The 55,663-nt window shown below is 61.1% G+C and carries 58 protein-coding genes and 1 rRNA gene (1 of these 59 cut by a window edge); 32 read left to right on the forward strand and 27 right to left on the reverse strand.

Annotation, left to right across the window (positions count from 1 at the left end):
• The 4 genes from ACB031_RS20550 to clcA all read right to left on the reverse strand — a co-directional run.
• Positions 1–98: ribosomal RNA gene (locus tag ACB031_RS20550) — 16S ribosomal RNA — on the reverse strand; the annotation flags it as partial.
• 490 nt (positions 99–588) lie between these two features.
• The gene (erpA, locus tag ACB031_RS20555) at positions 589–939 is read right to left on the reverse strand and encodes an iron-sulfur cluster insertion protein ErpA (RefSeq protein ID WP_005304404.1); all 351 of its coding nucleotides are present in this window, start codon (positions 937–939) and stop codon (positions 589–591) included.
• A 90-nt stretch (positions 940–1,029) separates the two neighbouring features.
• Positions 1,030–1,725 (reverse strand): DUF6776 family protein, encoded by a 696-nt coding sequence (locus ACB031_RS20560; protein WP_371140150.1) that lies wholly within the window; start codon positions 1,723–1,725, stop codon positions 1,030–1,032.
• Between the two features lie 86 nt (positions 1,726–1,811).
• Positions 1,812–3,206 (reverse strand): H(+)/Cl(-) exchange transporter ClcA, encoded by a 1,395-nt coding sequence (gene clcA / locus ACB031_RS20565; RefSeq protein WP_368205172.1) that lies wholly within the window; start codon positions 3,204–3,206, stop codon positions 1,812–1,814.
• A 224-nt stretch (positions 3,207–3,430) separates the two neighbouring features.
• Here clcA and hemL point away from each other — a divergent pair, with 224 nt between their 5' ends.
• Together hemL and ACB031_RS20575 are read left to right on the forward strand one after the other, a co-directional pair.
• Positions 3,431–4,717, forward strand: coding sequence for a glutamate-1-semialdehyde 2,1-aminomutase (gene hemL, locus ACB031_RS20570; RefSeq protein ID WP_017780537.1), 1,287 nt, complete (start codon positions 3,431–3,433; stop codon positions 4,715–4,717).
• Between the two features lie 199 nt (positions 4,718–4,916).
• The gene (locus ACB031_RS20575) at positions 4,917–5,720 is read left to right on the forward strand and encodes a hypothetical protein (protein ID WP_371140151.1); all 804 of its coding nucleotides are present in this window, start codon (positions 4,917–4,919) and stop codon (positions 5,718–5,720) included.
• Between the two features lie 60 nt (positions 5,721–5,780).
• Here the strand turns inward: ACB031_RS20575 and ACB031_RS20580 are convergent, their stop codons facing one another.
• Together ACB031_RS20580 and ACB031_RS20585 are read right to left on the reverse strand one after the other, a co-directional pair.
• Entirely contained in the window at positions 5,781–6,683 is a 903-nt protein-coding gene (locus ACB031_RS20580) for a sulfite exporter TauE/SafE family protein (RefSeq protein ID WP_017787641.1), read from the reverse strand.
• A 257-nt stretch (positions 6,684–6,940) separates the two neighbouring features.
• Positions 6,941–7,663, reverse strand: a complete 723-nt coding sequence (locus ACB031_RS20585; RefSeq protein WP_371140152.1) for a phosphatase PAP2 family protein — start codon at positions 7,661–7,663, stop codon at positions 6,941–6,943.
• Between the two features lie 214 nt (positions 7,664–7,877).
• On the opposite strand from ACB031_RS20585, the gene ACB031_RS20590 reads away from it, so the two are divergent.
• On the forward strand, positions 7,878–8,405 hold the full coding sequence (locus ACB031_RS20590; protein WP_019839291.1) for a DUF2937 family protein: 528 nt from the start codon (positions 7,878–7,880) through the stop codon (positions 8,403–8,405).
• A gap of 65 nt (positions 8,406–8,470) precedes the next feature.
• Here ACB031_RS20590 and ACB031_RS20595 read toward each other — a convergent pair whose 3' ends face one another.
• The gene (locus ACB031_RS20595; RefSeq protein WP_017766313.1) at positions 8,471–10,051 is read right to left on the reverse strand and encodes a response regulator; all 1,581 of its coding nucleotides are present in this window, start codon (positions 10,049–10,051) and stop codon (positions 8,471–8,473) included.
• Positions 10,052–10,162: 111 nt separating this feature from the next.
• Complete coding sequence (locus tag ACB031_RS20600; RefSeq protein ID WP_005304434.1) at positions 10,163–11,044, reverse strand: LysR family transcriptional regulator; 882 nt, start codon at positions 11,042–11,044, stop codon at positions 10,163–10,165.
• A gap of 156 nt (positions 11,045–11,200) precedes the next feature.
• Between ACB031_RS20600 and ACB031_RS20605 the strand changes: the two genes are divergently transcribed.
• Entirely contained in the window at positions 11,201–11,599 is a 399-nt protein-coding gene (locus tag ACB031_RS20605) for an SMR family transporter (protein WP_017787639.1), read from the forward strand.
• Positions 11,587–11,907: an SMR family transporter gene (locus ACB031_RS20610; protein ID WP_005304440.1), complete on the forward strand. Its 321-nt coding sequence runs from the start codon at positions 11,587–11,589 to the stop codon at positions 11,905–11,907. Before ACB031_RS20605 ends, ACB031_RS20610 begins: the two co-directional genes overlap by 13 nt.
• Positions 11,908–11,996: 89 nt before the next feature.
• On the opposite strand, the gene ACB031_RS20615 is transcribed toward ACB031_RS20610, so the two are convergent.
• From ACB031_RS20615 to hrpB, 3 genes are all read right to left on the reverse strand, one after another.
• The gene (locus tag ACB031_RS20615) at positions 11,997–12,395 is read right to left on the reverse strand and encodes a VOC family protein (RefSeq protein WP_019839294.1); all 399 of its coding nucleotides are present in this window, start codon (positions 12,393–12,395) and stop codon (positions 11,997–11,999) included.
• Between the two features lie 42 nt (positions 12,396–12,437).
• Positions 12,438–14,759 carry a penicillin-binding protein 1B gene (mrcB, locus tag ACB031_RS20620; RefSeq protein WP_371140153.1) on the reverse strand — a complete coding sequence of 774 codons (2,322 nt, stop codon included), beginning with the start codon at positions 14,757–14,759 and terminating at the stop codon, positions 12,438–12,440.
• A gap of 269 nt (positions 14,760–15,028) precedes the next feature.
• Positions 15,029–17,476 (reverse strand): ATP-dependent helicase HrpB, encoded by a 2,448-nt coding sequence (hrpB, locus tag ACB031_RS20625; RefSeq protein ID WP_371140154.1) that lies wholly within the window; start codon positions 17,474–17,476, stop codon positions 15,029–15,031.
• Positions 17,477–17,631: 155 nt separating this feature from the next.
• On the opposite strand from hrpB, the gene thpR reads away from it, so the two are divergent.
• The 8 genes from thpR to panC all read left to right on the forward strand — a co-directional run bounded on the left by thpR (position 17,632) and on the right by panC (position 24,533).
• Complete coding sequence (gene thpR, locus ACB031_RS20630) at positions 17,632–18,159, forward strand: RNA 2',3'-cyclic phosphodiesterase (protein ID WP_371140155.1); 528 nt, start codon at positions 17,632–17,634, stop codon at positions 18,157–18,159.
• A gap of 42 nt (positions 18,160–18,201) precedes the next feature.
• Positions 18,202–18,945: a DNA/RNA nuclease SfsA gene (gene sfsA, locus ACB031_RS20635; RefSeq protein ID WP_017780529.1), complete on the forward strand. Its 744-nt coding sequence runs from the start codon at positions 18,202–18,204 to the stop codon at positions 18,943–18,945.
• 119 nt (positions 18,946–19,064) lie between these two features.
• Positions 19,065–19,514, forward strand: a complete 450-nt coding sequence (dksA, locus tag ACB031_RS20640) for an RNA polymerase-binding protein DksA (protein ID WP_005304459.1) — start codon at positions 19,065–19,067, stop codon at positions 19,512–19,514.
• Positions 19,515–19,627: 113 nt separating this feature from the next.
• The gene (gene gluQRS / locus ACB031_RS20645) at positions 19,628–20,545 is read left to right on the forward strand and encodes a tRNA glutamyl-Q(34) synthetase GluQRS (protein WP_371140156.1); all 918 of its coding nucleotides are present in this window, start codon (positions 19,628–19,630) and stop codon (positions 20,543–20,545) included.
• A 134-nt stretch (positions 20,546–20,679) separates the two neighbouring features.
• Entirely contained in the window at positions 20,680–22,179 is a 1,500-nt protein-coding gene (gene pcnB, locus ACB031_RS20650; protein WP_099359928.1) for a polynucleotide adenylyltransferase PcnB, read from the forward strand.
• An 11-nt stretch (positions 22,180–22,190) separates the two neighbouring features.
• A complete protein-coding gene (folK, locus tag ACB031_RS20655) occupies positions 22,191–22,700 on the forward strand; it encodes a 2-amino-4-hydroxy-6-hydroxymethyldihydropteridine diphosphokinase (RefSeq protein WP_017787632.1) in 510 nt (169 codons plus the stop codon).
• On the forward strand, positions 22,697–23,491 hold the full coding sequence (gene panB, locus ACB031_RS20660; RefSeq protein WP_005304470.1) for a 3-methyl-2-oxobutanoate hydroxymethyltransferase: 795 nt from the start codon (positions 22,697–22,699) through the stop codon (positions 23,489–23,491). Before folK ends, panB begins: the two co-directional genes overlap by 4 nt.
• Before the next feature lie 184 nt (positions 23,492–23,675).
• The gene (gene panC / locus ACB031_RS20665; RefSeq protein ID WP_065017865.1) at positions 23,676–24,533 is read left to right on the forward strand and encodes a pantoate--beta-alanine ligase; all 858 of its coding nucleotides are present in this window, start codon (positions 23,676–23,678) and stop codon (positions 24,531–24,533) included.
• A 64-nt stretch (positions 24,534–24,597) separates the two neighbouring features.
• Here the strand turns inward: panC and ACB031_RS20670 are convergent, their stop codons facing one another.
• The 8 genes from ACB031_RS20670 to hpt all read right to left on the reverse strand — a co-directional run bounded on the left by ACB031_RS20670 (position 24,598) and on the right by hpt (position 30,374).
• Positions 24,598–25,125 (reverse strand): rhodanese-like domain-containing protein, encoded by a 528-nt coding sequence (locus ACB031_RS20670; protein ID WP_371140157.1) that lies wholly within the window; start codon positions 25,123–25,125, stop codon positions 24,598–24,600.
• 1 nt (position 25,126) lies between these two features.
• Positions 25,127–25,549: a MauE/DoxX family redox-associated membrane protein gene (locus tag ACB031_RS20675; RefSeq protein ID WP_371140158.1), complete on the reverse strand. Its 423-nt coding sequence runs from the start codon at positions 25,547–25,549 to the stop codon at positions 25,127–25,129.
• Between the two features lie 62 nt (positions 25,550–25,611).
• A complete protein-coding gene (locus ACB031_RS20680; protein WP_065017863.1) occupies positions 25,612–25,872 on the reverse strand; it encodes a DUF3343 domain-containing protein in 261 nt (86 codons plus the stop codon).
• Positions 25,869–26,651, reverse strand: coding sequence for an acyl-CoA dehydratase activase (locus tag ACB031_RS20685; RefSeq protein WP_219326086.1), 783 nt, complete (start codon positions 26,649–26,651; stop codon positions 25,869–25,871). The genes ACB031_RS20680 and ACB031_RS20685 overlap by 4 nt, the downstream gene beginning before the upstream one ends.
• A gap of 9 nt (positions 26,652–26,660) precedes the next feature.
• Positions 26,661–27,812, reverse strand: a complete 1,152-nt coding sequence (locus tag ACB031_RS20690; RefSeq protein ID WP_371140159.1) for a double-cubane-cluster-containing anaerobic reductase — start codon at positions 27,810–27,812, stop codon at positions 26,661–26,663.
• Positions 27,813–28,044: 232 nt separating this feature from the next.
• Entirely contained in the window at positions 28,045–28,818 is a 774-nt protein-coding gene (locus ACB031_RS20695; protein ID WP_005304632.1) for an ABC transporter permease, read from the reverse strand.
• Entirely contained in the window at positions 28,815–29,732 is a 918-nt protein-coding gene (locus ACB031_RS20700) for an ABC transporter ATP-binding protein (protein WP_005304633.1), read from the reverse strand. The genes ACB031_RS20695 and ACB031_RS20700 overlap by 4 nt, the downstream gene beginning before the upstream one ends.
• A 111-nt stretch (positions 29,733–29,843) precedes the next feature.
• Positions 29,844–30,374 carry a hypoxanthine phosphoribosyltransferase gene (hpt, locus tag ACB031_RS20705; RefSeq protein WP_005304637.1) on the reverse strand — a complete coding sequence of 177 codons (531 nt, stop codon included), beginning with the start codon at positions 30,372–30,374 and terminating at the stop codon, positions 29,844–29,846.
• Between the two features lie 200 nt (positions 30,375–30,574).
• Between hpt and ACB031_RS20710 the strand changes: the two genes are divergently transcribed.
• Positions 30,575–31,189 (forward strand): TetR/AcrR family transcriptional regulator, encoded by a 615-nt coding sequence (locus tag ACB031_RS20710; protein WP_371140160.1) that lies wholly within the window; start codon positions 30,575–30,577, stop codon positions 31,187–31,189.
• A gap of 73 nt (positions 31,190–31,262) precedes the next feature.
• Here the strand turns inward: ACB031_RS20710 and ACB031_RS20715 are convergent, their stop codons facing one another.
• Both ACB031_RS20715 and mpl read right to left on the reverse strand, forming a co-directional pair.
• Positions 31,263–31,874 carry a flavin prenyltransferase UbiX gene (locus ACB031_RS20715; protein WP_005304643.1) on the reverse strand — a complete coding sequence of 204 codons (612 nt, stop codon included), beginning with the start codon at positions 31,872–31,874 and terminating at the stop codon, positions 31,263–31,265.
• The gene (mpl, locus tag ACB031_RS20720; protein WP_371140161.1) at positions 31,871–33,241 is read right to left on the reverse strand and encodes a UDP-N-acetylmuramate:L-alanyl-gamma-D-glutamyl-meso-diaminopimelate ligase; all 1,371 of its coding nucleotides are present in this window, start codon (positions 33,239–33,241) and stop codon (positions 31,871–31,873) included. Before mpl ends, ACB031_RS20715 begins: the two co-directional genes overlap by 4 nt.
• Positions 33,242–33,420: 179 nt before the next feature.
• Between mpl and ppa the strand changes: the two genes are divergently transcribed.
• Positions 33,421–33,951, forward strand: a complete 531-nt coding sequence (ppa, locus tag ACB031_RS20725) for an inorganic diphosphatase (protein WP_005304649.1) — start codon at positions 33,421–33,423, stop codon at positions 33,949–33,951.
• Positions 33,952–33,976: 25 nt separating this feature from the next.
• On the opposite strand, the gene ACB031_RS20730 is transcribed toward ppa, so the two are convergent.
• On the reverse strand, positions 33,977–34,339 hold the full coding sequence (locus ACB031_RS20730) for a hypothetical protein (protein WP_017780517.1): 363 nt from the start codon (positions 34,337–34,339) through the stop codon (positions 33,977–33,979).
• 124 nt (positions 34,340–34,463) lie between these two features.
• Here ACB031_RS20730 and ACB031_RS20735 point away from each other — a divergent pair, with 124 nt between their 5' ends.
• The 15 genes from ACB031_RS20735 to ACB031_RS20805 all read left to right on the forward strand — a co-directional run bounded on the left by ACB031_RS20735 (position 34,464) and on the right by ACB031_RS20805 (position 47,905).
• Positions 34,464–35,342 (forward strand): hypothetical protein, encoded by an 879-nt coding sequence (locus ACB031_RS20735; RefSeq protein WP_005304657.1) that lies wholly within the window; start codon positions 34,464–34,466, stop codon positions 35,340–35,342.
• Between the two features lie 258 nt (positions 35,343–35,600).
• Positions 35,601–36,143 (forward strand): YtfJ family protein, encoded by a 543-nt coding sequence (locus tag ACB031_RS20740; RefSeq protein WP_010636247.1) that lies wholly within the window; start codon positions 35,601–35,603, stop codon positions 36,141–36,143.
• 44 nt (positions 36,144–36,187) lie between these two features.
• Entirely contained in the window at positions 36,188–36,478 is a 291-nt protein-coding gene (locus ACB031_RS20745) for a hypothetical protein (protein ID WP_211030188.1), read from the forward strand.
• Between the two features lie 35 nt (positions 36,479–36,513).
• Positions 36,514–37,092 carry a DUF2796 domain-containing protein gene (locus ACB031_RS20750; RefSeq protein ID WP_371140162.1) on the forward strand — a complete coding sequence of 193 codons (579 nt, stop codon included), beginning with the start codon at positions 36,514–36,516 and terminating at the stop codon, positions 37,090–37,092.
• A 4-nt stretch (positions 37,093–37,096) separates the two neighbouring features.
• Positions 37,097–37,786 carry an ABC transporter ATP-binding protein gene (locus tag ACB031_RS20755; protein ID WP_005304683.1) on the forward strand — a complete coding sequence of 230 codons (690 nt, stop codon included), beginning with the start codon at positions 37,097–37,099 and terminating at the stop codon, positions 37,784–37,786.
• Positions 37,780–39,027, forward strand: a complete 1,248-nt coding sequence (locus ACB031_RS20760; protein ID WP_371140163.1) for an ABC transporter permease — start codon at positions 37,780–37,782, stop codon at positions 39,025–39,027. Before ACB031_RS20755 ends, ACB031_RS20760 begins: the two co-directional genes overlap by 7 nt.
• A 30-nt stretch (positions 39,028–39,057) precedes the next feature.
• Positions 39,058–39,537: a DUF3299 domain-containing protein gene (locus ACB031_RS20765; protein ID WP_017787621.1), complete on the forward strand. Its 480-nt coding sequence runs from the start codon at positions 39,058–39,060 to the stop codon at positions 39,535–39,537.
• A 139-nt stretch (positions 39,538–39,676) separates the two neighbouring features.
• Positions 39,677–40,543 carry a TIGR03899 family protein gene (locus ACB031_RS20770; RefSeq protein ID WP_017787620.1) on the forward strand — a complete coding sequence of 289 codons (867 nt, stop codon included), beginning with the start codon at positions 39,677–39,679 and terminating at the stop codon, positions 40,541–40,543.
• A gap of 263 nt (positions 40,544–40,806) precedes the next feature.
• Positions 40,807–42,321, forward strand: coding sequence for a PAS domain-containing methyl-accepting chemotaxis protein (locus ACB031_RS20775; protein ID WP_371140164.1), 1,515 nt, complete (start codon positions 40,807–40,809; stop codon positions 42,319–42,321).
• 685 nt (positions 42,322–43,006) lie between these two features.
• Entirely contained in the window at positions 43,007–43,306 is a 300-nt protein-coding gene (locus ACB031_RS20780; protein ID WP_371140165.1) for a hypothetical protein, read from the forward strand.
• A gap of 173 nt (positions 43,307–43,479) precedes the next feature.
• Entirely contained in the window at positions 43,480–44,364 is an 885-nt protein-coding gene (locus ACB031_RS20785; protein WP_371140166.1) for an alpha/beta hydrolase family protein, read from the forward strand.
• Positions 44,365–44,511: 147 nt separating this feature from the next.
• Positions 44,512–44,772 (forward strand): nuclear transport factor 2 family protein, encoded by a 261-nt coding sequence (locus tag ACB031_RS20790; protein ID WP_371140167.1) that lies wholly within the window; start codon positions 44,512–44,514, stop codon positions 44,770–44,772.
• Between the two features lie 189 nt (positions 44,773–44,961).
• Positions 44,962–45,579: a nucleotidyltransferase domain-containing protein gene (locus tag ACB031_RS20795; protein ID WP_371140168.1), complete on the forward strand. Its 618-nt coding sequence runs from the start codon at positions 44,962–44,964 to the stop codon at positions 45,577–45,579.
• A 742-nt stretch (positions 45,580–46,321) separates the two neighbouring features.
• On the forward strand, positions 46,322–46,738 hold the full coding sequence (locus ACB031_RS20800) for a hypothetical protein (protein ID WP_371140169.1): 417 nt from the start codon (positions 46,322–46,324) through the stop codon (positions 46,736–46,738).
• 144 nt (positions 46,739–46,882) lie between these two features.
• A complete protein-coding gene (locus ACB031_RS20805) occupies positions 46,883–47,905 on the forward strand; it encodes a hypothetical protein (RefSeq protein WP_371140170.1) in 1,023 nt (340 codons plus the stop codon).
• A 228-nt stretch (positions 47,906–48,133) separates the two neighbouring features.
• Here ACB031_RS20805 and cysC read toward each other — a convergent pair whose 3' ends face one another.
• The 5 genes from cysC to cysG form a co-directional block, all read right to left on the reverse strand.
• Positions 48,134–48,727, reverse strand: coding sequence for an adenylyl-sulfate kinase (cysC, locus tag ACB031_RS20810; protein WP_371140171.1), 594 nt, complete (start codon positions 48,725–48,727; stop codon positions 48,134–48,136).
• A gap of 148 nt (positions 48,728–48,875) precedes the next feature.
• Positions 48,876–50,600, reverse strand: coding sequence for an SLC13 family permease (locus ACB031_RS20815; RefSeq protein ID WP_324008293.1), 1,725 nt, complete (start codon positions 50,598–50,600; stop codon positions 48,876–48,878).
• A 4-nt stretch (positions 50,601–50,604) separates the two neighbouring features.
• The gene (gene cysN, locus ACB031_RS20820; RefSeq protein WP_371140172.1) at positions 50,605–52,032 is read right to left on the reverse strand and encodes a sulfate adenylyltransferase subunit CysN; all 1,428 of its coding nucleotides are present in this window, start codon (positions 52,030–52,032) and stop codon (positions 50,605–50,607) included.
• A gap of 24 nt (positions 52,033–52,056) precedes the next feature.
• Positions 52,057–52,965 (reverse strand): sulfate adenylyltransferase subunit CysD, encoded by a 909-nt coding sequence (gene cysD / locus ACB031_RS20825; RefSeq protein WP_005304721.1) that lies wholly within the window; start codon positions 52,963–52,965, stop codon positions 52,057–52,059.
• Positions 52,966–53,068: 103 nt separating this feature from the next.
• Positions 53,069–54,493 (reverse strand): siroheme synthase CysG, encoded by a 1,425-nt coding sequence (gene cysG / locus ACB031_RS20830; RefSeq protein ID WP_371140173.1) that lies wholly within the window; start codon positions 54,491–54,493, stop codon positions 53,069–53,071.
• 187 nt (positions 54,494–54,680) lie between these two features.
• Here cysG and ACB031_RS20835 point away from each other — a divergent pair, with 187 nt between their 5' ends.
• Both ACB031_RS20835 and ACB031_RS20840 read left to right on the forward strand, forming a co-directional pair.
• The gene (locus tag ACB031_RS20835) at positions 54,681–55,601 is read left to right on the forward strand and encodes an SPFH domain-containing protein (RefSeq protein WP_005304750.1); all 921 of its coding nucleotides are present in this window, start codon (positions 54,681–54,683) and stop codon (positions 55,599–55,601) included.
• A protein-coding gene (locus ACB031_RS20840) for an NfeD family protein (protein WP_042007075.1) crosses the window boundary here: on the forward strand, positions 55,598–55,663 show its beginning. It continues 390 nt past the right edge of the window; the window shows 66 of its 456 coding nt (coding positions 1–66); it begins with the start codon at positions 55,598–55,600; its stop codon lies beyond the right edge, outside the window. The genes ACB031_RS20835 and ACB031_RS20840 overlap by 4 nt, the downstream gene beginning before the upstream one ends.

The raw sequence follows: 55,663 nt of genomic DNA on the forward strand, positions 1-55,663 counted from the left end.
GGCAAAAGTAGCAAGCTACTTTCCCGCTGCCGCTCGACTTGCATGTGTTAGGCCTGCCGCCAGCGTTCAATCTGAGCCATGATCAAACTCTTCAATTTAAGTTTGGTTGCCTATAAAGGCGGCTCAATGAATTGCTGAATTAACTGCTGCAACTTAAAAGTTGCTTTGGTCACTTCATCAGACATTGAAAATCAAAAATTGTTTTTGATGTTCGATGCTGTGAGTGCCCACACAGATTGCTTGATTCAAATTGTTAAAGAGCTGGGTCTGAAACTATAACCCTCACCAGCTTGCTTTGCAAGCCAGACCAGACGCGCACTGCGCCGTGCTGATGGAGGCGCATTATAGGGATATGATTCTCGCTGACAAGCGAAAACTCCGTGTTTTTTTGAAAAAGACGTTCAAGTGTTTAACTAACCACCAATCAGGATAAAAAGCACTCCAGCAATAACCCAAAAGAGGCCCACTCCGGCTATTTAGCGTTACCGCCTGGTATGGCCATCCCACTACAGACATGCCAAGACGGCACAGATGCAGAAACGAAAAGGGCCCCTTGGGGCCCTTCGATATCACGGGTATCTCTATATCTCAGATAGAGAAGCTGGAACCACAGCCACAGGTGGTAGTTGCATTGGGGTTGGTCACGGTGAAGCGGGAGCCTTCCAGACCTTCGGTGTAATCCACACTGCCGCCAACCAGATACTGCAGGCTCATGGGATCGATCACCATGGTGACCCCGCTCTTCTCGACCACGGTATCCCCTTCGTTGATCTTCTCATCGAAGGTGAAACCATACTGGAAACCGGAGCAGCCACCGCCCGTGATGTACACCCGCAGCTTGAGCTCGGGATTTTCTTCTTCGGTGATCAGGGTCTTCACCTTGTTGGCTGCCGCATCCGTCATCTGGATGGGCAACGGGGCTTCTGCTACTGCACTCATTACTGACCTCACAACCGTTAAATCCACAAACATGGAAACCGCGAAATTATCCAATACCCGACCATTCAGTTCAAGTATTCACCAAGCTTCTTACTGTGCGGCCGGCACCGGTGCCGGTGGAGCGACCACCAGCGGCTTGATCACCTCGCCCCATTCGGCCAGCAGCTCCTGGGCCGGTTGCCGGCCATCCTTGCTGATGGTGATCCGTACCCGGTCCGGTACAAAGCCTTCCGGCAACTGCCAGTTGCCTTCCAGCAGCTGGAAGTAACGCAGTGCATAGCGCCCCTCTCCTACCTTCATTCCCAGCTCACGGCTGCCGAGGGTTCTGGGCTTGTCACCCTGGCTTCCTTCCACCTTTATCTGTACCTGACCGCGGAACAGCTCGCGCTTCTTGGCGGGCTGGGTCAGCGCCAGCCGATAGTGATAACGGCCAGGGATACTGGTCTCCTGCAGGATGAGGTTGTCGATCACCACCCCCACCTGCTCGCCGGTGGGACGCATGATCCGCTCGAAGAAAGCCAGCTGGCGCTTCTGCTCCTGCACCTGGGCTTCCTGATCCTTGAGCGCCTGTTGCAACTGCTCGAATGCTGCCTTCTGGGTAGCCAGCAGGGTCTCCTTGATGCCGAGCTCGCTCTTGAGCTGGCCAATGGCCTTGGCCTGGCGTTCCAGCGTCTCCTGCTGAACCGTCAGCAGGCTGCTCTGGGCCAGCTCCTGGCGATTACCGACGAAATAGCCGATGAGCGCCCCCACCATCAGCACTGCCAACCACTTCATTATCTGGGACATAAGGCCTCTTTTGTTACTGCGCATACTGCGGCCACGCTCCCTTCACTATACGCGACACAAGCAGATTCAGGCCGGCAGACAAAGAGTTAACCGGCACTGGCGCCGCTTTCTCCCCGCTTTTGACGCGCCGCGAGCCGTAAAGTTCGCTCCAGGATCTGGGAATAGATGGGGCGGCCCCCCAACCACTGAGCCACCAGGGTCGCACCGACCGTGGTGATCATCATGGGCAGGATCAGCTGATAGTTGTCGGTCATCTCGGTCACCAGCACTATGCCGGTGATGGGCGCACGCACGGTGGCAGCAAACAGCGCCCCCATACCGGCGATGGCAAAGGCGCCCGGTTCGATGCCAAGTTCGGGGAAGGCCGAGTGGAACAGGTGACCAAACACCACCCCGAACAGGGTGCCCAGCGCCAGGGTCGGCGCGAATACCCCACCCGGCGCGCCGGAGCAGAAACAGACCAGAGTGGCGACCAGCCGGATGGAGAAGATGAGGAACAGGGTGGCCATCGCATACTCCCCGCCCATCAGGTGAGGGATAAGCTCGGTGCCGCCACCGGTCACCGCCGGGGCGAACAGCGACAGCACGCCGAAGGTGCCCGCCACCAGCATGCCGATGGCCACGAAGCGATGGCGCTTGTTTTGATGCAGTGCCAGATAACCATCCTGGCAGGCCAGCACCAGCTTGTTGAAGACGAACCCCAGCACGCCGAAAGCGGCCCCCATGAAGAGGAACAGCCAGAGCGCCTTGAGAGCCGGTGCATCGTAGTGAGGCAAGCTGATCACGGCCCCCTGCCCCTTCATGTTCTGCAGCATCAAGGTCGCCATGATGGCGGAGATGCCCACCGCCTTGATGGCCAGAAAGGAGTAGCGAAACTGCGGTCGCATCTCCTCCATCACGAACAGGATCCCCGCCAGCGGCGCATTGAAGGCGGCGGCCAGACCGCCGGCCGCACCGGCCGCCAACAGGGCATGGCCGTGCTCCTTCGGCAGCCGGAAGATATCCGCCACCATCTTGCCGAGGTTGCCGCCGATCTGCACCGAGGGCCCCTCCCGCCCCAGCACCATGCCGGAGCTCAGGGTGCAGATACCGCCGAAGAACTTGACCGGCAACACCCGCCACCAGCGCACCGGCCGCAGTTCGTCCATGGCCCCCTCGATCTCGGGAATGCCGGAGCCCCCCGCCTCCGGCGCAAAAGTATGGGTCAGGAAATAGCCGATCATCCCCAGTAGGGCGCTGAAACCGAAGCCGAGCAGACCGAGCTGCCACCAGGGGCGATCGGCCAGCAGATCGACACGCTGCTGCGCCAGCCAGTGGACGCCGGACTCGAACAGTCCACAGACCAGCCCGGCCAGGGTTCCGACCAGTGCCGCCAACAGCAGCACCAGTAGAGGCATCTTGTCTTGATGAATGATCCGCCGCAGGACGGGGCCACGGGGAGGCGAGAGCGGTTCGGCAGAGGATAAAGCTTGTTGCGACATGAAAAAAACCACATTCGTTTGCTGACGGAGGTGACGACATCCAGCCTGCTGCCCGGCTGCCCAGCACCGGGCCTTTCTGCTATAGTCGGCCCGTTTCATTTAACACGGGGCAGTCCTTGGCCAGGGAGTCAAGAGCGCAAGCATACTCCAGCTCCCCCCGACTGCCGAGCCGCAATCGGCCACCTGCACCTGTGTGACGACCAAAATCCCATTAAGGATGATCCATGTCAAAATCAGATCAGCTGTTTGAACAGGCCCGCCAGACCATTCCGGGCGGCGTCAACTCACCGGTCCGCGCCTTCAATGGGGTCGGCGGCACACCCCGCTTCATCGATCACGCCGATGGCGCCTACCTCTATGACGTGGACGGCCAGGCCTACGTGGATTACATCGGTTCCTGGGGCCCCATGCTGCTGGGTCACAACCACCCGGCCATCAAGGCCGCCGTCATCAAGGCCGTCGAGAAAGGGCTGAGCTACGGCGCCCCCACCGAGATCGAAGTGCTGATGGCCGAGAAGGTACGCCAGATCGTCCCCTCCATGGAGCAGGTGCGGATGGTCAACTCCGGCACCGAGGCCACCATGAGCGCCATTCGCCTGGCCCGCGGCTACACCGGCCGCGACAAGATCGTCAAGTTCGAAGGCTGCTACCACGGCCACGCCGACTCCCTGCTGGTCAAGGCCGGCTCCGGCGCCCTCACCCTGGGTCAGCCCAACAGCCCGGGCGTGCCTGCCGACTTTGCCAAGCACACTCTCACCTGTGTCTATAACGATCTGGACTCGGTACGCGAGGCCTTCAGCCAGTACGGCAGCGAGATCGCCTGCATCATCGTCGAGCCGGTGGCCGGCAACATGAACTGCATCCCGCCGGTACCTGGTTTTCTGGAAGGGCTGCGCGCCATCTGTGACGAGTTTGGCGCCCTGCTGATCCTGGATGAGGTGATGACGGGTTTTCGCGTCTCCCTGCGCGGCGCCCAAGGCCACTACAACATCGACCCGGATCTCACCACCCTCGGCAAGATCATCGGTGCCGGCATGCCGGTCGGCGCCTTCGGCGGCAAGAAGAAGGTGATGCAGCACATCGCTCCGACCGGCCCGGTCTATCAGGCAGGCACTCTTTCCGGCAACCCGGTGGCCATGGCTGCCGGCCTCACCATGCTGGATCTGCTGCTGGAGCCGGGCCTCTATGAACAGCTGAGTGCCAAGACCGCCCGGGTTGCAGAAGGGCTCAAAGCCGCCGCCGCCAAGCACGGCATCCCGCTCGCCATCAACTACGTGGGCGGCATGTTCGGCTTCTTCTTCACCGAAGAGCCAGAGATCACCCGTTACGAGCAGGTGACCCGCTGCGACATGGAGCGCTTCAAGCGCTTCTATCACCTGATGCTGGAAGAGGGCGTCTATCTGGCGCCGAGCGCCTACGAGGCGGGTTTCCTGTCGCTGGCCCACGGCGACAAGGAGATCGAACACACCCTGGCCGCCGCCGAGCGCAGCTTCGCCAAGCTGGCCGGCTAAGTAGTCGCCATCTGTCGCACAAGGGCCCTTCACGGGCCCTTTTCATCCTCCCCTCGTCATGCCCGCTGCCGGTGCAATCTGCACGTCGGCAACCGTGATTTGTCACCAAACGGTGCAACCTCCACCACAGTCGTTGTCATAAAGCAGGCCCACAATTTGCAGCCGTCAGCAAGACCCACCCTTTGTGAGCGAGGTAGGTATGGCGGAAATGAGCCCCATCGATGTGCTGCGACGCTATCAGGAGTACGAAGCCGAACTGGCCCCCCTGCTGCTGGGGCTGCTGACGGCGCCACCCGATTCACTCAAGGATTACCCCTTTATCCTGCATCAGGTGCCCAGCCGGGAACCACTCGGGATCCTGCCGCCAGTGCCGGCGCCGCAAGCCCGTTTGCATCTGATAGTGAGAGGTCATGGCCGTGAGTTGACCCTCTGCCTGAACCAGCTTATCGCCTGGTTGATGGGGGACAGGGAGCGGCGCCGGGCCATGCCCTGGTTCAAGGGGGTTTATGTGGTGCTGAGTCTGGCGCTGTTTCTGATCGTCGCGACGCTCATCTGGCACGGGCTGGAGCAGCTCTATCTGCTGCTGTGCGGAGCGCAGCAGAACCGGCTGGGGGCCTTCAGTGCCATCATCTTCCTGACCCTGGCGCTGGCGGTATTCGATCTGGGCAAGACCATTCTGGAAGAGGAGGTGCTGCTGCATAAGGACATCTTTCGCCACAGCGCCATTCGCCGCACCATTACCCGTTTCATCGCCGCCATACTGATCGCGGTCTCCATCGAGGGGCTCTTGTTGCTGTTCAAGGGATCATTAGGCCAGAGCGAACTACTCTGGCCGGCGGTGGGGGTGATGGGGTGCGCCGTGGGGCTGCTGCTGGCCCTCGGGCTCTATGTGTTTCTGGGGGCCAGGGCCGAGGCGGCGCTGGTGCAGGCTAGCCTGCGACCTCTGCCAGCCGAGGTTGTGGCGCCCGCCAAGAAACGTACCTGGTCCAGGAGGTATAGATAACGCTAAAGGCCTGCAATCACATCAATACTCCACGGCCAGCACCGGCACGCGCCGTACTGGCTAACCAGTGACGCCTGCCAGCCGGGGTTGTGGCGCCCGCCGCGCCGCCCGCCAGGAAGCGTACATGGTCCAGGAGGTATAGATGACGATGAAGGCCACCAGCCATTTGAGCATCGCCATGTCCATGGATTTGACCAGCATGGCCGCCAGCACCACGCCGACCGGACCGAAGATGGCCACCGCCAGCACAGCCTTGGCGTCGAAGGCCCCCTTGCGGATGAAGGTGCCCGCCGAGAAGACGCTGAGCACGGCAGTGGAGCCCATCATGATGGGGAAGGCCGCCAGCGGGTTCATGCCGAGCAGATAGACCAGGGTCATGCAGGGGGCGAACAGGCCGATGCCCACGTTCATCAGCACACCAAAGAGGAAGTTGCCGGCGAGCGCTATCCCGAGCTTGTAACCGGTCAGCCCCATGGCATCGCCACCAAGGGGGAAGAGCCCCAGCAGGCCGGCGAAGATGAGGCCAGCCACCACCAGCAGGGAGACCGCCATCACCAGCCGGATGGTCTGGCGATCGAACGAGGCGACGTGGCGCGCCCCCCAGGCCGCGCCGGCAGCGGCGGCCACCATCATGCCGATGAGGGTGAGCGGATCTACCTGCACGGCGCCGATGAAGATCAGCGACTGGGTGACCGTCGGCAACACGCACTGGCCGTTGAGGGTGCCCGGCAGCAGCCGATCGTCGATCAGCTTGAACTGCTTGTAGCAGGCGGTCTTCACCGCGAAGCTGCCGACCCCCAGGGTATCGAGAAAATTGGCGACAAAACCGATGGCCGCCACCGGCCAGAAGGGGGTCGACTCCAGCTCACCCTGTTGCCGCTTGTGCCACCAGGCCCGTACCAGCATGAAGATGAAAGCCAGCGCACAGATGATGAATATCAGGCGCAAAAGATTAATTAACATACAGAGTTCTCCAGCAACGGGCGGCGATTCTAAGGCAGCAAAAATAAAAAATCTTGGCCCTGATCAAGCATTCATCCCTTGCAAACGATTCCTTGGAGAAACTCTTGTTAGGCACGCCCGAACGAATCTGCTAATACTTCTCTATGAGGGCCAGCAGGCCTGGGGCTGCCGGTGGTAGTCATGGTCATTTCGCGACGACCACAGTCACCGGCTGGAAGTAGACAAAAAGAAGGCCGGTATGCACCGACCTTCTTTTTTTATTGCTGACTCGCCGGCGTTTTGCTCGCCAGCCACTGCCAGCCCGGCAGGCGGGGCAGCCGCCGGGCGATCCAGCCGATCAGCGCATCCGACAGCCCGGTCGACAGCAGCAGCGGCAGGCAGAGCAGGGTCAAGGAGAGGGCGCCGACATAGACATCCGTCAGCCAGTGGGCGCCGGAGAGGATGCGGGGCGCCGAGAACAACGGCACCATCAGCAGCGCCGTCACCCCGGCCCAGCGCGGCAGATAGCGCAGGGCAAAACCGGCGAAGATCATCAGGAACAGGGCGTGATCGCCGGGGAAGCTGTCGCTGGACGAATCCTTGGTCGGGATCCCGCTGAGCTGGGTGACCCGCAGTGCATCCGCCACCATCAGGGTCGGGCTGGGTCGACTGACAGGCAGCAGATGGCCAAACTGGTTGATCACCAGGGCCCCCAGCAACATGACACACCCCATGGCCACCAACCGGCGACGCCCCTGCTCGTCCGCACGCCAGAAGCAGCGGGAGAGGATAAGCCCCATGCAGGTCAACACCGCCAGATCGAACAACCGGTTGTTGGTCACCGCCACCAGATCGGCCCACCATTGGGCCTGACCCAGCCAGCCATTGACCAGATGGAAGACGACGAGATCCCACTGATCCCAGGGGCCGTGATCGGGCAGAGCAGCCCAGCTGACGGCGATGAGACCACCCAACAGATAACAGGGTATAAATTTGCGCATACGGACTCTCCTCCCCGAAAAATGGGGCCGTATTTTAGAACATAAGAAGCGTGACGTGAATCACACAAATGAGGGAGGAAGCAAAGTTCATGGGGAAAACAGAGCGGTAGAGAGGGCTCCATTTAAGCCCCCCCCCCTGGAATGTTCCGATCCAGATGGCGGGCTTGGCCGTCCCCGACCTTGCGGCTAGTATGGAGCTCTTCCCTTTCGCGAGATGAACAGCAATATGCGCAGCTACCTCAGGATGATGCTGTTTGCCCTTGGCCTGCTGGCCGGTGTGCAGATCCCGGGTCTGATCGACCTCTACTACCAGCGGCTGGATGCCCGGCTGCAACAGGCCAGCCTCAGCCTTGCCCCCTTTCAGGAGACGGCAGACCAGCACTTCGACGGCGATCTGACGGCCCTGGTCAACCACTACCGCACCAACCCGGATCCGGTCTTCGCCAAGGATGCGGCCAGCCTGCAACTGCTGGTCAGCCAGCGTCAGACCCTGCAGCAGGAGAGCGTCTACAAGGATGCTCCCTGGTACCGACAGCTCTCCCACCTGCTGCTGCGCGCCGAGCCCCAGCTCTGGCAGGATACCCTACAAAACTACAGCTATGTGGTACCGCTCAAGCAAGCCGCCATCGTCTGCGGCATGGCGGCGGGGTTGCTCGCGGCCCTTGTCGGCGATCTGCTGCTCGGCCTTCTGCTGCTGCCGTTTCGCCAGCGCCAGCCCAGGGTACGCTACGGCCAGCGCTGATCCCTCAGCCAGTCCCCGCCAACAACAAGGGGGCCCGCGGCCCCCTTGTCGTCTCTTGCTCTCCCCTACAGCTCGTAGGGCAAGCGCGATTCGCTGACCAGCCGGTTGAGCGCCTTCACCACCTCGGGATCGAACTGACTGCCTGAGCGCGACATGATGTACTCCATGGTCTGGGCCAGCGACCAGGGCTCCTTGTAGGGGCGCTTGCTGAGCAGGGCGTCGAACACGTCGACCACCGCCACGATACGGGCCGACAGCGGGATCTGCTCGCCGGCCAGCTGCTCCGGGTAACCCTTGCCATCGAAGTGCTCATGGTGGCCACGGGCGATCTCGGCCCCCAGCGACAGATAACTGGTCCCCTCCACCATCTCCCCCGCCTTGTGCAATATGCTGGCGCCGATGTCCGCATGCTGCTCCATGATGGCCCGCTCGTCCGGCTCGAACCGCCCCGGCTTGTGCAGGATGTGGTCCGGCGTGCCCACCTTGCCCACGTCATGCAGTATGCTGGCCATGCCGATCATGTCGACGAAGCCGGGGGTCAGCTCGTCGGGATAGGCTCCCGCCTGTTGCAGCTCGGCCACGATGGCATCGGAGAGCTTCTGCACCCGCAGCACGTGATCGCCGGTATCCGAATCGCGAAACTCCGCCAGCGCCGCCAGCGCCACCACGGTTGCCTCCTGGGCGCGCAGCAGCTGGTTGTAGAGATAGAGGTTGTCATACGCCGCAGAGATCCGCTGGCAAAACACGTCCAGCAGATCGCACTCGAGCGGGTCGAGCGGCTGGGTAGGGGTGAAGTTGAGCACGAACTCGCGCCCGTTCTGGGCGGCGATGTAAAGCGCATCCTGGGGATGCTCGAAGCGGTTGCAGCGATTGGCCAGCGCACTCATCACAGAGTCATGCAGAGCCGGGAAGGTAGTGAGCGGCACGTCACTCAGCAGGGATTCATAGTCGCCGGTAGCGGCCAGGATCTCCAGCTCCTGCGAGCCGGGTCGGCGCTCGGCGCAGATGGCCCCCTCGGTGCCCACATCGAGAATGGCGCTGATCTGCTTGAGCACGCCGGAGGCAAACTCCCGCAGCGAATGCAGGTGATAGAGATCCCCCGCCCCCTCCAGTATCTTGCCGAGCCCCTGCCGGCTCTTGTCGATGGCGCAGAGGGTCTCGTAGGAGCGCAGGGAGGCGATGACGGTGGTGTAGAGCTTCTGCACCGTCAGCTCGGTCTTGGTCTTGTAGTCGTTGATGTCGTAGTCGAGGATCACCCGCTGCTCGGGGGCCTGCCCGGGCTGGCCGGTGCGCAGCACGATGCGGACCAGGCCGTTCTTCATCTCGTTGCGGATCTGGTGCACCAACCGCAGGCCGGCGTCCTCGGTCTCCATCACCACGTCGAGCAGGATCAGGGCGATGCGCGGGTTGGCCTGCAGCATGCGGGCAGCCTCGGCACCGCTGTAGGCGTTGAGCAGGGCTAGCGGGCGGGATTTGTACTGAATGTTGGAGAGTGCCAGCCGGGTGGCATGATGAATGTCCGGTTCGTCATCGACGATCAGCACCTGCCAGGGGTTAGCCATCCTGGTCACCACGGCCTCATCGTCATCCAGCTCGATGATATCGTCATCCAGCCAGATCTCGTCCTTGTCTTGGGCACTGCTCATATCGTTCACGCCTCCAGGCGCTGCATGAGGGTACAGACAGTATGTACCATCAGGCCGCGATGGATCACAAGCCCCGCGCGATCCGCCTGCCACCATCCATGAGCAGAAGACTCACTCGAACGGTTCGAGATAGGCCTGGATCGCCTTGCGCAGCCAGGCCAGCACCCTGCCATGATAGGCATTTTCCGATAGATAGACGCCGTAGTCCCGCCACTGCAGGCTGAACTTGTGCTTGAGGGTGAGCAGGGAGCCTTGGCGCAGCTGACTCTGGATCAGCGGCGACGGCAGCACGGCCCAGCCGAGGCCGTCGAGCACCGCATCGCGCATCAGCTCGAAACTCGACAACCCGATGTGGTGGCCGCCGATGGGCAGCAGGCTCTTGACCGAGAATTCATCCACGTAGGAGAGGGTGACCTGGGTGTGGCCGGTCAGATCCTGCTGCAGTACCCGCTTCAAGCTGGCCAGCGGGTGGCTCGGCGCCACCACCATCAGGGTGCGGATCGGGTTGAGCACCTCGATGTTGAGTCCGCTGCGCTCCTGCTCCTCGGTGATGAGGCCGAAAGCTGCGTCGACAAACCCCTCCTCCACCAGGGCGGGCAGCTCGGGCGGCGAGGCCAGCACCAGCGAGATGCTGGTACCGGGAAACCGGTGACGCAGCTGGCCCAGCATCTCCCGCCACACCGCTTCGGGAATGGCGTCATCCCGCGCCACCCGCAGCGCCACCTCGGCGCCGGAGGCGTAATGTTCGCACTTGAGCTTGAGACTGTTGGCCGCCTGCAGCAGCCGCTTGCAGTCGTCCAGCACCTGCTCGCCGATCTCGGTCAACCGACTCTGGTTGGCCCCTCGTTCAAAAAGTTCGACGCCAAGCTCCACCTCCAGTGCCGCTATCGCCGTACTGACCGCGCTGCGACTCTTGCCAAGCCGGCGCGCCGTGTTGGCGATGGAGCCGCTACTGGCTGATTCCACAAAGAGTTGTATCTGGTAGAGCTTCATGATCCGGGTCGAGAGCTGGGTATCCGATATTCACCTTACCTCGCCCGCTTCTGCCAAGGCAAACTGTCAGCGTCTGAATTGTCGACGCTCAGCGATTCCAGCCTCCCGCCATGCGGCGACTATCATGGCCCCGTCGCAGCAACAAAAGGACATTTTATGTTATTCAATCGCATGCTCCTGGCCCGCATCTTCCTGACGGGCGCCATCCTGACCGAGGTCGCCGGCACCTCCAGCATGGCCATGATCCCGGAGAACGAAGCCGGCTGGCTCAACTACCTGCCCATGTGGCTGCTCATCTCCTTCTCCTATCTGTTGTTGGCCAAAGCCGCTAAAACAATCTCCATTGGCATTGCCTTCGCGCTCTGGGAGGGGCTGGGGATCGCGCTGATCACCGTCGTCTCCGTGCTGTTCCTCGACTACCAGCTGAATGCTCAGGAGTTGATCGGACTGGCGCTGGCCATAGTGGGGATTGTTCTGGTGACGATGGGCGAGCGCCACGATGAACCGGCCGTTCGCACACCCCGTGCCAACGAGGAGGCCGTATGCACCCGCTGATGATAGTGCTGGGCGCGGCCTTGCTGGATATCGGCGCCAACATGGCGATCAACCGTTCGGTCGGTTTTCGTCACAAGGGGTGGGGATTCCTCGGCATCCTGCTGGTGCTGTGTGCCTTCACCCTGCTGTCGGAAGCGGTCAGCACCGGCAAGATCGATCTGGCCGTGGCCTACGCCACCTGGGGCGCCATCGGCATCCTGGGCACCGCCCTCGGCGGCCTGCTGCTGTTTGGCGAGCGACTCAAGCCCATCGGCTGGGTCGGCATGCTGGTGATGGCCGTCGCGGTCACCCTGCTCACCACCGCCTGATCCCGAGAATGCATCCATGAAAAGCAGCCGCCCGGCACACCGGGCGGCTGCTTGCTTTTGGGCATGGCGTCATGACGGCGAACGCCCCGTCACCAGGCTTCGTAAAGCTCCAGCGGCAGGCCGTCGGGGTCGGCGAAGAAGGTAAAGCGGCGGCCGGTCAGCTCGTCCACCCGCACCGGCTCCACCTCGACGCCATGGCCCTGTAGATGGGCGATGACCCGGTCGAGATCCGAGACCCGAAAGGCCAGGTGGCGCAAGCCGCACGCCTCCGGCCGGGAGGGGCGCGGGGGCGGCGCCGGGAAGCTGAACAGCTCCAGCTGGCTGCCGTCCGGCAGTGCCAGATCCAGCTTCCACGACTGGCGCTCGGCCCGCAGCGTCTCGGCGATGATGGGCAGCCCCAGCACCTGATGGTAGAAGTGGCGCGAGCGCGCATAGTCGCTGGCGATGATGGCCACGTGGTGGATGGCATCGAACAGGGGAAGGCTCATGAGCACTCCGGGCAGACGGGCAGCCAGGGCTGCCCGCCGCGGTCAGTTGAAGAAACCGTTGAACCAGTTGTCCAGCGCATTGACCGGGCTGGACACCGGAGTGGCACAGCTCATGGGCTCGGCCAGCCCGGCCAGCTTGGCCGGCACCTGCAGACTGCCGGGGCAGTCGCTGGCAACTCGGGCGCCGCTGGTGCGAGAGAAGCTGGCCCAGCTCACCCCCTGCGGCATGTTCATGGCCAGGCTGTTGACCCCGCGCTGGCTCATGTAGCCGCTGAACAGCTGCAGGGCGCCGCTGGCACCGGTCAGGCCGGCCGGGGTGTTGTCGTCGCGACCAACCCAGATGCTGACCAGCTCGTTGTTGTCGAGGCCGGTGAACCAGGAGTCGCGCAGCTCGTTGGTAGTGCCCGTCTTGGCCGCCATGGTGGCGCCAGGGAACTTGGCACCAAGCGCCCGCGCCGTGCCCTGGCTCACCGTCTTGGTCATGGCGAACAGGGTCAGCCAGCTGGCCTGCTCGTCGGTCACCCGCTTGGCCGCCTCATCATGCTGATAGAGCTTGCTGCCGTCGCTGTTGACCACGGCCCGGATCGCCGACAGCGGCTGGGTCAGCCCCTGGTTGGCGATGGGCAGGTACATCTGGTTCACCTCCATCGGCGAGAGGGCCACCGCCCCCAGCACCAGCGACGGATAGGGCTGGATCTCCTGCTCCACCCCCAGCTTGTGCAGGGTGTCCACCACCTTGTCCAGCCCCACCTGCAGACCCAGATTGACGGTCGGCACGTTGAGGGAGCTGGCCAGCGCATCCATCAGCGGCACGCTCTGACGGAACTTGCGGTCGTAGTTTTGCGGGGTCCAGATCTGGCCATCCTTGCCGCGAATGCGGATCGGCTGATCCTTGAGCGGCGTGCCCAGAGTCAGGCCGTTGGAGAGGCCGGTCAGGTAGACCGCCGGCTTGACCAGCGAGCCTATCTGGCGGCGGGCATCCAGCGCCCGGTTGAAGCCGGCGTAGCGCGGATCCCGGCCACCCACCATGGCCACCACCTCGCCCTTGTGCCAGTCGGAGACCACCATGGCCGCCTCCAGCTTCTTCTTGCCGCGCTGCTTCTCGATGGTGGCCAGACCCGACTCCACCGCCTGCTCGGCGGCATGCTGGGCGATGGGATCCAGACTGGTGAAGATCTTGAGGCCGGACTGCTTGAGCAGATCCGGGCCGAAGCGGCTCTGGATCTCCCGCTTGAGCAGCCCCATGAAGGCCGGGGTTCGGCCATAACTCATCTGGCCGCGGGTAATGATGCCGAGCGGCTGCTTGCTGGCCAGTTCATACTCGGCCGGCTGCAGGCTGCCGTGATCCATCAGCAGCTTGAGCACCAGATCACGGCGCGCCTTGGCCCGCTCCGGGAAGCGCCAGGGATCGTAATAGGAGGGGCCCTTCACCATACCCACCAGCAGGGCCACCTGATCGATGTCCAGCTCGTTGACCGGAATGCCGAAGTAGAAGTAGGAGGCGAGCCCGAAGCCATAGACCCCCTGGGAGAAGTTCTGCCCCAGATAGACCTCGTTGAGGTAGGCTTCCAGGATCTCGTCCTTGCTGTAGCGATAGTCGATCAGCACCGCCATGTAGGCTTCCTGGGCCTTGCGCCACAGGCTGCGTTCCCGGGTCAGGAAGAAGTTCTTGGCCAGCTGCTGGGTCAGGGTACTGCCCCCCTGCACGGTGCGCCCCGCCAGCAGGTTGGCCGCCATGGCGCGCATGATGGCCACCGGCGAGACGCCGCCGTGCTGGTAGAAGTCCCGATCCTCGGTGGTGAGCAAGGTCACCAGCAGGCTGTCCGGCACCTCGGCGAGGCGCACCAGCAGGCGATCCTCCCGATCCTCGGTGTTGAGGCGATCGAGCAGCACAGGGTCCATCTGGGCGTAACCGAGCTGACGCTGATTCTCCAGCGACTGGATCCCCTCCAGCCGCGAGCCGTTGAAGGTGAGGCGCAGGCCGCGGGCGCCGTCGGCCCCGTCATGGAAGGCAAACGGCCGGCGAACAAGCTCGATGCGGTTGCCGCTCACCGCATACTCGCCCGGGGAGTGGGGCTGGCGCACCTGCTTGTAGCTCAGCATGTTGAGCTCGCGCAGCATCTGGGTCTGGGAGAGGCGCTGGCTGGGATAGAGCTCCAGCGGCCGGCTGTAGACCATCACTGGCAACTGCCACTTCTCGCCGTCGAAGCGTTCACGCACCTTGGTATCCAGGTAGATGCCAAACACCACCATGAGGGCCGCTCCCACCAGGGAGAGCTTGAAGCCCAGCCAGAACAGCGTGCGCCAGATGGTGCGTTTGGGCGCGGCCTTCTTGGGAGTGCGCTTGCGTCGTTGCGTTGCCATAAATCCTCTTTGCTTCTCTTTCTACTTATGTTGTCGCATTCGCGAACGTCCGATCGGGCCTGACCAATCGAACAGGGATCCTGAGTTTCATTTCGCCAGACATTCGCCAGACCAAGGGATGCCCCTCATCCCCAACCCTTCTCCCATCTCGTTGAAAAAAGCAGAGGAAAAGGGCGCAAACACCAAGCTCGATCGGTTCCCTCTCTCTGGGAGAGCATCAGGGTGAGGGGCGTCTGCTGGCGCTGGGCTTCGCCATGCCCGGCAGCAATCTACAACCCCATCTTCTTCTTGGTGACCCGGGTCGGCATCGCCTCCAGCGGATTGTCCGGCCAGTAGTGGCGGGGGTAGCGTCCCTTCATCTCTTTTTTCACCAGCTCGTAGGAGCCGGCCCAGAAAGCGGCCAGATCGGCGGTGATCTGCAGCGGCCGCTGGGCCGGGGAGAGCAGCTCCACCACCAGCGCCACCCGGCCGTCAGCCACGCACGGAGTCGTGGCCTGGCCGAACATCTCCTGGATGCGCACCGGGATCACCGGCGCCTGACCCGGCTGATAGCGGATCCGCACCCGACTGCCGGTCGGCGCGGTGAAGTGGCCGGGCAGCGCCTCGTCCAGCCGTCTTGGCAATGGCCAGGGCAGAGACTGGCGCAGGATGTCGGCAAGGTCGAGCTTTTTCAACTGCTCCAGCCGGGTCATGCCGCTCACCGCCGGCAGCAGCCACAGTTCCAGATTGGCCAGCAGGCTCGCCTCGTCCATGGCCGGCCACCCCTCGTCAGGCAGCCAGTCGGCGGCGCAACGCAAGCGGGCCAGCAGCCCCTCGCTGGCATCATCCCAAGGCAGCACATGCAGCCCCTTGCGGCGGATCCCCTGCAACAGGCAGCGCCCCTTCTGTTCATCGGAGAGATCGGTCAGCGGCCGCTGGCTCAGCACCAGCTCGCCGATCACCTGCTGGCGTTCGGCCCGCACCCGCTCCTCGCGCTCGTCCCAATCGAACCACTGGCGCTCGCCGACCAGCTCGGGCAGCTGGCGCACCAGCTCATCCAGCTCCACCGGCTCGGCGATGAAGATGCGACTGCCACGCTCGTTCTGGCCCATCTCGATGGCAATGAGTGCCCCCTGCCCCTGACAGGGGTGACCTTCTACCAGATCGCAGCTCACCCCGCCACTGAGCTGATAACGGCTGCCGCTGCGCAGCTTGCCGATGCGATCGGGCCAGGCGAGGGCACACAGCAGCCCCAGCCATTGCCCCTGTGCACTGGTGGGGCGAGCGCCGAGCCGCTCGAACCAGCGGGCCGCACCCTGGCGCAGGGGCCCCTGGCGACGGTGAAACAGAACTGAGAGGCGCTCCGATCCTCGCAGATCTTCTTCCAGCAGCGCCACCAGGAAAGCCGCATCGGCGACAATCCCTGTCAGACCCTCGGCCTCCAGCTCGCGCGCGCGCAGCAGCATGCGGGCAAGCCGGGGATGGGTACCGAAGGCCGCCATGGCGCGGCCGGCCGGGGTAAGTTGTTGCTCACCCTCCGGCTTCATGGCGCCGAGGCTCACCAGCAGCCGCTGGGCGCTGGCCACGGCGGCGGCCGGCGGCATGTCCAGCAGCGGCAGATCTTCGACCTTGGCCCCCCACTGGGCAGCGTCCAGCAGCAGGCCGGTCAGCTCCTGGGTGAGGATGTCGGGGGGGCTCTGCTCGGCGAGGCGCTCCTGCACCTCGCTGCTCCAGAGCCGGTAGCAGACGCCGGGGCCGAGACGACCGGCGCGCCCCGCCCGCTGGGTGGCGGAGGCTTTGGCGATGGGGCGGGTCTCCAGCCGGGTGACGCCACTCTTGAGGTCGAAGGAGGCGCGCCGCTCCAGCCCGCTGTCGACCACCACCGAGATCCCCTCGATGGTAAGGGAGGTCTCCGCCACATTGGTGGTGAGCACCAGCTTACGGCGCCCAGCAGGCGCAGGCTCGATGGCCGCCTGCTGGGCCGCCATGTCGAGGCGGCCGTAGAGGGGGGCGAGGGTCACCTCGTCCGGCAGCCGCCCTTCCAGCCACTGCGCCAGCCGCTCGATCTCCCCCTGCCCCGGCAGAAACACCAGCAGGCTGCCGGCGTGGGCGGCCAGCGCCTCCAGCACCACGGCGCCGACCTGGGGCTCCAGCCACTGCTGGCGATTGGCGGGGCGGTAGTGGTAGTCGATGGGAAAACCGCGCCCCTCGGAGCGCACCACAGGTGCCTCCGGCAGCAGCGCCTCGAGCGCCATGCCGTCCAGGGTGGCGGACATCACCAAGAGCTTGAGGTCATCGCGCAGCCCCTGCTGGCTCTCGATGGCGAAGGCCAGCGCGGTATCGGCGTGCAGGCTCCGCTCGTGGAACTCATCGAAGATGACCAGGGAGACGCCGGTGAGTTCGGGATCCTGCTGCAGCATCCGGGTCAGCACCCCCTCGGTGACGATCTCGAGCCGGGTAGCTGAACTGGTGCGGCTCTCGCCGCGTACCCGCAGGCCAATGCGCTCGCCCACCTTCTCCCCGAGCTGGCGCGCCAGAAAGCCCGCTATGTTGCGCGCCGCCAGACGTCTGGGCTCCAGCATGATGATGCGACCGGGCAACCGGTGCTGGCGCACCAGCTCCAGCGGCAGCAGGGTCGATTTGCCCGCGCCGGGGGGCGCCTGCAGGATCACGCTGGCATGGTTGTCGATGGCGGCAAAGAGTGCGGGCAGCACCGACACTATGGGGAGGGAAGACAAAGGGATCAGCACCTTCTTGTTGCAAGCCGTAAAACGGCGCCTATTCTGCCACAGCCTGCCCGGCCACCGTGAGTGGATGTCGGCCAGCGAGACAGGAGCGGACGGCTGCCATAGAATGGGCCACCCGTCCGCATCAAAGAGGCACCCTCACCCGAATGGCCAAACTCTTCTTTGCCCTGCCCGCCGAGGCGCTGGCCGCCGATATCGTCGCCTGGCGCGATCAACTGCCCTGGCCGGGCCAGCCGGTCCCCGCCGCCAACCTCCACCTGACGCTGGCCTTCCTCGGCGAAGCGGACGAGGCCACCACCGCACAGCTGATGGCCGCCGTCGAGCGCCAGCACTGTCCGCCGCTCACCATAACGCTCAATGAAACCGGCTGGTTCGGCCGCGCCAAGGCCGCCTGGATTGGCCCGAAAGAGTGGCCCAACGAGCTGACCGTGCTGGCCAGGGCGCTGCGCCGCCACGGCGAGAAGCTGGGGCTTGGCAACGGCGAGCAGGGCTATCGCCCTCACGTCACCCTGTCGCGCAAGGCGAGCGAGCCACCGGCACTGCTGCCCGCCCCCGATTTCGTGCTGCGGGCCGACCGCTTCTGCCTCTATCAATCCATCTCGACCCCGGACGGGGTGCGCTACGAGCCCCTCGCCTGCTGGCCGCTGCGGGCCAGAGAGAAGATGGCATCCTGACCGGCTGCCATGCCCAGACTCATCGATTAAGAGAGCCATACCATGATCTTCGATCCCCCCCTGCAATCCGGGCAGCTGGTCGCCCGCTACAAGCGCTTTCTGACCGACGTGCGGCTCGACAACGGCGAGGTGATCACCATCCACTGCGCCAATACCGGCGCCATGACCGGCTGCGCCGAGCCGGGTACCCGGGTCTGGTACTCCACATCAAGCAACCCCAAGCGCAAGCTGCCCCACAGCTGGGAGATCGCCGAGAGCCCGGCCGGTCACTTCATCTGCGTCAACACGGCCCGCGCCAACCAGCTGGCCCGGGAGCTGATCGAGCAGGATGCCCTCGCCCCGCTGCGCGGCTATGCCCGGCTGCGCACCGAGGTGAAATACGGCGAAGAGAACAGTCGCATCGATCTGCTGCTGGAGGACGACCACCTGCCTGCCTGTTATATCGAGGTGAAATCGGTGACCCTGCTCGACGAGCGGGAGCAAGCCGGCATGGGCTACTTCCCCGATGCGGTCACCACCCGTGGCGCCAAGCACTTGCGTGAATTAATGGCCATGAAGGCGGCAGGGCACAGAGCCGTGCTGTTATTTATGGTTTTGCACTCCGGAATCGTGAGAATGCGCCCGGCAGCGCATATAGATCCGCACTATAGTCTGCTTATTGAGCAAGCAATTGCGGCAGGGGTTGAAATTTTATGCTATCGACCCCATGTTGGGGTGCAGAGCATGGTGGCACAAGATTTTATCCCGTTTGAATCTTGTCACCTGCTACCCGAGGGCAGCGAATAAATGTTGGAGTGGGTAACATTATTGGTACGGCTTGTTTGCCTCCAAGTTACCCTTCTGCTATAGATGTCGCCCTCAATTTATGGATGGCACGGGTAGCGTGCTGAATTAGGAGACAGGGCATGCCAACAGGCGAAAACAGGAAATCTCTGGGCCCCCTGGCCATTGCGGGTGTGGCGCCTTACCAGGAAAAACCGGGTGAGGAGTACATGAATGACCAACAAAAGGCACATTTTCGCAAGATCCTGGGAGCCTGGCGCAACCAACTGATGCAGGAAGTTGACCGCACCGTTGACCACATGAAGGATGAGGCTGCCAACTTTCCGGATCCAGTGGATCGCGCCGCGCAGGAAGAAGAGTTCGCGCTGGAACTGCGTACCCGCGACCGCGAGCGCAAGCTGATCAAGAAGATCGAGAAGACCTTGCTGCTGCTCGAAGACGACGACTTCGGTTACTGCGAACACTGCGGCATCGAGATCGGCATCCGCCGTCTGGAAGCCCGTCCGACCGCCGACCTCTGCGTTGACTGCAAGACGCTGGCCGAGATCAAGGAAAAACAGATGGCCGGTTGATACCGACCTCTGGCATGACACAAAAAAGGGAGCTCGCGGGCTCCCTTTTTTATTGAGCTTTTGGCCGGGTCGTCCCAGAATGCTGCCTCAATGCCTTTTTTATCCGAATGACCATGTCCGTGAATGCCACCCCGTCATCCCCGCCCCTCCCTTATATAGGCCGCTTTGCCCCCTCCCCTTCGGGTCCGCTCCACTTCGGTTCCCTGATTGCGGCGCTCGGCAGCTTCTTGCAGGCCAGGGCACAGCAGGGGCGCTGGCTGGTGCGCATCGAAGATATCGATCCGCCGCGGGAGATGGCAGGGGCCGCCGACCTTATCCTCAAGACCCTTGAGGCCCATGGCCTCGGGTGGGATGGCAAGGTGATGTACCAGAGCCGGCGTCACGCCCGCTACGACGAGATCATCGAGCAGCTCTACCGGGCCGGCGATCTCTACTGGTGCCGCTGTACCCGGCGCGAAATCATGGCGAGCGGCGGTTTTTACAACGGCCACTGCCGCACCCTCGGACTGAGCGCAGAGGGCTGCGCCGCCCGCCTGCGCCAGCATCACCCGGTCTACGACTTCGAGGATGGCCTGCAGGGTCATATCGCGGTACCGGCGGCGCTGGCCGAGGAGGATTTCATCGTGCGCCGGCGCGATGGCCTCTATGCCTACAACCTGGCGGTGGTGGTGGACGACATGGACTGCGGCATCACCGAGATAGTGCGCGGCGCCGACCTGCTGGAGCCGACAGTGCGCCAGATTGCCCTCTACCAGACCCTGGGGGCGCCCGTGCCCGCCTGGGTGCATCTGCCGCTGGCGGTGCAGGCCGACGGCAACAAGCTCTCCAAGCAGAATCACGCGCCGGCGCTGGCACAGGACGAGGTGCGCCCGGCCCTGTGGCGGGCACTGCACTTCCTCGGCCAGTGCCCGCCCCCTGAGCTGCTGGCGAGCCGGGTCGACGAGCTCATCGACTGGGGCATAAGCCACTGGCAACTGGCCAAGGTGCCCGCCAGCGAGAAGATTGCGCTGACAGCAGGCGTAAACGAATAGACAGTTGGGGGGATTTGGGTGTGAATCAACGCGGTTTGCGGTGATTTAGCCGGAATAATCCGAGTCAAACGGGATCAATTGCCAGCACGGTTTTTCATTTGGTTAGGCGTGAGCTATGATAGGCCGCTATTTTTTTGGCCTCCCGTCAATTTGAAGTCATAACGAGGTGTACCATTTTTTCCCAGATCGCAAACTTTTGCCGCAAGGTGCTCGGCAAGGAAGACGGCGAGCAGTCGGTGGAGTCCCCCATTCCGGCCCGTGTCGCCGGGCAACGTCGTACCTTAAGCCGTGACCAGCACCCGATTTCGCGCAAAGAGATCAGCGAGAATGCACTCAAGGTGCTCTATCGCCTGAACAAGGGCGGCTACGAAGCCTACCTGGTCGGCGGCGGGGTACGGGATCTGCTGCTCGGGAAGACGCCCAAGGATTTCGACATCGCCACCGATGCGACGCCGGAGCAGATCAAGTCACTGTTCAGCAACTGCCGCCTGATCGGCCGCCGTTTCCGGCTGGCCCACATCGTCTTTGGTCGTGACGTGATCGAAGTGGCCACCTTCCGCGGTCACCACCATCAGGTCAATACCAGCAAACATGTGTCGGCCCAGTCCGATGAAGGGATGCTGCTGCGCGACAACGTCTACGGCACCATCGAAGAGGATGCCGAGCGTCGCGACTTTACCGTCAACGCCCTCTACTACAGCGCCAAGGATTTCACCCTGCACGATTTCGAGGGTGGGCTGGAAGACCTGGCCGAACGCAAGCTGGAACTCATCGGCGACCCCGAGACCCGCTACCGGGAAGATCCGGTGCGGATGCTGCGCGCCGTGCGCTTCGCCGCCAAGCTGGACATGACCATCAGCCCGCGCACCGCCGCCCCCATCAAGGAGCTGGCGCCGCTGCTGCAGGATATTCCGGCGGCCCGCCTGTTTGAGGAGACCCTCAAGCTGTTCCTGGCCGGCGATGCGCTGGCCACCTACAAGCTGCTGCGCGAGTACGGCCTGTTCCAGCAGCTGTTCCCGCAGGTAGCCGCACTGTTCACTCCGCACGGCAACTCGCCCTACGAGCAGTTCATCGAGCAGGCGCTGATCGATACCGACACTCGCGTTCGTGAAGAGAAGCGCGTCACCCCCGCCTTCCTCTACGCCACCCTGCTGTGGGGCTGCGTCGAGGCCCGCGGCCGGGTGCTGGAGAACGAGAGCGGCCTGCCCTGGTATGACGCCTTCATGCTGGCGATCAACGAGGTGCTGGACAACCAGGTGCGGATCATCGCCGTCCCGCGCCGTTTCACCACCGATGTGCGCGACATCTGGGCCCTGCAGCAGCGGCTGACCCGCCGTCAGGGCCGCCACCCCGAGCGCGCCATGGAACACCCCAAGTTCCGTGCTGCGTTTGACTTCCTGCTGCTGCGCAACCGGGTCGAGCGCGGCCTCGGCGAGCTGGCCAGCTGGTGGGAACGCTACGTGGAGTCCAACCCGGACGTGCGCCCGCAATTGCAACGGGAGGCGACTCGCCGCCCGGCCAGCGGTGAGCGTGGTCAGAGCGGTGCGGCCCGCAGCAACGATGGCGAGAAACGCAGCAGCAACAGCCGCAACCGTCGTCGCCCCCGTCGTCGCAAACCGAAAGCGGCCGAGTGACAACTGACGTGATGACCGAGGTCTTCGTCGCCATCGGCTCCAACCTGGCCGACCCCGTCGGCCAGGCTCGCCGCGCCATCGCCGCGCTGGCGACCCTGCCGGATTCCGTGCTGGTGCAGGCCTCGTCGCTTTACAGCAGCCGCCCCATGGGCCCTGCTGATCAACCGGACTACGTCAATGCCGTGGCCCGGCTCAACACCCGGCTGGCGCCGCTGGCGCTGCTGGATCAACTGCAAAAAATCGAGCTGGAACAAGGACGTGTGCGCAAGGATGAGCGGTGGGGGCCGAGAACCCTGGATCTCGATCTGCTGCTCTATGGCGATCAGGTGATCAACACTGAGCGCCTCATCGTTCCCCATTACGGCATGCAGGAGCGGGAGTTCGTGCTGCTGCCCCTGGCCGAAATCGCGCCCGCTCTGGTGCTGCCCTGCGGCACGCCGCTCGCACAACTGGTTGCCCGCTGCCCGCGCAATGGTCTTGCCATCATTGCCGCAAGTGCAGACGAACAGGAGCCTCTATGAGCAAGATCACCACCACCAACCTGCTGAAGATGAAGCAGGAAGGCCAACGAATCACCGCCATCACCGCCTATGATGCCACCTTTGCCAAGCTGTTCGACGACGAGGGCGCTCACGTGCTGCTCATCGGCGATTCGCTGGGCATGGTGCTGCAGGGTGGCCAGGATACCCTGGCGGTCAACATGGACGAGATGGTCTATCACACCCGTTGCGTGGTGCGCGGCACGACCAATGCCCTGGTGGTGAGCGACATGCCGTTCATGAGCTATGCCACCCCAGAGCAGACCTATCAGAATGCCGCCCGCCTGATGGCAGCCGGCGCCCGCATGGTGAAGATGGAAGGGGGTGACTGGCTGTGCGACTCCATCCGCCACCTGACCCGCAACGGCGTGCCAGTGTGCGGCCACCTCGGCCTCACCCCGCAATCCGTGCACGTGTTTGGCGGCTTCAAGGTACAGGGGCGCGACGAGTTCCAGGCCCAAGAGATCTACCGTCAGGCCCTCGAGCTGCAGGCCGCCGGCATCCAGCTGCTGGTGCTCGAGTGCGTGCCCACTTCGCTGGCGGAGCGCATCAGCAAGGCGCTGCGCATTCCGGTGATCGGCATAGGTGCCGGCCCGGCCACCGACGGCCAGATCCTGGTGATGCACGACGCCTTCGGCATCACCTCCGGCTATGTGCCCAAGTTCACCAAGAACTTCCTGGCCGAGACCGGCGACATGCGCGCCGCCATCCGGCTCTATGTGAAGCAGGTGAGCGAAGGGACCTTCCCGGGCCCGGAGCACTGCTTCAACTGATGTGATGCCGTGACGAGAGCGGGGGCCTGCGCCCCCGTTTCGCCCTCCGGGGCAGAGTGAGCCCCCTCTTTTGATGATTCATCCCAAGGTAACCGCCGATGATGATGCCGCGCGTTGACAATTCGCGCTTATCCGCACGGGCTCCTGCCCGCCTCTCTTTGATCTTTTCGAAGGTGAACAGTTGATGTTGGTCGTTAACAATCCCGCCGCTCTGCGTGAACAGATCGGCCAATGGCGCCGTGAAGGGCGCGCCATCGCATTCGTGCCCACCATGGGCAACCTGCACCAAGGGCACCTTACCCTGGTGAAGGAGGCGCACAGCCACGCCGAGAAGGTGGTGGTCAGCATCTTCGTCAACCCGATGCAGTTCGACAAGGCCGAGGATCTCGCCAACTACCCGCGCACCCTGGAGCAGGATTGCGCCGCGCTGGAGGCGGCCGGGGTGGACATGGTGTTCACGCCGACCCCGGAGATCATGTATCCGCAGGGGCTGGCCAGCCAGACCTTCGTCGAGGTACCGGGCCTCTCCACGCTGCTGGAGGGGGCGCTGCGTCCGGGTCACTTCCGCGGCGTCAGCACCGTCGTCACCAAGCTGTTCAATCTGGTGCAGCCTGACGTGGCCTGCTTCGGCCAGAAGGATTATCAGCAGCTGGCGCTCATTCGCAAGATGGTGGCCGACATGGCGATGCCCATCCAGATCGTCGGCGTGCCCACCGTGCGGGCCGAAGATGGGCTGGCGCTCTCCTCGCGCAACGGCTACCTGACCGCCGCCGAGCGGGCCCTGGCCCCTGAGCTGGCGCGCACCATGAACTGGATCGCCGAGCAGATTGAAGCGGGTGACCATCACCTGCCCTCCCTGGTGGCCCAGGCCAGCCAGCGCCTCGACAAGGCCGGTTTTCGGACCGACGCCATCGACATCGTCGATGCCGCCACCCTGGAAGCGGCCACCGACGAGAGCGAGCAGCTGGTGATCCTGATGGCGGCGTATCTCGGCAAGGCCCGCCTCATCGACAACCGGGTGGTGACGCTGGCCCGCCCCTGAGCAGCTGCACCACTGACAACAAAGCCCGCATGCGCGGGCTTTGTTGTTTCTGAGCACTTCCTGCCTACTCGGCGCTGACCGGGTAACCCGCCCCTTTCCAGGCGAAGATGCCGCCCGGCACCCGATAGACCTGCTGATACCCCTGAGTGACCGCCCAAGCTGCCCCGTTGTGGCTGCGGCCGCACTTGACGAAGCCGCAGTAGAACACCACAGGGCGGGTCTTGTCGGCCCCCAGCAGGGCCAGCAGCTGCTCGGGCGTACCGCTCCCCTCGACGATCTGGCTCCAGTCATCGCCGGACCTGGCCTCCTTCACGAAGGCAAAATTCCTGGCCCCCGGAATGTGTTCCTTCTTGTAGGAATCCTCGAACGGCATGGTGTCGATGATCACCAGCGCCTCACCTTTGTCCATCCGGGTCTTCAGCTCGGCCACGGTCAGCAGCTGGTAGCCCCCCTGCTGGGTCTCCTGGGAGAGCTGTACCGCCGCCTGCTCCAGTTTGACCTCCTGCTCGAACTGGTTGTCGCCGCAGCCACCGAGGGCAAAGCTGGCCGCAATCAGCGAGGCCATCAGGGTGCGGGATTGCAATCTCATCATGTCACTGCTCCTTTGAAACGGTAAAAACGGGGCGGGAGTGACGCAGCAAGGCGCCCGCAAGCGTCAACAGCAGCAGATCCCGCAAGAGCGCCTCTGGCAGCGAGCCGAGATCAGCCCTGCCAAGACAGCCGCAAGAGATGTCGAGCCCGATGGCGATGCCATAGCCCAACACCGGAATAAACAGGGCGAGCAGCCCGATCACCAGCCAGAGTCCCCAGCGCCGGTTGGCGATGACCGCCACGCCTGCGCAGAGCTCCAGCGCGATAAGCCCCCAGGTGACAAGGGGAATAAACGGCGACCAGAGCAGGCCGAAGGCGCCGATCTGCGCGGCGAACAGCTCCGGCGCTGCCAGCTTGAACCCGGCGGAGGCGACGAAAAATCCCCCCAGCGCCAACCTGGCCAACACCCGCAGATACACGGCCATGGGACAGTTCTTTATCATCCATGCCCTCCACTGCCAACTCCCCGAGCAGGACTCACCATGCCCTAGTCGGCGGCCGGATAGCGGGCCAGTTCGCAATACTCACCGTCTTCGTCACAGCGAAAAACGGCGGCGGTTTCACCACTCTGGCACCACTGCTGCCACTCCTCGGGCGGGCAGTGCAGGCGGATGGCGAGGCCGCAGCCGGCGCTGAGCCGACGCGGTACGTCGCAGACCCGAAAGGCGTGGGGCTGCTGCTCCAGCCGCTTGCGCAGCCTGACCGTGCCGAGGGTGGAGTGGAACAGGTAGAGGAACTCTGCGTTCATGACTTGCCTCCCGTGCGGGCACGCGCACCGAACAGGGCCGCCCCCAGCGCACCGGCAAACTGGGCGTCCGGGTGGGTGGCCACGTCGCAGCCCAATCCTTGCGCCAGATAGTGGCGGAAGGTGGCGCAGTGGCTGACGCCGCCAGTGAAGAGCACTGTGGGTCTGGCACCGAGACGGCCGATGAAGTTGGCACTGCGCCGGGCCATGGAGCGGACGATGCCGGCCAGGATCGACTCGGCGGGAATGCCCGCCGAACGCAGGCTGATCGCCTCCGATTCGGCAAACACGGTGCACATGCTGCTGATGTCGTGTGGCTCGGCCCCTTGCAGCAGTTCGTCGAGCTGTTCGACCCGCGCCCCCAGGGTGCGGGTGATCACCTCGAGAAAGCGGCCGGTGCCGGCGGCGCACTTGTCGTTCATCAGAAAATCGGTGAGGTTGCCCTCGCCATCGAGCTGGATCACCTTGCTGTCCTGGCCGCCGATGTCGATGACGGTGTGTACCGACGGGCAGAGCAGGCGCGCCCCCAACCCATGGCAGGAGATCTCGGTGACCCGCCGATCGGCGAACGATGCCAGATCGCGGCCATAGCCGGTCAGGGTCAGATGGGGGCGCTCTGGCAAATCGGCCGAGAGCGTCTCCCAGCCTTGCTCGATGGCGGCCAGCGGACGAAAGGGGGTAGGCACCAGAAAGCGGCGGACGATACGCCCGCCGTCCCTGTGATCGAACAGGATCCCCTTGGTCGCGCTGGAGCCCGAGTCAATCCCGATGGTGAGTGACACGGCACCTCCTCACAGCATCTCGATAAAGGCCGCCAACCGGGTGGCCAGTTGTCCCTTGTCGGCGCTGGAGTAGTCGGTCTCCACCGCCATGTAGGGGATGCCGTGGCGTTCGCGCACGTGGCGCTTGATGGCCAGCGACTCCACCGCATAGGTGTGACAGGCCTGCAGGATGACGTCGATCACCCCGTCCGCCTGATACTCCTCCAGCATCTGGCTCAGCAGCTTCATGCGCTGGTGGTTGGGGGAGATGCAGGAGCAGCCGATGGCCAGATACTTGTCGGTCAGCGCATCGAACGGATCGCCCTCCTCGCTGACGCACTGCTCGGTCGCCTTGGCGCCGGTGCAGTTCTCGTAACCCACCACCCAGCCACCGTGCTCCTCGATAAGGCGCACCACCTTGTCAGCGGCGCCGCCGATGGGGCAGCCGGTGATGAGGATGCGCGGACGGGCATCGAGCCGCTTGCCGTCGGCATAGTCGGCCTTGATGCGGCGGGTCATCTCCTGCAGCTCGCTGATGAGCTGCTCCTTGTCGAAGCGGAAGGTGGCGCCATAGACCACCTTGAGGATATCGGTGCCACTCAGCGCCGGTGGGTTGAGCTGACCCAGCCGATAGAAGTCCGCCAGCGCACGGCGCTCGCGGTTCTTCAGCACGATGGCGTCTCGCAGCGCCTGCTCGCTGATGGGCTGGCCAAACTGCTGCTCCAGCAACTCCTTGAAGCGGACTATTTCGCTGCGCCACAGGGTGCGGGAGGCCTCGTCATCGGCGCGGTTGGGCAGCTGCATCACGTGCACCGGTTTGAACTCGGCCATGTACTCGTACATCTTCTTCTTGCCGTCGCAGGTGGTTTCCCCCACCACCAGATCGGAGAAGTAGAAGTAGGGGCACTTGTCGGTCTTGCCGAACCCGTAGCTGCTCTTGATCAGCGGGCAGAGGTTGCGCGGCAGATCCTTTTCGGCCTCCTCGATGGTCTCGTCGCTGGTGGAGCAGAGCGAGACCACCACGGCGCCGGCGGCCATGGCCACCTCCTGCGGCATGAAGGTGCAGTAGGTGCCGACCAGGGGGATCTGTCGCTCCTTGAGTGCCATCACGGCCAGAAAGCCCTGACGGCGGGCATCTGAAAAACTGTCGAAAATGGCTGGCAACTCGGTGATCAGTGACATAGGCGATCCTGCCCTGGTGAGGAGAGAAAGAGACGGAGGGCCCATTTTGCAGACCTTCCAACCGCGGAAATTATACCTTTGGGGGTAATCTGAAAATTGCGGTGGATCACAAGGTGCCAGATAAAACCTTGATAAGAGGGTGGTTATTGACCCTGTTCGAAATGGGGCCAGCGCAGGAGAGGTAAAAGAGGCAATAAAGAAACGGGCACCCCAGGGTGCCCGTTGCATTGCATCAGTGGCGCAGCCCGGTGCCGCGGGAGATGAGCCACCAGGCCAGACCGTAGAGAGCCACGATGAAGCCGATGATGATGAGATAGGCGGTGCCGAGTGGCACGTCGGAGATCCCGAGGAAGCCGTAACGGAACGCGTTCACCATGTAGATGATCGGGTTCACCTGGGAGACCCCCTGCCAGAAAGGCGGCAACAGGCTGATGGAGTAGAAGACCCCGCCCAGGTAGGTGAGCGGCGTCAGCACGAAGGTGGGGATGATGCTGATGTCGTCGAAGGTCTTGGCAAACACCGCGTTGATGAGGCCGCCCAGCGAGAAGAGGATGGCGGTCAGCAGCACGGTGAAGCAGACGCTGAACAGGTGGTGGATCTGCAGCGGCACGAAGAACAGCGACACCAGGGTGACGATGAGGCCGACGCAGAGGCCGCGCGCCACGCCACCGCCGACGTAGCCGGCGATGATGACGTAGTTGGGCACAGGCGCCACCAGCAGCTCCTCCACGTTGCGCTGGAACTTGGCGCTGAAGAAGGAGGAGGCGACGTTGGAGTAGGAGTTGGTGATCACCGACATCATGATGAGGCCGGGCACGATGAACTCCATGTAGCTGAAGCCCCCCATGTCGCCGATGCGGCCGCCGATGAGGTTGCCGAAGATGACGAAGTAGAGGCTCATGGTGATGGCGGGCGGCACCAGGGTCTGGATCCAGATCCGGGTGAAGCGGCTGATCTCCTTGGCCAGAATGCTCTTGAAGGCGATGTAGTAAGTGGTCAGGTTCATGCTTTTCTCCCCTCCTCGACCAGGCTGACAAATAGCTCTTCCAGCCGGTTGGCCTTGTTGCGCATGCTCAGTACCTGCACCTGCTGGCTCGACAGCTGATCGAACAGGCTGTTGAGGGACTGGCTCTTGTCCAGATCCACCTCCAGGGTGCGCTCGTCCTGCATGCGGCCGTTGAACTCGGGCAGGTTCGGCACGGCGGAGCCCGGCGCCAGATCCAGCATGAAGGTCTCGCGGCCCAGCTTGCCCAGCAGCTTCTTCATGCTGGTGTTCTCGATGAGGCGGCCCTTGTCGATGATGCCGATGTTGCGACACAGCATCTCAGCCTCTTCCAGATAGTGGGTGGTGAGGATGATGGTGACGCCCTGCTCGTTGAGATCCTTGAGGAAATTCCACATGGAGCGACGGATCTCGATATCCACCCCGGCGGTCGGTTCGTCCAGGATCAGCAGCTTGGGCTCATGCATCAGGGCGCGGGCTATCATCAGCCGGCGCTTCATGCCACCGGAGAGGGTGCGAGCCGGCATGTCGCGCTTGTCCCACAGGTCGAGCTGGCGCAGGTACTTCTCGGCGCGGATCTTGGCCTCGGCCCGCGGCACGCCATAGAAGCCGGCCTGATGGGTGACGATCTGGATCACCTTCTCGAACTGGCTGAAGTTGAACTCCTGCGGCACCAGCCCGAGCTGGGCCTTGGCCTCTTCCAGGTGAGTGTCGATGTCGTAGCCGAACACCTTCACCTTGCCGGCACTCTTGTTCACCAGCGAGCTGATGATGCCGATGGTGGTGGACTTGCCCGCCCCGTTGGGGCCGAGCAGGGCGAAGAAATCCCCCTGTTTGACAGTGAGATCAATGCCTTTAAGGGCTTCGACGCCCCCCTGATAGGTCTTCTTCAGGCCGCTGATTTCCAGTGCGTTCATTGCAACCCCTGTGATGGCTCATCCCATCTCGAGACAGAAAAGGCGGCCAAGGCCGCCTGCAGACAGAAAATGGCGCTCTGCCACCTTGCCCGTCATATTCCTGAACCTTGCTTACTCTTGCGGTATTACCTTGCCGATGAACGGCAGATTGCGGTACTTCTGGGCATAATCGATGCCGCAGCCCACCACGAATTCATCCGGAATGGAGAAACCGATCCAGTCCACCGGCACCTGCACTTCACGGCGGGACGGCTTGTCCAGCAGGGTGCAGATGGCCAGGGATTTCGGCTCGCGCAGAGAGAGGATCTCGCGCACCTTGTTGAGGGTGTAGCCGGTGTCGATGATGTCTTCGACGATCACCACGTCCTTCCCTTTGATGTCGTCATCCAGGTCTTTCAGGATGCGCACATCACGGGTGCTGTGCATGCCGGAGCCATAGCTGGAGGCGGTCATAAAATCCAGGGTGATGGGCAGCTGGGTCTGGCGGCACAGGTCGGCCAGGAAGACGCAGGAGCCGCGCAGCAGGCCGATCATGACCACTTCATCAGAGCCCTGGTAACGGGCGGTGATCTCTTCACCCAATTTGGCGATCCGGGCGGCGACTTCAGCCTCGGAGATCATCACCTCGACAGTGTGTTTCATCACTTACTCCATAATGGCCAAAGCAAATTTGGCCGTTCATTAACGTCAAAACCGATGATTCTACCATTCAAGCCGAAGGGCGTCAGGCATACGTGATGCTTTTATCGGCTTATTTTAATTGATAGAGTTAGCAGGCCCTCGGGCATTATCGGTGACAATACTATAAACACCATAATCAATAACTATTAGATGAAAAAACTATGGAACCACGCGCAGAAATTAGACGTCGAACCCGGCTTTCGCCGGAGGCCCGACGCAATCAATTGATGGAATGTGCCATCGAGGTGTTCTCCCGTCGCGGCATCGGCCGTGCGGGTCACGCCGAAATCGCAGAACAGGCCAAGGTCTCGGTTGCTACCGTGTTCAACTATTTCAACACCCGTGAAGAGCTGGTGGATGAAGTGTTGGCCGAGATCGAACGTTTCGTGCATCAAATGCTGGAACAGGCCTACTCCGGCCAGGGCCCGGTCAGCGACAGCATTCGCCGCCACGTGAAGCTGTTTGTTGACGCCGCCTACGATCAGCCTGACCACGCCAGCATCTGGCTGGAGTGGAGCTCATCGGTGCGGGAAGAGGTCTGGCCCCGTTACGCCAAGCTGCTGGACAAGGCTCTGGAACGCATTGCACCTCACCTGCAACGCGCCATGGATGCCGGCGAGATCCAGAGTGTGCTGTCGGCGCAGGATCTGGCCCGCTCCCTGACCGGCTTCGGCTACGTCATGATGCAGATGATCAATCAGCAACAACGCCCGAGCCGGGAAGAGGTGACCGATTTTCTGTTCAAGTACGTAACCGCCCCCATCCAGGCAGCCTAATCCGCTCCAGCAAAAAAGCGGCGCCGAACTGTTCAGGTCGGCGCCGCTTTTGTTTGTCCGCTATTCGCTCATCTCACCCTTTGGCGTAGCCCCAGCGGCGGGTCAGCGCGTGCTCGATCCCCAGATGATCGAGGATCCGCGCCACCATGAAGTCCACCAGATCCGCGATGCTTTTCGGCTCATGATAAAAGCCCGGCGCCGCCGGCATGATGGTCACCCCAAGACGGGCCAGTTTCAGCATGTTCTCCAGGTGGATCGCCGAGAAGGGGCTCTCGCGGGGCACCAGGATCAGCTGGCCGCGCTCCTTGATCACCACGTCCGCCGCCCGCTCCAGCAGGTTGTCGGAGGTGCCGTTGGCAATGGCCGAGACGGTGCCCATGGAGCAGGGGCAGACCACCATCTGCTTGGGCGCTGCCGAGCCCGAAGCCACCGGCGAGAACCACTCCTCCTTGCCACAGGCGACGATCTGCCCCTCCTTGGCGCCATATTGGCGACAGAGGTAGGCAGAGAGCTCTTTCGGCGAGCCCGGCCACTCCTGCTGCTGCTCGGTCTTGAGCACCACACGAGCCGCCGAGGAGGCGAGCAGGTAGACCCGATAGTCCGCCTGCACCAGGCATTCCAGCAGGCGCAGGGCATAGGGGGCGCCGGAGGCACCGGTCAGCGCCAGGGTGATCGCTTTGTTCATAGCTGGCCGTGATAGTCCTTGAGGCGGGCGATCAGCTTGTCATGAATGCCGCCGAAGCCGCCGTTGCTCATGATCAGAATATGATCGCCATCGCGGCACTCGGCCACCAGCCGGTTGATCAGGGTCTCCAGATCGTTGAACACCTTGGCCGGTCGGGTCATGTGGGCGGTCACCTCGCCGAGATCCCAGCCGATGTTGGGCGGCTGGAAGAAGAACACCTCGTCGGCGCCGTCGAAGCAGCCAGCCAGCTCTTCCTTGTGCACTCCCAGCTTCATGGTGTTGGAGCGGGGCTCCAGCACCGCCAGGATGCGGGACTTGCCCACCTTGGCGCGCAGGCCACCGAGGGTGGTTTCGATGGCGGTGGGGTGGTGGGCGAAGTCGTCATAGATGCTGATGCCGGCCACTTCCCCCTTGAGCTCCATGCGCCGCTTGGGGGACTTGAACTGGCAGAGGGCCGCAATGCCGTGCTCCACCATAACACCGGCATGGCGGGCGGCGGCGATGGCCATCAGGCCGTTGTTGACGTTGTGCTCGCCGATGCACTCCCAGTGCACTTCGCCCTGTTTCACCCCGTCCAGCCACACCTCGAAGGCGGAGCCATCGTCGGCCAGCTTGACCGCCTTCCACTTGGCATCGTCCTGACCCACCAGCTCCACTTCACTCCAGCAGCCCATCTTGCGCACGGCAACCAGGTTCTCGTCCCCCTTGGGGAAGAGCACTCGACCGTTGCTCGGCACGGTGCGCATCAGGTGGTGGAACTGGCGCTGAATGGCGGCGAGATCCGGGAAGATATCCGCGTGGTCGAATTCCAGGTTGTTCATCACCAGGGTACGCGGGTGGTAGTGGACAAACTTGGAGCGCTTGTCGAAGAAGGCGCAGTCATATTCGTCCGCCTCGATGACGAAGAAGGGAGCCGAGCCGAGACGGGCGGAGACCGGGAAGTTGCCGGGCACGCCGCCGATGAGGAAGCCGGGCTCCAGCTTGGCGTATTCCAGTACCCAGGCCAGCATGCTGGCGGTGGTAGTCTTGCCGTGGGTGCCGGCGACGGCCAGCACCCAGCGATCCTGCAGCACATGCTCCAGCAGCCACTGGGGGCCGGAGATATAGGGCAGATTGCGATCCAGCACATACTCCACACAGGGGTTGCCGCGGCTCATGGCGTTGCCGACCACCACCAGATCCGGCGCCGGATCGAGCTGGGAAGGATCGTAGCCTTCGGTCAGTTCGATGCCCTGTTGCTCGAGCTGGGTACTCATGGGGGGATAGACGTTGGCGTCAGAGCCGGTGACCCGATAACCAAGCTGTTTTGCCAACACCGCCAGACCACCCATGAAGGTGCCGCAGATCCCGAGAATGTGAATATGCATACCGCTTCCTTTCGCAGTAAAGGGAAGTGCGCATTCTAACAAGGTGACGGCAATTTGGCAGACCCAAGCTGCACGGTATCCACCAACTCTGTCGCAGTGGCCCTGAAATATGGTCATTTGACGCGACATCGCTATAATATCGGCCTGCAAACTTGACTCCAACACTCAAAGGAAACGTCATGAGCCTGAATCTGGTACCGGCTGGCAAGAGCCTGCCCGACGACATCTACGTCATCATCGAAATCCCGCAGAACGCCGACCCGATCAAATACGAAGTCGACAAGGACAGCGGTGCCATCTTCGTTGATCGCTTCATGTCTACCCCGATGTTCTATCCGTGCAACTACGGCTACGTGAACGCCACCCTGTCTCTGGATGGTGATCCGGTTGACGTGCTGGTTCCGACTCCCTACCCGCTGCTGGCCGGCTCCGTCATTCGCTGCCGCCCGGTTGGCGTGCTGAAGATGACCGACGAATCTGGCGAAGACGCCAAGATCGTGGCCGTTCCGCACTCCAAGCTGACCAAGCAGTACGACCACATCCAGGATGTGAACGATCTGCCTGAGCTGCTGCGCGCCCAGATCCAGCACTTCTTCGAGCGCTACAAAGAGCTGGAAGCTGGCAAGTGGGTCAAGGTTGAAGGCTGGGGCGACAAGGCCGCTGCCGAAGCAGAGATCAAGAGCTCTGCCGAGCGTTACGCTGCCAAGTAAGCGTAACCTTCGTGAAAAAGGCGCCTCAGGGCGCCTTTTTCGTGGGCTGTTGCTGGGGCTGACCCGGCGTCACACCGCTGGGATCCCCCTGTATATAGATGTCGCGTCCATCCTGCTGATAGGGCCGGTAGTAATTCCCTCCGCAGCGATAACTGCCGCCAGCATCGCTCATCAGCTCGCAGTTCACCGGCAGCACCTCCAGCCACTTGATGGCCTGCTGAAAGCGCAGCCACTCCTGCCACTCATGTTCCTTCGCCAGCTTGTCGCGCAGGGCAAAGGTATCCGCACTGGACATCCCCTGGTTGACGATGACAGGCCCCGCCGCGGCCGGCAGCGTGGCCAACAGCAGCAACAAGGGTGTGATTCGCTTCATGACGGTTTCCTGCATGACTTATTTCCAGAATTAAATTAAAAGCCCGATCAATCTGTTATCAAAATCACAAATGTCAGACTCATCCAAAATCGGCCAGCTCACCTAGTTGTTTATTATCACCCCGAGCAGGATGCATATCATGAAACTGGCACAAGGTCTGTTGTTGAGTCTAGTGTTCGCGTCCATGGCCGGGGCCAACGAGGTCACCCTGAGCTGGCAATGGCAATCGAGCGACGGTCAGCAGAAGCATCTGCAACTTAACGCAGACGAGCGGGTCATCGCCGCCAGCCGCCACGAGATGACCCTGCTCGATGCCTCCCTCAACTATCCGCTGGAAACCCTCTACTCCTACATCAGCCCGCGGCTCTACAACAGCATCAACCTCATCAATCAAACCAGCCCCGAGACCGCCACCAAGTTTCGCAATCTGGAGCAGGCCTTCACCCTGCACGACGACAGCATGGAGTCGACCCTGTTCTGGCAGGCCTATCAGCAATATCAGGACGACGCCTTCTATCAGATGCGAGTGGTGCCCTGCGTTCACCCCGCCAACCGCAAGCTGCCCTGTGTGCGCCCCAACTATTCCCAGCTGTTCTACCAGTTCAAGGGCGACCTGCGGCCCCTGGCGAAACAGTTTCTGGCCAAGGATCTCGCCACCAGTGTCGGCCTGCTCCAGGAGTGGCTGAGCGGCATTCCTACTCCGCCCGAACAGATGGATCATTTCGCTCCGCCGCTGCAGGCCTTGCAGAACAACAAGGCGGACAGCGACGAGAAGGCACTGCTGATGGCAAGCCTCTTGGCCGAGCTGGCCCCCCAGTACATGCTCAGCATCATCTATCCGAACATCAGCATCGGCAGCGTCTCGCCAGCCTGGCTGGCCATCACCGCCGACAGCGGTTTGAAAGGGGATACAGTGGTGATCGGCAACCAGCGCCACATACTGCTGACCGGCTCGCCCCTGCTGGCCCAGCAGATGACCATGGCCAAGATCCCGCTGGTGAGCGAACCGCTCTACTGAAGCCTACCCCCTTCCTCAAGTCTGGCTGCAGAGCGCGGCCAGACTCCTCAAACCAGTTGATAAGCAATTGATTTTTATCGACTGCATGCCATCCTAGCCGCCTTTGTCCGCCAGCCCCGGTGCTGGCGGGCAGTCAAACGCCTCAATGCCGGCTTTTATTTAACACTTTTTAAACAGATCCGATCAGTTTAGGATGAGTTCGGCCCCATTCCCTCAATGCAAAAATCGTTATAACATAACAAAAGGAGTGTCATCAGGATGAAACATCTCGTACTTACTCTGGCGCTGCTGCCAACGCTGGCCCTGGCTCACAACATCAAGGAGTCGGCCCAGGTGCCGCTGGTCAACATCGGCGACAAGGGTGAGCTGGTACTGAAAGAGAAAGAGATCGGCTATCAGCCCTGGCAAAGCAAGGTACTGACCGGCAAGGTCTTTCTGATCCAGCACATCGCCGGTCGCTCCAGTGCCAAGGAGCTCAACGCCCCCATGATCGAAGCGATCAAGGCGGCCAAGCTGCCCCACGACAAGTACCAGACCGTCACCATCATCAACAGCAATGACGCCATCTGGGGCACCTCCGGCTTCGTGAAGAGCAGTGCCGAGGACAGCAAGAAGGAATTCCCCTGGTCCGCCATGGTGCTGGATGCCAAGGGCATGGCCCGCAACGCCTGGGATCTGGCGCCGGAAAGCTCGGCCATCATCCTGCTGGACAAAGAGGGCAAGGTGCTGTTCGTCAAGGACGGTCAGCTCGATGCCAACAATATCGCTACCGTGATGGGGCTCATCCAGTCCCATCTCTAAGCCAGAGAAAAGGGGCGCTGATGGCGCCCCTTTGATAGGGGTCTATGGGTCGTACCAAGCTGAAAATTTGGTTGCTGCTGCTGAGCTGGTTGTGGTTGCAACCCGTGCTGGCACAACATCCGCTGGAAGCCGACCTGCCCGGCCACAACCACGCCTGCGTCCTCTGCGCCCTGCATCTGGATGGCAAGCTGGCACTCACCCCAACCCTGGTAATCCCCTCTTCACAGGTCGTCATAGGCAAGCTACTTGACGCAGCCTTGCCCAATCCTCATGCCACCCCCTCAGGTCAGTGCCGCATCCGCGCACCGCCACAGCTTCATCGCTTATCCGGCTAAATCCATTTTTCAATAAACTTTTCAAAGGATTAACGATGAAAGCAGTCACCCTGTTACTGGCGGCCGCCGCATTTGGCGTGCAGGCAAACCACGATGAACACGACAGTCACGGCCACGGTGCCCACGAGCACGGCCACGGCCACCTCAATCTGGTGCTTGATGGCAACCAGCTGATGATCGAGCTGCAGGCCCCCGCCGCCGATCTGGTGGGCTTCGAGCACGCCGCCAAGAGCGATGACGAGAAGGCGCAATACGCCAAGGCAGTGGCTCAGCTCAAGCAACCCGATGCCCTGCTGCGCTTCGACCCGGCCGCCGGCTGCACGCTGACCCAGCAGGCGCTGCAGGCCGCCAAGGAAGATCACGACCATGACCATGACCATGACCACCAGAAGTCTGACGGCAAGCACGACGAACACCAGCACGACGATGCCGGTCACGCCGACATGGGGGCTATGTACACCTACACCTGCGCGGAGCCAGCCAAGCTGACCGGGCTGGAAGCCACCCTGTTCAGCGTCTATCCGAGCCTGGAGAAGCTGAGCGTGCAGGGCATACTGCCCAGCGGCCAGACCGCGGCCGAGCTGACCCCCTCCGCCAACAAACTGAGCTGGTAACGCCATGAAAAATGCCGTGGTTGAGATCCGCGATCTGGCCTTTGCCTGGCCGGGTCACGAGGTTGTACTCGATCTGCCCGCCCTCACCATCGGCGAGGGGGAACGGGTGTTCATCAAGGGACCGTCCGGTTCGGGCAAGTCGACCCTGCTCGGCCTGCTGGCCGGGATCCAGACCGCCAACCACGGCACCCTGGAGGTGCTGGGCCAACCGCTGGCCCGGCTATCCGGCCGTGCCCGTGACCACTTCCGGGCGGCCAATCTGGGTTACATCTTCCAGCAGTTCAACCTGCTGCCGTTTTTATCCGTGCAGGACAACGTCACCAGCGCCCTCACCTTCTCCCCCGAGAAGCGGGCCCGGCTGCAGGGCAGCCCGGCCGAGGAGGCGCGCCGCCTGCTGCGGGAATTACAACTGCCCGAGGAGGCGCTGCACAGGCCCGTCCATGCCCTCAGCATCGGCCAGCAGCAACGGGTGGCCGCCGCCCGCGCGCTCATCGGCTCACCGCCGCTGGTGATCGCCGACGAGCCCACCTCGGCGCTGGATACCGACAACCGGGCCGCCTTCATCAAGCTGTTGTTCGAGGAGTGCGACAAGCAGGGCTCGACCCTGATCTTCGTCAGCCACGACCCCTACCTCGAACCGCTCTTTCCGCGGGTGGAAAACCTGCAACAACTGAACAGGAGGGCAACATGCTGAAACTCGCCCTGCAAAGCCTCTGGGCCCGCCGCCTCACCGCCGGGCTCACCCTGCTGGCGGTCGCCATCAGCGTCACCCTGCTGCTCGGGGTGGAGCGAGTGCGCAACCAGGCGCGCGAGAGCTTCGCCAATACGGTGTCGGGTACGGACCTCATCGTCGGCGCCCGCTCCGGCCAGGTGAACCTGCTGCTCTACTCGGTGTTTCGCATCGGCAATCCCACCAACAACGTGGGCTGGGACGCCTATCAGGCCATCAAGCAACAACCCGGCATCGCCTGGACCATCCCGCTTTCCCTTGGTGACTCCCACAAAGGGTTTCGAGTGCTCGGCACCAATGGCGACTACTTCATCCACCTCAAATATGGCCAGCAGCAGGCACTGGTCATGCGCGAAGGGCGAGCGTTCGAGACGCCGTTCGAGGCGGTGCTCGGCGCCCAGGTGGCCGAGAAGCTCGGCTATCACCTGGGGCAGTCCATCGTCATCGCCCACGGCGCCGGCAACACCTCGTTCAGCCAGCACGACAACCTGCCGTTCAAGGTGGTGGGGATCCTGGCACCGACCGGCACCCCCATCGATCGCACCATCCATGTGCCGCTGGCCGGTATCGAGGCGATCCACCTGGGCTGGGACACCGGCCGTCACAGCAAGAACGTGACCGCCGAGCAGGCACTGGCGCAGGATCTCACCCCCAAGACCATCACCGCCTTCATGGTGGGGCTCAGCAACCGGATCCTGGCGTTCCAGCTGCAGCGCAGCGTCAACACCTACCGGGGCGAGCCGCTGATGGCGATCCTGCCGGGGGCCGCCCTGCAGGAGCTGTGGAGCCTGATGAGCGTGGCGGAGACGGCGCTGTCGGTGATCGCCGGCTTCGTGGTGGTGGCAGGCCTCATCGGCATGCTGACCACCCTGCTGGCCGGCCTCAACGAGCGGCGCCGTGAGCTTGCCATCTTGCGCTCCCTCGGCGCCGGCCCCTCCCACCTGTTCCTGCTGCTGGCGCTGGAGGCGATGGCCCTCACCACCGCCGGCATTGCGCTTGGGGTGGCCGCGCTCTACCTGGGCCAAGCCCTTGCCACCCCCTGGCTGCTCGGTCACTATGGCCTGCAATTGAGCCTGGGGCTGCCAAACGCCCACGAGTGGCAACTGCTGGGGCTGGTCTGGCTGGCCGGCATGGTGATAGGCCTGTTGCCCGCCGCCCGCGCCTATCGCTACAGCCTGAGCGATGGCATGAGCATTCGCGTCTAGCCAGGCGCCCATAAAAAACGAGAAGGACAGATGATGAAGTGGAAAATCGTGGCGCTGCTGGCCGCCCTGCTGACGCTGCCGGCCATGGCCGCCGACTACAAGACCATCGACTGGGATGTGCTCATTCCGGAAGGTGAAAAACTGCTGCCCCCGCCCCAGGTGAGCCACGATGGCAATCTTGCCTCAGTGCCCCAGCCGGTAGGCGGGGTCAACAAGAAGCTGGACAACCAAGAGGTGCGCATCCCGGGCTTCGTGGTACCGCTGGAGGGGGATGCCAAGAAGATCACCGCCTTCCTGCTGGTGCCCTACTTCGGCGCCTGCATCCATGTGCCGCCCCCGCCCACCAACCAGGTGGTCTACGTGAGCTACCCCAAGGGAGCGCCGGTGGATGACCTGTGGGACGCCATCTGGGTGAAGGGCAAGATGCGCACGGTCAGCTCCAGTCACGAGATGGCCACCGCCTCCTATTCGCTGGAGGCGGTCGAGGTCAGCGTCTACGAAGAGCAGTAACCAGGCACACACGGCCTCCCGCGGGGGGTCGTTTTGTTATCCGCGACGGCAAGAACCCGGCCAGCCCCTGCCTGAGGGATTGCCCGCCATCCCGGTTGGAGTAACATTCAAGGCTAGACCTTGCGATCACGGAGCCAGCATGGCTGACCTGCCCCCGCCCAAGAAAGAGAGTTCCATCCTGAGCAGCCAGGAGCAGACCCTGCGCCTGGCCCGCAGCCGCGGCATCGACGGCATGCTCACCCGCAACAGCGACAGCACCTTCGAGCAGCGCGCCGCCTTTCGCCAACTGGCGGATCAGGCCGCCCGCCAGCGCAACCTGGAATCCATCATGGTGATGGCCTCCCGCCACTGCGAAGAGACCGCCGCCGGCGGCGAGATGGACAGCGACTGGCTGACCCACTTCCTGCAACTGGCGGAAGACATCAGCATGGTGCCCATGCAGCAGCTGTGGGGCCGCATCTTCGCCATCGAGATCGCCACCCCGGGCCGCTTCTCCATCCGTGCCCTCTCCACCCTCAAGGAGATGACCCAGCGCGAGGCCCAGCTGTTCCAGCGCATCTGCTCCCTCTCCTGCCACTACGTGGGCAGCGACGAGCAGCGCCTGCTGCTGGGGCTGCACAAGGGGGCCAGCCTGCTCAGCCGCGCCCGGGTGACCCGGCTCGGCCTTGGCAAGTACCGCATCCCCTACAACGCCCTGCTGCAGCTGTTCGAGCTCGGCCTGCTGCACCGCGGCGAGCTGGAGTCCGGCCCGCTGCCTGCCGACGGGGTGGAGCTGGAATTCGGCGATCAGCGCTGGCGCCTGCAGCGCAAGCAGACCAACATCACCCTGCTCTACTATCGGTTGACGCCGGTCGGCAACGAGCTCGCCCAGCTGCTGCAGGAGCCGCCGCTGGAAGAGTACCTGCAGGATCTGAAAACCGTGCTGGTGCAGGGGCTGCAGATCGAGACCATGATGCTGACCCCGCCCGCCGGGCCTGAGCCGGCCCCGGCCGAACCAACCCCCTGATCCTCCGGAGCCCGTCAGGGCTCCGCTGTTTTGCGCTCCCCAGCGCCGCTCGCGAAATGGCGCCGCCGTTGCCAAAACGGTTCCTGAAATGCAAATCCGCCGCCTCTGACTCGCCAGCCCCACGCCCACAGATCCGCTCGCCACCGGCCATCGCCCCCCGCCGTGCCGCATGAGTGCCGCATGATCGACGATTTTCACCCCCGCTGGTGCAGCCCTTGCATTGGTGATGACTCCTTCCCCACAACCCGGTTTCGGAGCACACCATGAGAGTCAATCAGCCTGTCACCCAGCATGAGCGTCGCTATCCCGAACACCAGCACCTCATCTCCACCACGGATCTGGAGAGCCGCATCACCTACGCCAACGAGGAGTTCTGCCAGATTGCCGGCTTCACGCTGGAGGAGCTGCAGGGGGAGCACCACAACCTGGTGCGCCATCCAGACATGCCCAAGCAGGCCTTCGCCGACCTCTGGCACCATATCCGGGCCGGCAAGAGCTGGATGGGCCCGGTGAAGAATCGCTGCAAGAACGGCGATCACTACTGGGTCAGCGCCTTCGTCACGCCGATCAAGGATGCCCACGGCAAGGTGGTGGAGTATCAATCGGTGCGTACCGCCCCCAGCGAGGAGATCAAGCAGCGGGCCGAGCGCATCTATGCCGGGCTGCGCGCCGACAAGGCGCCGCTGGCGCTCAGGCTGCCGGCCTTCTCCCACACGCTGGCAATCACCCTCTGCCTGTTGCCAAGCCTGGTGGCCATGATGGCGCTGGGCTATGAGCAGGCCTCCGGCTGGCTGCTGGCCCTGGCCGTGCTGCCTTTGCTGCTGGCGGCCATGATCACCCAGGCCCTGAGCCGTCGCCTCGGCAAGCTCGACAAGCTGGCCCGCAGCCGCTTCGACAACCCGCTGATGCAGTTGCTCTACACCAACAAGGTCGACAACATCGCCGCCATCGAGCTCGCCATGCTGATGAATCAGGCCGAGTTCAACGCCGTGCTGGCGCGCACCCAGCAGACCTGCAGCCGGATCCTGCACTCGGCGGAAGGCGATCTGCGCAATGCCGAATCCATCACCAGCAACCTGCAGCAACAACAGGCCGAGACCAATCAGGTCGCCACCGCCATCACCCAGATGGCCGAGTCGATCCGCGAGGTGTCCCACAGATCCACCGCCGCCTCCGACCTGCTGGATGAAACCGCCGACCTGTTCCGGGAGGGCAACCGCAGCGTGCAGGAGACCATAGGGGCGGTCGAAGGAATGCACGGCGAGATCGCCACCTCCAAGACGGTGATCCACACCCTGGCGACCCAATGCCGGGATATCGACGGCATCCTCGATGTCATCAACAGCATCGCCAACCAGACCAACCTTCTGGCTCTCAATGCGGCCATCGAGGCGGCCCGGGCCGGTGAGGCGGGCCGCGGTTTCTCGGTGGTGGCGGACGAGATCAGATCCCTGGCCATCAAGACCCAGTCCTCCACCGGCACCATACTGCAGCAGATCAACAGCATGTTGCAGCAGGTCGCCTCCGGCAGCAGCCAGATAGCCCAGGCCGTGCAGGAGCAGTCCCAGGTCACTGCCGACATCGATCGCAACGTGCTCAGCATCAAGACCCTGGCCGATGACTCCAGCGTCGGCAGTCAGCATGCCGTCCACGGCATCAACCAGCTGGTGCGGCAACTGAGTGACCTGGATCGGCTGGTTCGCCAGTTCCAGCAACAACCCGCCTCTCCACAACTCGCCAACCCCAGCCCCGCCGGCCAGGTGGTGCTGGCCCGCTGATCCCGAGACCGTGCGCTAACAACAAAAAGGGCCCCTGTCGTCACCGGCAGCGGGCCCATTTATCTCTGGTGGGAAACGCAGATCTGACCGGGCCGGGATGCCCATGCCATCACTGGCCCGGCCTTGATGTCATTACCTTGGCATCTGCTCTGCAACTCATTCCACAAAGTGGCATCCCGCAGTTCATTCCCCCCGCCCAAATACGCAGCGAGCATTGAGCAAGCAAGGGCGTTGAGATACCCCTATCGCCCGCCCCCCCATGGCAGCTCAATTTATTGATCTTGCCCGAGAAATCACTCACTCCCCCTTCCCTAACCAGCTCCGTTCGGTAACATGGCCATCAGGATCACCTCTCGTCGAAGCAGCCATGTACCAGACCAGAGCCACATCGCAGGGAAAGCGCAGCAGACTGGAGGCTGGAATTCAGGGGCGGTAGCCTTGCTTGAGGAATAGCCACGCGGGTGGCGACCGGCTGCGCGTTATTAACAAGGATGACAGCCCTGATTTTGTTGGCGCCATTATTTCACTGCCCAGGTGATAGCACTAAAAAACGCCACACCCAGCCAGGCTACTAATTTCACTGGAAACGCTTCGCCATAAAAGGCAGCATTTCCCTTCAGACATGATACGCCAATGTGTAATATCTCCTTGGCGCATTTAACAAATGAAATAGTTCAGAGGCAACATGAACAACACAGACGCAGTACCGCCATATGAGACTAAGGAAATAGGCACACCACTGGATTACACATCTGACATGTACCGCGTCTATTTCGAGATTCGTGATCATGATGATATGGCCAAGGAAATCATCTCTGGTTTTCTGGGCCCCGCACGGGCTGAAAAAATAGTAACCTTGGCCCATGGCTATGAAATGGAGCTCCCCATTCAATGCATACCAGAAATAATCCGGCTGCTGGCAACTGAAAACATAGCGATATATCAGGTCGTTCGTTATGCAAAAACCAATAACAGCTGGGGCTAGTATCATTACCATGATGCCATGGCAACCTGACCCACTTGCATTTTATGGACTCGGCAGGATTGCTGCGCTCTGCATGGTTGCGCCTTGTTCTGATCGCCAAGGGTAAAATGAGAGTGCGAACAATATATTTACTTTTGCTCTTTTTGACATGCTCGACAAGCGCCAAAGAGGTCATGACTCGCACTGCCAGCAGGGATGATGGCTCGCCCATCTCCTATTACTTGGTCCAACATACCCATGATACAGATACCTTGCTGTTGATTTTGCAAGGCTCTGATTGCAACAGTGTGCTTAATATAAATTCGATACTTTCCGACTATAAAGATGTTTGGCCAGAAGCTGACCTGTTGTTAATCGAAAAATATGGCATTGATAGCAAATTAAAATACAGTACCGATCCGGCACGCAAGGATTGCCCTGCTCAGTACCTTGAAAAGGACAGCCCTGCACAGCGGGTCGCGGATATCAAGGCTGTGCTCGATACTGTTCGAAAAAATGGGCAATACAAGACATTAATTCTCTTGGGCGGCAGTGAAGGGGCCGTTATCGCCAACCTGGTGACCGCAGCAGTTGACTATATCGATGCCACCGTCGCCTTTAATGGCGGTGGCCGCTGGTTTATCGATGACGTCTCACACAGTATCGCTGTAAAACATAACAACCCCGAAGAGGCGAGAAAAGAGATCGACGGTTTTAAAGGGTTTGCCCAGCATGTTCTTAACAGCAAACCATTTGATCTTGAGGTGAGCGGACATGGCTATCATTGGTGGCAGCAGATGCTCTCCATCGATCAGCTGGGTACCCTTAAAAAAGTAAAGTCTCCTTTGCTGATCATTCAGGGTGGAATGGACACCTCGGTATCACCGCAAAAAACAGATGAGTTGATGCAGCGTCTTAAAGTCCTCGGGAAAAGCAATATTGAGTATCGGCGTTACGAAGCACTGGATCATGGATTGAAGAACAGTGACGGGAAAAGCCTGCGTAAAGAGGTCGTCAGCGATATGAATTTATGGTTACAGTCCAAGCTAGGCGACCCGAAGAAGTTCAATCCTCACTGATTTAGACTTGCTGGCGATGCATTGATTTAACTCGTTTTATAACGACAGCCGGGATGGAGTGGATTCATAAAGTGGTGTCACTCATCAGTGCCCCTCCTCTTTCCAATCACGGTTATGCGAACAACCAATAGAGATATAGGAATGGTAATGGAACAGGAAAGTTTAGTTGAGATAGCAATTGAGTATTTCAAGAAAGTAGATGCAGGTGATCTCAGTTATCTTGACCTATTCTCGGAGAATGTTGATTTTTTCTTCCCCAAGTTTGGTCAGGCTAAAGGAAAGGATGCATTGGTTGAGTTTGGCAATAGAATTGGTAGCTCGCTCACCAGCATCTGGCACGACATAGATGGCTTTAAGATAACGACTGCTGGCAACACCGTGATTGTCGAAGGGCAAGAGGGGGAGTAATGAGTGATGGTACCTCTTGGCCTGACAATAATATCTCCATGGGCCGTTTTTGTAGTGTATTTGAATTTACAGGCTCGCTGATAAGCCGCATGTATGTGTATGTTGACCCTGACTTTCCGAGTAGAGATGTGGCAAGGATTGCTGTGTTGTCAGGGACAAATTAATAGCTGTTATATGCTCGGAGTAGAAATGAACAACATTCTAGATTTGGCAATGGAAGAGCTGAAAGGAAAATATGCACCTCATACAATCATTCTTTATGGTTCTTATGCCCGCAATGATGCAACCGAAACCAGTGATATCGATATAGCCTGTTTCTGTGATCACACGAGCGAACAAAGGGATGCGAGGTTATTTCATGGCATCTATCTTGATGTATGGGTTTACCCAACCGATTATCTAAGTTCAATTCCAAAAGAAGCCCTTCGCTTCGGTGACGGAAAAGTCATTTATGATACACAAGGTTTAGGGAGCAGCTACCTGGCTCGCGTTAAGCAGAAGCTAGCAGATGGCAAACCGGCAACGTCGGAGGTGGATAAGGCACACCTTCAACAGTGGGTGATGAAAATGCTGGAGCGTGCGCATGATAAAGACATAGATAGTCATTATCGTCGTACCTGGCTTCAACATGACCTTCTGGAGATATATTTTGACATGCGCGACTTGTGGTATCTAGGCTCAAAGAAAAGCCTTCATTATTTGCAGCAGCATGACCAGCCGACTTTCAATCTATTTGAGAAAATGTATAAAGAGCCGTTAAATATTGATCTGTTGGCCGCCTTGGCAAAGCAGGTTGCACGTATATAGCAATGTCCAAAATCAATATATAGCGCGTAAGGTTTTCACGATGAGTTTTTAAACTCAATTGCCACCGGCTGGTGAGTCAGTTAAAGAAAGTCCCTACGGCATCACCACGAAGTACGCCTGCAGACGCCATACCGGCGCGCCAAACCAGATAAACAGCACACAAGCAATCACCGCAGAAAAACCATATGAGTCCACAGGCCCATAGTTTTTTTAATTCTCGCCAACAAAAGGGCGAGATTGCCGCTTCACCATCCGCTTTACCCACTGATCTGGTGGCCGCCAATGTTGATTGTCCATATCGCCGCTCGTTATTTATTAATTTATTGATCTTGCTCAGAAAACTGCCCTCTTGCGCTTTTCACCCCAACCCCGTTCGGTAACATAGCCGCTTGGCAACCTCCTGTCGGAGTCAGCCATGAGCCAAGCCAGTACCAAAACGCAGGTAAAGCAGCAAACTGGAAGCTGAAATTCAGGGGCGGTAGCGTTGTTTTTGTAAGTTGGCACAGCGTATAGCCAAGCCCAATAGACGAGGACGGTCAAGCCAACCAGAGCAGGATAAACATAGATCGGGAAAACAAATGTGCAGATACGTTGCACGGTAAACGTTGGACTTCACTGCGTTCAGCACCAATCTACGATTTTTAGCCCAACATACGAGATGCAGTCAAATTGGTGGGTGTCCCAGATTTCTGAGCCCCTTACACAAGGCGCAAATATTTAAAGAAATTACAATAGGTAGAAAATGAAAAATAGTATTGAGGCGAAAGGTGTTGCTATTGGATGCAACTATGCACTTAAATTGATGAAAGAAGCTTATTTAATCCCAATCGAAACATGTCGATTAGAGGATGCTATAGATTACATAATTAGCAATCCAATTCAACAATATAGCTTCCAACAAGTTGAAGCTTTAATGAACGCATCCTTTTATCTTGGTGCTGATAGCGGATTACATCGAGCGTTTGAGCGGCTGAGAGATAGAACTTTTGTCGTTGATAACCGCTACAAGAACCCTCGAGTATTAAGGAATGAAGCGACAACTACAACACAGTTTTCATTTACTGAGAATTACAGTGGAGTAAGGTTAAATTGTAGAATACACATACCAGATTCATCTTTTGACGGTTTCACAACAGACTATAGACAATTGGATAAATAGCTAACAAAACTGTTTGTGACTTATTAGATACTCTTGACGTTTTTACTATACGTTGCGTTTGATTTTTTCGATGATGTGTAGAAACATATGTATTCCGCTGCCCCCCCCCTTAACAGGGCATTATGCTCAAAGGATAAGTAACCAATGTTGTATAAGCTAGGCTCATCTGACGGGAGGTTTGATAGACTCGAACCTGTAATATTCAAAGACTTTTCTAGCTTCGGGCACCTTGAAAAAGACTTGGAAGAATTGATTGCCAAGAGTATTCTTGATGTTCTATTTGAAGACGCGAGCTTGATGCCAATATTCCAAGAACGCCAATATCAGGCTGAGGCTGATATTTATGCGTTGAATGAAAAAGGCGAGCTCATCATTTTCGAGCTGAAAAGAGGATCTGCTGGTGAAGGTGCAGTACATCAGGCTCTTCGCTATGCACAAGATGCTGGACAATGGAGCTACACAAAACTTCAAAAAAAATACCAAAAATATACCAATGAAAATATTGAATTACATAATGCACACCAAGATGCTTTTAACCTTGAGCACCCACTAGATGCAAAAGACATAAACAATAAACAGCATCTTGTCATAATTGGCAGCGCCGCAGACGATAGTCTTATAAATGCCGTTGATTACTGGAAAAAACAAGGGATTTCAATTGATTTCCTGCCCTATCGAATCTACGAACTGGAAGGCAGCAAGTATTTTGAATTCTTTGCCTTACCCTATGACAAGCATAAAAATCCAGGTGATATAAAGGGTGTCTTATTTGATACCAATAGAAGCTGGGATGAGAATTCAATTTGGTACATGATAGAGAATAGCCGAGTTGCGGCCTTTGGTGATGCAAAGAAATTCATTGAGTACGTATATCCAGGTGACATTGTATTCTTTTCACACAAATGGACTGGACTCGTAGCTGCTGCAAGGGTAAAGAAAGGCAGCATTAAAATACCGGACGAAGAAACATTGTATCGAGATGTAGAGTTTTTGACACCAATTCCAAAGAAGGGAGAGGCAATAAAGGCCATGCCATTTGGAAAGGTAGCAGAGATAACAGGCAAGAGTTTTTTCTGGGCACGAACAATAAAAGTGCCATATCTTTCAAAGGACGAGGCTGAGATTTTGGCTAAAGAATTGAGAGATCATCTTGAGGAAAACCCATAGCACAAAACCCAATTGGATCTCTTATATTTTGCGATTTTATTTTTCAGCTAATCGAGCCGCGCTCGGTTAGCTTTACGTTAGTCAGAGACTATCCACCTTTGAGCAAAGCATAACACGCCTCATTCAGCCGTTAACCACTGACAGCAAGGGGCATCATTGGAAAGAAATCAACAAGGGGGTAAATGCCCCCCTGTGATATCAATCCTAGGTATCTTCAAACAACTAACCTTAATCAATCAACTCCCGCATTCTTAGAGCAGTCAACAACTCATCCACCAGCGCTTCCACCGGCTTGCCGGCGTTGAGCAGGTGGATTTCCGGCTGTTCGGGGGCCTCGTAGGCTGAATCGATACCGGTAAAGTTACGAATTTCCCCTGCCCGCGCTTTTTTATAGAGCCCCTTGGGGTCGCGCTCTTCACAGACGGCGAGCGGGGCATCGACAAAGACTTCGACAAACTCGTCCGGCCCCAAGAGGCTGCGCACCAGCTCCCGCTCGGCACGAAATGGCGAGATAAAGGCGGTGAGTACGATAAGGCCCGCATCCACCATCAGTTTTGCCACTTCGCCGACCCGGCGGATATTCTCCTGGCGGGCGGCGTCATCGAAGCCGAGATCACCGCAGAGGCCGTGGCGCACATTGTCCCCATCCAGCAGATAGGTGTGCTTGCCTTGCGCGGCCAGCGCCTGCTCCAGCGCCCCCGCCAGGGTGGATTTACCTGCCCCGGAGAGCCCGGTGAACCAGATCACCAGGGGCTTTTGCCCTTTCAATTCGGCCCGGCTCTGTTTGTCCACGGCATGGGCATGCCACACGATATTGCTCATTCACACTCCTTGCTTGGCGCGCGCGCCTCAATGCTGAAACAGTCTGGCCCCCTGGAGCTCAGCCTCTGGCCACTCGCCACTGACGGGGGCCACGGTCGTCGTGTATTCCTATTCCCTGCAAGGCACCAAGCCCCCAGTTGCGCCCCCCTTAAAACGGAAACAGCAGGGGCACCATGACGATCACCCCGATGCTGTAGGCCAGGGAGACCGGCAGGGCTAATTTAAGGTAATCCGGCATCTTGTAGTTGCCCGCGGCATAGACCATCAGGTTGGTCTGGTAGCCGTAGGGCAGGATAAAGCTGGAGCTCGCCCCGAACAGCACCGCCAGAATGAACGGCATGGTGGAGACATCCATGCTGAGCGCCAGCTGGTAACCCATGGGGAAGGCCAGCGCAGCCGCGGCGTTGTTGCTCATCAGCTCGGTCAGCACCAGGGTAAACAGGTAGATGCCGATAAAGGCGATGATGGGGCTGGCGCCGTTGAACTCTCCCATCAGCCAGTCGGCGATGAGCTTGGCCAGCCCGCTTTTTTCCAGCTGATCGGCGATGGCCAGCGCCCCGCCCACCACCAGCCAGATATCCAGCGGAAAGCGGCGGCGGATCTCGTCCAACGTCAGAATGCGGGAGAACAGCAGCACCACCAGCATCACCAACAGCCCCTTGAACAGCGGCACCAGATCGAGCACCGACAGGGTCAGCACCCCGAGAAAGCCCAGTACCACGGCAGCGCTGCGCGTGGCATCGAGCCGGGTGGAGGCCTCCAGCCCGCTCACTACCACGAACTCCCGGGAGAGGGACTTGTTGCCCGCAAACTTGGGGCCGGGGGCCAGCAGCAAGGTGTCCCCTGCGTGCAATTCAATCTGGCCGAGGCCGCCGGTGAGCTGGGTCTCGCCCCGGCGCACCGCCAGCACCACCGCATCGAAGTGGGTGCGAAACTCGGCGTCCTTGATGGTCTGCCCCACCAGCCGCGAGCTGTGGCTGACGATCACCTCCACCAGATGCTGGCCGTTGAGGCGGTGCTGGCCGTAGAGATCCAGCCCCTTGAGCTCCTGCAACACGCCGACGCTCTCCACATCGCCACAAAACAGCAGCATGTCCCCCTCGTGCAGCTCGTGTTCCGGCTGCACCGGGCAGATCACCTGGTTGCCACGAATGATCTCGGCGAGATAGAGGCTTTTCAGGCTGCGCAGGCCGTTCTCCTTGACGCTGCGCCCGGCCATCGGCGAGCCGGGGCCTACCTTGGCCTCGAGAAAATAGCCGGATTCGCGGCTCATCTCGGTGTCCTGCTCCGGCAGGTGGCGGGCAAACAGCAGCACGGCGACCAGGCCGGTCAGCAGGGTCCCCGCCCCCACCATGAAGAAGTCGAACATGCCGAGCGGCTTGGCCCCCATCTTGATGAGGAAGCTGTTGACGATGAGGTTGGTGGAGGTGCCGATCAGGGTCAGCACGCCGCCAAAGGTCGCCGCGAAGCACATGGGCAGCAGCAGCCGGGAGGGCGCATGGTTGGGATTGCGTTTGACCGCCCCCAGCATGGAGGCCACCACGGCGGTATTGTTGACGAAGGCCGACAGGAAGGCGGTGGAGAACCACACCTTCACCAGCACCTTGTTGAACGAGCCGGTGCCCACCAGGTTGGCGAACCAGCTCATGACCCGGGTCTTTTCCACCGCCAAGGAGACCAGCAGCAGCAGCACCAGGGTCAGCAGGGCGCTGTTGGTGTAGCCCGCCACCACGGCGTTGATGTCCGCCAGGCCGCTCAGGTAGGTGATGAGCACGGCGCCCGAGAAGAGCAGCGCCGGCCGGAGTTTGCCCTGGATCAGCAGGGCGACGAGGGCAGCCAGCAGACCCAGCACCAGGGATTGTTGCCAGGTCATGGGCTTACTCCTTGCCGGAATCGTTGCTGATGGTCAGCGCCTGCCAGTGGGGGAAGTGCTTGCGCACCAGGGCGTTGAGCTCGACTTCGAACTCGCTGTATTGCCCTGCCATAACCTTGGCCGCCAGCCCTTCCACTATCATGCCGGCACCGACGGTGACGTTGGTCAGCCGGTCGATCAGGATGAAGCTGCCGGTATCGCGGACCTCCTGGTACGGGTCGAACGCCACCGGGTCGGTCAGGCTGAATTCGCACAGGCCGATCTCGTTGAGCTTGAGCTCGGAGGCCGGCAGCTCGTCGAGCTTGTTGATCTCGATGCGGTGGCGGATGGCCTCCACCTGGCCGCGACTCTTCTTGGTGGCCAGCTTGACGTCATAGACCCGGCCCGGTTGCAGGGACTCTTCCCCCATCCAGACGATGTGGGCCAGCACGTTCTGGGTCACCTGGGGCTTTTTCGCCGCGTCCACCAGCAGGTCGCCGCGGCTGATGTCGATCTCGTCCGCGAAGGTGACCGTGATGGCCTGACCCGGCAGGGCGTACTCCAGATCCCCGTCAAAGGTGACGATGCGAGTCACTGTGCTCTCTTTGCCCGACGGCAGCACAGCAAGCCGGTCGCCCACCCGCAGGATGCCGGAGGCGAGCGTCCCCGCGAAGCCGCGAAAATCGAGGTTGGGGCGGTTCACATACTGCACCGGCAGGCGCACCGGATGGCGCTCCAGCTCGCGCTCCACCTCGGCAGACTCCAGCAAGGAGAGCAGGGTCTCGCCCTGATACCAGGCCAGCTTGTCGCTTGGGTTCACCACGTTGTCACCGTCCAGCGCCGAGACCGGCACGATGTGGATGGTGTCGACACTGAGCTTCTTGGCGAACTCGCGGTAATCGGCACTGATGCGCTCGAACACCTCCTGGCTGAACTCCACCAGGTCCATCTTGTTCACCGCCACCACAAACTGTTTTATCCCCAGCAAACTGGCGATAAAGCTGTGGCGACGGGTCTGATCCAGCACCCCCTTGCGGGCGTCGATCAGGATGATGGCGAGATCGCAGGTGGAGGCGCCGGTGGCCATGTTGCGGGTGTACTGCTCGTGGCCCGGAGTGTCCGAGATGATGAATTTGCGTTTCGCGGTCGAGAAGTAGCGGTAGGCCACGTCGATGGTGATGCCCTGCTCGCGCTCTGCCTGCAGGCCGTCCACCAGCAGGGCCAGGTCCAGCTTCTCGCCGGTGGTGCCGAGCTTCTGGCTGTCGGACTCCAGCGCCTTCAACTGATCTTCATAGATCTGCTGGGAGTCGTGCAGCAGGCGGCCGATAAGGGTGCTCTTGCCGTCGTCCACGCTGCCGCAGGTGAGAAAGCGCAGCAGGCTCTTGTGTTGCTGGGCGTGCAGGTAGGCTTCAATGCCCTGTTCGCTGATGGCGGTCTGAATGTGGTTGTTCATGTTGCGATTCCTTAGAACATTTTTTTAGAAATAGCCCTGACGCTTCTTCTGCTCCATGGAGCCGGCCTGATCGTGGTCGATAAGCCGCCCTTGCCGCTCGCTCGAGGTAGTGATCAACATCTCTTCGATGATCTCCGGCAAGGTGGTGGCATTGGATTCGATGGCCCCGGTCAGCGGGTAGCAGCCGAGGGTGCGAAAGCGCACCAGCTCCTGCTTCACTTCATCTTCCGGGCCGATGGGCATGCGCTCGTCATCCACCATGATCTTGATGCCATTGCGCTCCACCACTGGGCGATGAGCGGCGAAGTAGAGCGGCACTATGTCGATGTTCTCGAGATAGATGTATTGCCAGATGTCCAGCTCGGTCCAGTTGGAGAGCGGGAAGACCCGGATGCTCTCACCCTTGTTGACCTGGCTGTTGTAGACGCGCCACAGCTCCGGGCGCTGGTTCTTCGGATCCCAGCGGTGAGACTTGTCGCGGAAGGAGTAGACCCGCTCCTTGGCACGAGACTTCTCCTCGTCGCGGCGGGCCCCACCGAAGGCGGCGTCGAAGCCGTATTTGTTGAGCGCCTGCTTGAGCCCCTCGGTCTTCATGATGTCGGTGTGCTTGCCGCTGCCATGCACGAAGGGGTTAATGCCCATGGCGAGGCCGTCCGGGTTCTTGTGGACGATGAGATCCAGCCCGTACTTTTTGGCGGTCTCGTCACGGAACTTGATCATTTCCTTGAACTTCCAGTCGGTGTCGACGTGCAGCAAGGGGAAGGGGATCTTGCCCGGATAGAAGGCCTTGCGGGCCAGGTGCAGCATGACGGAGGAGTCCTTGCCGATGGAGTACATCATCACCGGGTTTTCAAATTCGGCAGCCACCTCGCGGATGATGTGGATGCTCTCGGCTTCCAGTTGCTGCAGATGGGTCAATCTTTCACGGTCCATGTCTGGGTCCTCGGTTCATTGCTGACGCGCCTGGTCGGTGCGCGGTCTTGGTTCAGGTCGGTGCCGCCATGGCAACACCGTCAAATCGATTGCTGTCTCGGCCTCAGGCCAGGCTCACCAGCTTGAGCTCGTGGCCGCTGTCGGCCCCCTGCCCCTGCGCCGTCTCGCCAAACCAGGCGAGCTGTTTACGCAGGGTAACCACCTCGCCTATGACGATAAGCGACGGGCTCACCGCTTGGGCGGCCAGTTCGGCCAGCTCCGCCAAGGTGCCGGTCAGCACGCGCTGCCGCGCCGTGGTGCCGCGCTCGATGATGGCGATGGGGGTGGCGCTGCTTCGGCCATGGCTCACCAACTGCTGGCGGATATGCTCGGAGCGCATCAGCCCCATGTAGATCACCAGGGTCTGGCTGGTGGCGGCGAGCTGCTGCCAGTCGGGCTCCTTGCCCTCCTTCTGGCAGTGGCCCGTGATAAAGACGGCGCTCTGGGCATGGTCGCGGTGAGTCAGCGGAATGCCGGCATAGGCGGTGGCACCGGCGGCGGCCGTGATGCCGGGCACCACCGAGAAGGGGATGCCCTCCTCTGCCAGCACTTCCAGCTCCTCGCCGCCACGGCCGAACATGAAGGGGTCGCCCCCCTTGAGCCGCACCACCCGGTTGCCCGCCCTGGCGTATTCCACCAGCAGGCGATTGGTCTCTTCCTGGGGCACGCTGTGGGCACCTGCCTTCTTGCCGACCGACACCAGGGTCGCATCGCGGCGCACCAGGTCCAGGATCTCGGCGGAGACCAGCTGGTCATAGAGCACCACCTCGGCCTGTTGGATCTGTTGCAGCGCCTTGAGGGTCAGCAGGCCCGGATCGCCGGGGCCCGCCCCCACCAGCACCACCTCACCCACCTCGGTCTGGGCTTTGTCGAGCCCCTCGTTCAGCCACTGCTCGGCCCCTTGCCAATCGTCTTTCTCAATCAGGCCGGCCAGGGTGTTGGAGGCAAACGCCCGCTCCCAGAAGCGGCGACGGTCGGAAATGGAGGAGAGCACCCGCTTGGCACGGTCGCGTACCCGACCCGAGAGTTCGGCCAGGCCGCCGAGGTGGCGCGGCAGCAGGCTCTCCAGCCGCTCGCGCAGCAGGCGCACCAGCACAGGCGCCTTGCCGCCGCTGGAGACGGCCACCATGATGGGGCTGCGATCGATGATGGAAGGAAAGATAAAGCTGGAGCGCTTGGGGTCATCCACCACGTTGACGAACAGACCGAGCTGGTTGGCGCTCTGATAGACCAGGGCGTTCACCTCGAGATCGTCGGTAGCGGCCACCACCAGGATCTGGCCCGCCAGATGGGCAGGTACGAAGCGCTCCGCCAGATGGGTGAAGCGACCGGCAAATTCATGGAAGTCGGGTTCCAGCTCGGGGGAGACCAGGGTCAGCCTGGCACCGGCAGCCAGCAGCAGGCGCGCCTTGCGCAGGGCCACTTCGCCCCCTCCCACCAACAGCACCGGGCGACCGTCCAACTTGGCAAACATCGGCAAATAATCCATTTCGGCCCATCCCTCGGAACACGACTAATATGGGGCGACTATAGGCAGGGCTGCTTATCCCTCAAAATAATAAAAAATGCTTTTTAATGCATTTTAGTAATTAACAAAGCCGTATGATGACAAAGGCGCTTGTGGTGCCGCACGCAAGGCCATAGGCTAGTGAAAGTGTTTCATAAGGAGCTAAATGATGAATGAGTCATTGATTGTGCTGGGGATCTTTGTGTTTCTGGTACTTCTCACCCTGAGCGCCGGTATCAAGATAGTGCCGCAGGGTTACAACTGGACCGTGGAGCGCTTCGGCCGCTACACCCGCACCCTCTCCCCCGGCCTCAACCTGCTGATCCCCTACATAGATCGCATCGGCCACAAGATCATCATGATGGAGCAGGTACTGGACATCCCGGCGCAAGAGGTGATCTCCCGCGACAACGCCAACGTGACCATAGACGCCATCAGCTTCGTGCAGGTGGTGGACGCCCGCAAGGCCGGCTATGAGGTCAACGATCTCACCAGCGCCATCCGCAACCTGACCATGACCAACATGCGGACCGTGCTGGGCGCCATGGAGCTGGACGAGATGCTCTCCCAGCGCGACACCATCAACGAGAAGCTGCTGCGCACCATGGATGCGGCCACCGCCCCCTGGGGCATCAAGGTGACCCGGATCGAGATCAAGGATGTACGTCCGCCGCTGGCGCTGGTCGAAGCCATGAACGCCCAGATGAAGGCCGAGCGCCAGAAACGGGCCGAGGTACTGGAGGCCGAAGGGGTGCGCCAGTCCAAGATCCTGAAAGCGGAAGGGGAGAAGCAGTCCCAGATCCTCAAAGCCGAGGGCGAGCGTCAGGCCGCCTTCCTCGCCGCCGAAGCGCGGGAGCGGGCCGCCGAAGCGGAAGCCAAGGCGACCCACATGGTGTCAAAAGCCATCGCCGAAGGGGATCTGCAGGCCATCAACTACTTCGTGGCCCAGAAATACACAGAGGCGCTGGCCCGCATCGGTGAAGGCCCCAACAGCAAGGTGGTGATGATGCCGCTGGAGGCGGGCAGCCTGATCGGCGCCGTCGCCGGCATGGCCGAGCTGTTCAAGGATGGCAAGGGCGGCAAGTCATGACAGCCCTGTTCGAGGGGCTGACCCACTGGCACTGGCTGGGGCTCGGCTTCGTGCTGCTGGCC

The sequence above is a fragment of the Aeromonas sp. S8(2024) genome (genome assembly GCF_041403085.1).
In the GTDB taxonomy this organism is placed as follows: Bacteria; Pseudomonadota; Gammaproteobacteria; order Enterobacterales; family Aeromonadaceae; genus Aeromonas; species Aeromonas dhakensis.

Coding starts and splice junctions, on each gene's coding strand:
- ACB031_RS20575 (WP_371140151.1), top strand. CDS start 4,917: ATGGCGGAAATGAGCCCCATCGATGTGCTGCGACGCTATCAGGAGTAC.
- sfsA (WP_017780529.1), top strand. CDS start 18,202: ATGATCTTCGATCCCCCCCTGCAATCCGGGCAGCTGGTCGCCCGCTAC.
- ACB031_RS20605 (WP_017787639.1), top strand. CDS start 11,201: ATGTTATTCAATCGCATGCTCCTGGCCCGCATCTTCCTGACGGGCGCC.
- ACB031_RS20805 (WP_371140170.1), top strand. CDS start 46,883: ATGTTGTATAAGCTAGGCTCATCTGACGGGAGGTTTGATAGACTCGAA.
- ACB031_RS20740 (WP_010636247.1), top strand. CDS start 35,601: ATGAAACATCTCGTACTTACTCTGGCGCTGCTGCCAACGCTGGCCCTG.
- cysC (WP_371140171.1), bottom strand. CDS start 48,727: ATGAGCAATATCGTGTGGCATGCCCATGCCGTGGACAAACAGAGCCGG.
- hemL (WP_017780537.1), top strand. CDS start 3,431: ATGTCAAAATCAGATCAGCTGTTTGAACAGGCCCGCCAGACCATTCCG.
- ACB031_RS20735 (WP_005304657.1), top strand. CDS start 34,464: ATGAAACTGGCACAAGGTCTGTTGTTGAGTCTAGTGTTCGCGTCCATG.
- ACB031_RS20790 (WP_371140167.1), top strand. CDS start 44,512: ATGGAACAGGAAAGTTTAGTTGAGATAGCAATTGAGTATTTCAAGAAA.
- ACB031_RS20710 (WP_371140160.1), top strand. CDS start 30,575: ATGGAACCACGCGCAGAAATTAGACGTCGAACCCGGCTTTCGCCGGAG.
- ACB031_RS20560 (WP_371140150.1), bottom strand. CDS start 1,725: ATGTCCCAGATAATGAAGTGGTTGGCAGTGCTGATGGTGGGGGCGCTC.
- ACB031_RS20680 (WP_065017863.1), bottom strand. CDS start 25,872: ATGAACGCAGAGTTCCTCTACCTGTTCCACTCCACCCTCGGCACGGTC.
- clcA (WP_368205172.1), bottom strand. CDS start 3,206: ATGTCGCAACAAGCTTTATCCTCTGCCGAACCGCTCTCGCCTCCCCGT.
- ACB031_RS20580 (WP_017787641.1), bottom strand. CDS start 6,683: ATGTTAATTAATCTTTTGCGCCTGATATTCATCATCTGTGCGCTGGCT.
- ACB031_RS20670 (WP_371140157.1), bottom strand. CDS start 25,125: ATGATGAGATTGCAATCCCGCACCCTGATGGCCTCGCTGATTGCGGCC.
- panC (WP_065017865.1), top strand. CDS start 23,676: ATGTTGGTCGTTAACAATCCCGCCGCTCTGCGTGAACAGATCGGCCAA.
- ACB031_RS20750 (WP_371140162.1), top strand. CDS start 36,514: ATGAAAGCAGTCACCCTGTTACTGGCGGCCGCCGCATTTGGCGTGCAG.
- ACB031_RS20760 (WP_371140163.1), top strand. CDS start 37,780: ATGCTGAAACTCGCCCTGCAAAGCCTCTGGGCCCGCCGCCTCACCGCC.
- mpl (WP_371140161.1), bottom strand. CDS start 33,241: ATGCATATTCACATTCTCGGGATCTGCGGCACCTTCATGGGTGGTCTG.
- ACB031_RS20785 (WP_371140166.1), top strand. CDS start 43,480: ATGACTCGCACTGCCAGCAGGGATGATGGCTCGCCCATCTCCTATTAC.
- ACB031_RS20755 (WP_005304683.1), top strand. CDS start 37,097: ATGAAAAATGCCGTGGTTGAGATCCGCGATCTGGCCTTTGCCTGGCCG.
- ACB031_RS20745 (WP_211030188.1), top strand. CDS start 36,188: ATGGGTCGTACCAAGCTGAAAATTTGGTTGCTGCTGCTGAGCTGGTTG.
- ACB031_RS20730 (WP_017780517.1), bottom strand. CDS start 34,339: ATGCAGGAAACCGTCATGAAGCGAATCACACCCTTGTTGCTGCTGTTG.
- cysG (WP_371140173.1), bottom strand. CDS start 54,493: ATGGATTATTTGCCGATGTTTGCCAAGTTGGACGGTCGCCCGGTGCTG.
- dksA (WP_005304459.1), top strand. CDS start 19,065: ATGCCAACAGGCGAAAACAGGAAATCTCTGGGCCCCCTGGCCATTGCG.
- ppa (WP_005304649.1), top strand. CDS start 33,421: ATGAGCCTGAATCTGGTACCGGCTGGCAAGAGCCTGCCCGACGACATC.
- erpA (WP_005304404.1), bottom strand. CDS start 939: ATGAGTGCAGTAGCAGAAGCCCCGTTGCCCATCCAGATGACGGATGCG.
- ACB031_RS20765 (WP_017787621.1), top strand. CDS start 39,058: ATGATGAAGTGGAAAATCGTGGCGCTGCTGGCCGCCCTGCTGACGCTG.
- ACB031_RS20835 (WP_005304750.1), top strand. CDS start 54,681: ATGAATGAGTCATTGATTGTGCTGGGGATCTTTGTGTTTCTGGTACTT.
- ACB031_RS20815 (WP_324008293.1), bottom strand. CDS start 50,600: ATGACCTGGCAACAATCCCTGGTGCTGGGTCTGCTGGCTGCCCTCGTC.
- ACB031_RS20775 (WP_371140164.1), top strand. CDS start 40,807: ATGAGAGTCAATCAGCCTGTCACCCAGCATGAGCGTCGCTATCCCGAA.
- ACB031_RS20690 (WP_371140159.1), bottom strand. CDS start 27,812: ATGTCACTGATCACCGAGTTGCCAGCCATTTTCGACAGTTTTTCAGAT.
- panB (WP_005304470.1), top strand. CDS start 22,697: ATGAGCAAGATCACCACCACCAACCTGCTGAAGATGAAGCAGGAAGGC.
- thpR (WP_371140155.1), top strand. CDS start 17,632: ATGGCCAAACTCTTCTTTGCCCTGCCCGCCGAGGCGCTGGCCGCCGAT.
- ACB031_RS20595 (WP_017766313.1), bottom strand. CDS start 10,051: ATGAGCAGTGCCCAAGACAAGGACGAGATCTGGCTGGATGACGATATC.
- ACB031_RS20590 (WP_019839291.1), top strand. CDS start 7,878: ATGAACAGCAATATGCGCAGCTACCTCAGGATGATGCTGTTTGCCCTT.
- ACB031_RS20675 (WP_371140158.1), bottom strand. CDS start 25,549: ATGGCCGTGTATCTGCGGGTGTTGGCCAGGTTGGCGCTGGGGGGATTT.
- folK (WP_017787632.1), top strand. CDS start 22,191: ATGACCGAGGTCTTCGTCGCCATCGGCTCCAACCTGGCCGACCCCGTC.
- ACB031_RS20695 (WP_005304632.1), bottom strand. CDS start 28,818: ATGAACCTGACCACTTACTACATCGCCTTCAAGAGCATTCTGGCCAAG.
- ACB031_RS20700 (WP_005304633.1), bottom strand. CDS start 29,732: ATGAACGCACTGGAAATCAGCGGCCTGAAGAAGACCTATCAGGGGGGC.
- cysN (WP_371140172.1), bottom strand. CDS start 52,032: ATGAACAACCACATTCAGACCGCCATCAGCGAACAGGGCATTGAAGCC.
- ACB031_RS20585 (WP_371140152.1), bottom strand. CDS start 7,663: ATGCGCAAATTTATACCCTGTTATCTGTTGGGTGGTCTCATCGCCGTC.
- ACB031_RS20715 (WP_005304643.1), bottom strand. CDS start 31,874: ATGAACAAAGCGATCACCCTGGCGCTGACCGGTGCCTCCGGCGCCCCC.
- ACB031_RS20800 (WP_371140169.1), top strand. CDS start 46,322: ATGAAAAATAGTATTGAGGCGAAAGGTGTTGCTATTGGATGCAACTAT.
- ACB031_RS20610 (WP_005304440.1), top strand. CDS start 11,587: ATGCACCCGCTGATGATAGTGCTGGGCGCGGCCTTGCTGGATATCGGC.
- hpt (WP_005304637.1), bottom strand. CDS start 30,374: ATGAAACACACTGTCGAGGTGATGATCTCCGAGGCTGAAGTCGCCGCC.
- ACB031_RS20770 (WP_017787620.1), top strand. CDS start 39,677: ATGGCTGACCTGCCCCCGCCCAAGAAAGAGAGTTCCATCCTGAGCAGC.
- ACB031_RS20795 (WP_371140168.1), top strand. CDS start 44,962: ATGAACAACATTCTAGATTTGGCAATGGAAGAGCTGAAAGGAAAATAT.
- cysD (WP_005304721.1), bottom strand. CDS start 52,965: ATGGACCGTGAAAGATTGACCCATCTGCAGCAACTGGAAGCCGAGAGC.
- ACB031_RS20615 (WP_019839294.1), bottom strand. CDS start 12,395: ATGAGCCTTCCCCTGTTCGATGCCATCCACCACGTGGCCATCATCGCC.
- mrcB (WP_371140153.1), bottom strand. CDS start 14,759: ATGGCAACGCAACGACGCAAGCGCACTCCCAAGAAGGCCGCGCCCAAA.
- ACB031_RS20600 (WP_005304434.1), bottom strand. CDS start 11,044: ATGAAGCTCTACCAGATACAACTCTTTGTGGAATCAGCCAGTAGCGGC.
- ACB031_RS20780 (WP_371140165.1), top strand. CDS start 43,007: ATGAACAACACAGACGCAGTACCGCCATATGAGACTAAGGAAATAGGC.
- gluQRS (WP_371140156.1), top strand. CDS start 19,628: ATGTCCGTGAATGCCACCCCGTCATCCCCGCCCCTCCCTTATATAGGC.